The organism is Clostridium estertheticum, assembly GCF_018861295.1.
Classification (GTDB): Bacteria; Bacillota; Clostridia; order Clostridiales; family Clostridiaceae; genus Clostridium_AD; species Clostridium_AD estertheticum_D.
In genome coordinates this window covers 1-57,671 of sequence record NZ_JAHLDM010000025.1, presented here as the reverse complement: position 1 = coordinate 57,671, position 57,671 = coordinate 1, and the positions used below count along the sequence as shown (strand labels likewise).

Annotated in this window: 60 protein-coding genes and 3 pseudogenes (1 of these 63 running past the window's edge); 33 read left to right on the top strand and 30 right to left on the bottom strand. The window is 31.7% G+C overall.

The window, feature by feature from the left end:
• Positions 1–338, top strand: partial view of a GNAT family N-acetyltransferase gene (locus KPL54_RS20095; protein WP_253203622.1) — the 3' portion only. 124 nt of this gene lie to the left of the window's left edge; only the last 338 of its 462 coding nucleotides appear in the window; its start codon lies off the left edge, out of view; it ends in the stop codon at positions 336–338.
• A gap of 164 nt (positions 339–502) precedes the next feature.
• On the top strand, positions 503–1,351 hold the full coding sequence (locus KPL54_RS20090; protein ID WP_445986079.1) for an MFS transporter: 849 nt from the start codon (positions 503–505) through the stop codon (positions 1,349–1,351).
• Between the two features lie 215 nt (positions 1,352–1,566).
• Here the strand turns inward: KPL54_RS20090 and KPL54_RS20085 are convergent, their stop codons facing one another.
• The gene (locus tag KPL54_RS20085; RefSeq protein ID WP_216108317.1) at positions 1,567–2,253 is read right to left on the bottom strand and encodes an alpha/beta hydrolase-fold protein; all 687 of its coding nucleotides are present in this window, start codon (positions 2,251–2,253) and stop codon (positions 1,567–1,569) included.
• Positions 2,254–2,692: 439 nt separating this feature from the next.
• Here KPL54_RS20085 and KPL54_RS20080 point away from each other — a divergent pair.
• From KPL54_RS20080 to KPL54_RS20060, 5 genes and pseudogenes are all read left to right on the top strand, one after another.
• Positions 2,693–3,628: pseudogene (locus tag KPL54_RS20080) on the top strand (relaxase/mobilization nuclease domain-containing protein); the annotation flags it as partial.
• A gap of 229 nt (positions 3,629–3,857) precedes the next feature.
• Positions 3,858–5,522 (top strand): TerB N-terminal domain-containing protein, encoded by a 1,665-nt coding sequence (locus tag KPL54_RS20075; protein WP_253203620.1) that lies wholly within the window; start codon positions 3,858–3,860, stop codon positions 5,520–5,522.
• A complete protein-coding gene (locus KPL54_RS20070; protein WP_216108314.1) occupies positions 5,519–6,850 on the top strand; it encodes an ATP-binding protein in 1,332 nt (443 codons plus the stop codon). The genes KPL54_RS20075 and KPL54_RS20070 overlap by 4 nt, the downstream gene beginning before the upstream one ends.
• Positions 6,851–6,861: 11 nt before the next feature.
• Entirely contained in the window at positions 6,862–9,096 is a 2,235-nt protein-coding gene (locus tag KPL54_RS20065; RefSeq protein ID WP_216108313.1) for a DEAD/DEAH box helicase, read from the top strand.
• A gap of 17 nt (positions 9,097–9,113) precedes the next feature.
• The gene (locus tag KPL54_RS20060; protein WP_216108312.1) at positions 9,114–11,660 is read left to right on the top strand and encodes an ATP-binding cassette domain-containing protein; all 2,547 of its coding nucleotides are present in this window, start codon (positions 9,114–9,116) and stop codon (positions 11,658–11,660) included.
• Positions 11,661–11,917: 257 nt separating this feature from the next.
• On the opposite strand, the gene KPL54_RS26190 is transcribed toward KPL54_RS20060, so the two are convergent.
• Positions 11,918–12,280 (bottom strand): IS110 family transposase, encoded by a 363-nt coding sequence (locus KPL54_RS26190; RefSeq protein WP_253203619.1) that lies wholly within the window; start codon positions 12,278–12,280, stop codon positions 11,918–11,920.
• Positions 12,252–12,587 carry an IS110 family transposase gene (locus KPL54_RS26185; protein WP_253203617.1) on the bottom strand — a complete coding sequence of 112 codons (336 nt, stop codon included), beginning with the start codon at positions 12,585–12,587 and terminating at the stop codon, positions 12,252–12,254. The genes KPL54_RS26190 and KPL54_RS26185 overlap by 29 nt, the downstream gene beginning before the upstream one ends.
• Before the next feature lie 468 nt (positions 12,588–13,055).
• On the opposite strand from KPL54_RS26185, the gene KPL54_RS20050 reads away from it, so the two are divergent.
• Positions 13,056–13,928, top strand: a complete 873-nt coding sequence (locus KPL54_RS20050) for a DUF5131 family protein (RefSeq protein ID WP_216108311.1) — start codon at positions 13,056–13,058, stop codon at positions 13,926–13,928.
• A gap of 114 nt (positions 13,929–14,042) precedes the next feature.
• Positions 14,043–15,467, top strand: a complete 1,425-nt coding sequence (locus tag KPL54_RS20045; RefSeq protein WP_216108310.1) for a carboxylesterase family protein — start codon at positions 14,043–14,045, stop codon at positions 15,465–15,467.
• A gap of 265 nt (positions 15,468–15,732) precedes the next feature.
• On the opposite strand, the gene KPL54_RS20040 is transcribed toward KPL54_RS20045, so the two are convergent.
• From KPL54_RS20040 to KPL54_RS20030, 3 genes are all read right to left on the bottom strand, one after another.
• A complete protein-coding gene (locus KPL54_RS20040; RefSeq protein ID WP_216108309.1) occupies positions 15,733–15,957 on the bottom strand; it encodes a TetR/AcrR family transcriptional regulator in 225 nt (74 codons plus the stop codon).
• A gap of 513 nt (positions 15,958–16,470) precedes the next feature.
• Positions 16,471–17,100, bottom strand: coding sequence for an MmcQ/YjbR family DNA-binding protein (locus KPL54_RS26755; RefSeq protein WP_268038884.1), 630 nt, complete (start codon positions 17,098–17,100; stop codon positions 16,471–16,473).
• A gap of 148 nt (positions 17,101–17,248) precedes the next feature.
• Entirely contained in the window at positions 17,249–17,617 is a 369-nt protein-coding gene (locus KPL54_RS20030; protein ID WP_253203614.1) for a winged helix-turn-helix transcriptional regulator, read from the bottom strand.
• Between the two features lie 280 nt (positions 17,618–17,897).
• Here KPL54_RS20030 and KPL54_RS20025 point away from each other — a divergent pair, with 280 nt between their 5' ends.
• Genes KPL54_RS20025 through KPL54_RS20015 form a run of 3 tightly spaced genes read left to right on the top strand, consistent with a single transcriptional unit; the run spans position 17,898 to position 21,020 of the window.
• Complete coding sequence (locus KPL54_RS20025) at positions 17,898–18,821, top strand: radical SAM mobile pair protein B (RefSeq protein WP_216108308.1); 924 nt, start codon at positions 17,898–17,900, stop codon at positions 18,819–18,821.
• A 19-nt stretch (positions 18,822–18,840) separates the two neighbouring features.
• A complete protein-coding gene (locus KPL54_RS20020; protein ID WP_216108307.1) occupies positions 18,841–20,163 on the top strand; it encodes a replication-associated recombination protein A in 1,323 nt (440 codons plus the stop codon).
• Positions 20,160–21,020 carry an alpha/beta fold hydrolase gene (locus KPL54_RS20015; RefSeq protein ID WP_216108306.1) on the top strand — a complete coding sequence of 287 codons (861 nt, stop codon included), beginning with the start codon at positions 20,160–20,162 and terminating at the stop codon, positions 21,018–21,020. Before KPL54_RS20020 ends, KPL54_RS20015 begins: the two co-directional genes overlap by 4 nt.
• Positions 21,021–21,179: 159 nt before the next feature.
• On the opposite strand, the gene KPL54_RS20010 is transcribed toward KPL54_RS20015, so the two are convergent.
• The 3 genes from KPL54_RS20010 to KPL54_RS20000 all read right to left on the bottom strand — a co-directional run bounded on the left by KPL54_RS20010 (position 21,180) and on the right by KPL54_RS20000 (position 23,985).
• The gene (locus KPL54_RS20010) at positions 21,180–21,422 is read right to left on the bottom strand and encodes a methyltransferase (RefSeq protein WP_216108305.1); all 243 of its coding nucleotides are present in this window, start codon (positions 21,420–21,422) and stop codon (positions 21,180–21,182) included.
• A 514-nt stretch (positions 21,423–21,936) separates the two neighbouring features.
• A complete protein-coding gene (locus KPL54_RS20005) occupies positions 21,937–23,100 on the bottom strand; it encodes an alpha/beta hydrolase (protein ID WP_216108304.1) in 1,164 nt (387 codons plus the stop codon).
• Positions 23,101–23,214: 114 nt separating this feature from the next.
• Positions 23,215–23,985, bottom strand: a complete 771-nt coding sequence (locus KPL54_RS20000) for a helix-turn-helix transcriptional regulator (protein ID WP_216108303.1) — start codon at positions 23,983–23,985, stop codon at positions 23,215–23,217.
• 247 nt (positions 23,986–24,232) lie between these two features.
• Between KPL54_RS20000 and KPL54_RS19995 the strand changes: the two genes are divergently transcribed.
• Both KPL54_RS19995 and KPL54_RS19990 read left to right on the top strand, forming a co-directional pair.
• The gene (locus KPL54_RS19995) at positions 24,233–24,889 is read left to right on the top strand and encodes a class I SAM-dependent methyltransferase (protein WP_216108340.1); all 657 of its coding nucleotides are present in this window, start codon (positions 24,233–24,235) and stop codon (positions 24,887–24,889) included.
• Between the two features lie 136 nt (positions 24,890–25,025).
• Positions 25,026–25,481, top strand: a complete 456-nt coding sequence (locus KPL54_RS19990; RefSeq protein ID WP_216108302.1) for an AraC family transcriptional regulator — start codon at positions 25,026–25,028, stop codon at positions 25,479–25,481.
• 392 nt (positions 25,482–25,873) lie between these two features.
• Here KPL54_RS19990 and KPL54_RS19985 read toward each other — a convergent pair whose 3' ends face one another.
• The gene (locus KPL54_RS19985; RefSeq protein WP_216108301.1) at positions 25,874–26,779 is read right to left on the bottom strand and encodes a helix-turn-helix domain-containing protein; all 906 of its coding nucleotides are present in this window, start codon (positions 26,777–26,779) and stop codon (positions 25,874–25,876) included.
• A gap of 341 nt (positions 26,780–27,120) precedes the next feature.
• Between KPL54_RS19985 and KPL54_RS19980 the strand changes: the two genes are divergently transcribed.
• Complete coding sequence (locus KPL54_RS19980) at positions 27,121–27,825, top strand: 4Fe-4S binding protein (protein ID WP_216108300.1); 705 nt, start codon at positions 27,121–27,123, stop codon at positions 27,823–27,825.
• 54 nt (positions 27,826–27,879) lie between these two features.
• Here the strand turns inward: KPL54_RS19980 and KPL54_RS19975 are convergent, their stop codons facing one another.
• From KPL54_RS19975 to KPL54_RS19960, 4 genes are all read right to left on the bottom strand, one after another.
• Positions 27,880–28,074: a hypothetical protein gene (locus KPL54_RS19975; RefSeq protein ID WP_216108299.1), complete on the bottom strand. Its 195-nt coding sequence runs from the start codon at positions 28,072–28,074 to the stop codon at positions 27,880–27,882.
• 29 nt (positions 28,075–28,103) lie between these two features.
• Positions 28,104–28,520 carry a hypothetical protein gene (locus KPL54_RS19970; protein WP_216108298.1) on the bottom strand — a complete coding sequence of 139 codons (417 nt, stop codon included), beginning with the start codon at positions 28,518–28,520 and terminating at the stop codon, positions 28,104–28,106.
• Between the two features lie 201 nt (positions 28,521–28,721).
• The gene (locus KPL54_RS19965; RefSeq protein ID WP_216108297.1) at positions 28,722–29,420 is read right to left on the bottom strand and encodes a hypothetical protein; all 699 of its coding nucleotides are present in this window, start codon (positions 29,418–29,420) and stop codon (positions 28,722–28,724) included.
• A gap of 268 nt (positions 29,421–29,688) precedes the next feature.
• Positions 29,689–30,255 carry a flavin reductase family protein gene (locus tag KPL54_RS19960; protein WP_216108296.1) on the bottom strand — a complete coding sequence of 189 codons (567 nt, stop codon included), beginning with the start codon at positions 30,253–30,255 and terminating at the stop codon, positions 29,689–29,691.
• Positions 30,256–30,389: 134 nt separating this feature from the next.
• Here KPL54_RS19960 and KPL54_RS19955 point away from each other — a divergent pair, with 134 nt between their 5' ends.
• Positions 30,390–30,722: a winged helix-turn-helix transcriptional regulator gene (locus KPL54_RS19955; protein ID WP_216108295.1), complete on the top strand. Its 333-nt coding sequence runs from the start codon at positions 30,390–30,392 to the stop codon at positions 30,720–30,722.
• Positions 30,723–31,271: 549 nt separating this feature from the next.
• Entirely contained in the window at positions 31,272–31,871 is a 600-nt protein-coding gene (locus KPL54_RS19950; protein WP_216108294.1) for a hypothetical protein, read from the top strand.
• 504 nt (positions 31,872–32,375) lie between these two features.
• On the opposite strand, the gene KPL54_RS19945 is transcribed toward KPL54_RS19950, so the two are convergent.
• From KPL54_RS19945 to KPL54_RS19935, 3 genes are all read right to left on the bottom strand, one after another.
• Positions 32,376–33,020 (bottom strand): VanZ family protein, encoded by a 645-nt coding sequence (locus KPL54_RS19945; protein WP_216108293.1) that lies wholly within the window; start codon positions 33,018–33,020, stop codon positions 32,376–32,378.
• A 97-nt stretch (positions 33,021–33,117) separates the two neighbouring features.
• The gene (locus KPL54_RS19940) at positions 33,118–33,993 is read right to left on the bottom strand and encodes a hypothetical protein (protein ID WP_216108292.1); all 876 of its coding nucleotides are present in this window, start codon (positions 33,991–33,993) and stop codon (positions 33,118–33,120) included.
• Entirely contained in the window at positions 33,965–34,576 is a 612-nt protein-coding gene (locus tag KPL54_RS19935; RefSeq protein ID WP_216108291.1) for an RNA polymerase sigma factor, read from the bottom strand. The genes KPL54_RS19940 and KPL54_RS19935 overlap by 29 nt, the downstream gene beginning before the upstream one ends.
• A gap of 463 nt (positions 34,577–35,039) precedes the next feature.
• On the opposite strand from KPL54_RS19935, the gene KPL54_RS19930 reads away from it, so the two are divergent.
• From KPL54_RS19930 to KPL54_RS19910, 5 genes are all read left to right on the top strand, one after another.
• Positions 35,040–35,222, top strand: coding sequence for a recombinase family protein (locus KPL54_RS19930; protein WP_445986078.1), 183 nt, complete (start codon positions 35,040–35,042; stop codon positions 35,220–35,222).
• Positions 35,223–35,542: 320 nt separating this feature from the next.
• Positions 35,543–35,908, top strand: coding sequence for a VOC family protein (locus KPL54_RS19925; protein WP_216108290.1), 366 nt, complete (start codon positions 35,543–35,545; stop codon positions 35,906–35,908).
• A gap of 351 nt (positions 35,909–36,259) precedes the next feature.
• Entirely contained in the window at positions 36,260–36,760 is a 501-nt protein-coding gene (locus tag KPL54_RS19920) for a hypothetical protein (protein WP_216108289.1), read from the top strand.
• A 515-nt stretch (positions 36,761–37,275) separates the two neighbouring features.
• Positions 37,276–37,428 (top strand): hypothetical protein, encoded by a 153-nt coding sequence (locus KPL54_RS19915; protein ID WP_216108288.1) that lies wholly within the window; start codon positions 37,276–37,278, stop codon positions 37,426–37,428.
• Positions 37,429–37,550: 122 nt separating this feature from the next.
• Positions 37,551–37,859 (top strand): hypothetical protein, encoded by a 309-nt coding sequence (locus KPL54_RS19910; RefSeq protein ID WP_216108287.1) that lies wholly within the window; start codon positions 37,551–37,553, stop codon positions 37,857–37,859.
• A gap of 303 nt (positions 37,860–38,162) precedes the next feature.
• Here KPL54_RS19910 and KPL54_RS19905 read toward each other — a convergent pair whose 3' ends face one another.
• Positions 38,163–39,176 carry an alpha/beta fold hydrolase gene (locus tag KPL54_RS19905; protein ID WP_216108286.1) on the bottom strand — a complete coding sequence of 338 codons (1,014 nt, stop codon included), beginning with the start codon at positions 39,174–39,176 and terminating at the stop codon, positions 38,163–38,165.
• Positions 39,177–39,970: 794 nt separating this feature from the next.
• Between KPL54_RS19905 and KPL54_RS19900 the strand changes: the two genes are divergently transcribed.
• From KPL54_RS19900 to KPL54_RS19890, 3 genes are all read left to right on the top strand, one after another.
• Positions 39,971–40,123 (top strand): hypothetical protein, encoded by a 153-nt coding sequence (locus tag KPL54_RS19900; protein ID WP_216108285.1) that lies wholly within the window; start codon positions 39,971–39,973, stop codon positions 40,121–40,123.
• 139 nt (positions 40,124–40,262) lie between these two features.
• The gene (locus KPL54_RS19895) at positions 40,263–40,571 is read left to right on the top strand and encodes a hypothetical protein (RefSeq protein WP_216108284.1); all 309 of its coding nucleotides are present in this window, start codon (positions 40,263–40,265) and stop codon (positions 40,569–40,571) included.
• 1,080 nt (positions 40,572–41,651) lie between these two features.
• A complete protein-coding gene (locus KPL54_RS19890; protein WP_216108283.1) occupies positions 41,652–41,978 on the top strand; it encodes an SdpI family protein in 327 nt (108 codons plus the stop codon).
• Between the two features lie 501 nt (positions 41,979–42,479).
• Here the strand turns inward: KPL54_RS19890 and KPL54_RS19885 are convergent.
• From KPL54_RS19885 to KPL54_RS19875, 4 genes are all read right to left on the bottom strand, one after another.
• On the bottom strand, positions 42,480–43,667 hold the full coding sequence (locus tag KPL54_RS19885; RefSeq protein ID WP_216108282.1) for an IS91 family transposase: 1,188 nt from the start codon (positions 43,665–43,667) through the stop codon (positions 42,480–42,482).
• The gene (locus KPL54_RS19880; RefSeq protein ID WP_253203613.1) at positions 43,660–44,247 is read right to left on the bottom strand and encodes a tyrosine-type recombinase/integrase; all 588 of its coding nucleotides are present in this window, start codon (positions 44,245–44,247) and stop codon (positions 43,660–43,662) included. Before KPL54_RS19880 ends, KPL54_RS19885 begins: the two co-directional genes overlap by 8 nt.
• Before the next feature lie 86 nt (positions 44,248–44,333).
• Positions 44,334–44,516: a phage integrase N-terminal SAM-like domain-containing protein gene (locus tag KPL54_RS26175; protein ID WP_253203605.1), complete on the bottom strand. Its 183-nt coding sequence runs from the start codon at positions 44,514–44,516 to the stop codon at positions 44,334–44,336.
• 278 nt (positions 44,517–44,794) lie between these two features.
• On the bottom strand, positions 44,795–45,418 hold the full coding sequence (locus tag KPL54_RS19875; RefSeq protein WP_216108281.1) for a LysE family translocator: 624 nt from the start codon (positions 45,416–45,418) through the stop codon (positions 44,795–44,797).
• A 269-nt stretch (positions 45,419–45,687) separates the two neighbouring features.
• Here KPL54_RS19875 and KPL54_RS19870 point away from each other — a divergent pair, with 269 nt between their 5' ends.
• From KPL54_RS19870 to KPL54_RS19860, 3 genes are all read left to right on the top strand, one after another.
• On the top strand, positions 45,688–46,245 hold the full coding sequence (locus KPL54_RS19870) for a helix-turn-helix domain-containing protein (RefSeq protein ID WP_216108280.1): 558 nt from the start codon (positions 45,688–45,690) through the stop codon (positions 46,243–46,245).
• 250 nt (positions 46,246–46,495) lie between these two features.
• Positions 46,496–46,909 carry a hypothetical protein gene (locus KPL54_RS19865; RefSeq protein ID WP_216108279.1) on the top strand — a complete coding sequence of 138 codons (414 nt, stop codon included), beginning with the start codon at positions 46,496–46,498 and terminating at the stop codon, positions 46,907–46,909.
• Between the two features lie 695 nt (positions 46,910–47,604).
• Positions 47,605–48,063, top strand: coding sequence for a hypothetical protein (locus KPL54_RS19860; protein WP_216108278.1), 459 nt, complete (start codon positions 47,605–47,607; stop codon positions 48,061–48,063).
• 148 nt (positions 48,064–48,211) lie between these two features.
• On the opposite strand, the gene KPL54_RS19855 is transcribed toward KPL54_RS19860, so the two are convergent.
• Entirely contained in the window at positions 48,212–48,811 is a 600-nt protein-coding gene (locus KPL54_RS19855) for a tyrosine-type recombinase/integrase (protein WP_216108277.1), read from the bottom strand.
• Positions 48,812–49,818: 1,007 nt separating this feature from the next.
• Between KPL54_RS19855 and KPL54_RS26860 the strand changes: the two genes are divergently transcribed.
• Positions 49,819–49,917, top strand: a complete 99-nt coding sequence (locus KPL54_RS26860) for a MerR family transcriptional regulator (protein ID WP_216108339.1) — start codon at positions 49,819–49,821, stop codon at positions 49,915–49,917.
• Between the two features lie 295 nt (positions 49,918–50,212).
• Here the strand turns inward: KPL54_RS26860 and KPL54_RS19845 are convergent.
• Both KPL54_RS19845 and KPL54_RS19840 read right to left on the bottom strand, forming a co-directional pair.
• A pseudogene (locus tag KPL54_RS19845) lies at positions 50,213–50,377 on the bottom strand (IS91 family transposase); the annotation flags it as partial.
• A gap of 350 nt (positions 50,378–50,727) precedes the next feature.
• The gene (locus KPL54_RS19840) at positions 50,728–51,642 is read right to left on the bottom strand and encodes a LysR family transcriptional regulator (RefSeq protein WP_216108275.1); all 915 of its coding nucleotides are present in this window, start codon (positions 51,640–51,642) and stop codon (positions 50,728–50,730) included.
• 366 nt (positions 51,643–52,008) lie between these two features.
• On the opposite strand from KPL54_RS19840, the gene KPL54_RS19835 reads away from it, so the two are divergent.
• The gene (locus tag KPL54_RS19835) at positions 52,009–52,824 is read left to right on the top strand and encodes an alpha/beta fold hydrolase (RefSeq protein ID WP_216108274.1); all 816 of its coding nucleotides are present in this window, start codon (positions 52,009–52,011) and stop codon (positions 52,822–52,824) included.
• On the opposite strand, the gene KPL54_RS26855 is transcribed toward KPL54_RS19835, so the two are convergent.
• Both KPL54_RS26855 and KPL54_RS19830 read right to left on the bottom strand, forming a co-directional pair.
• Complete coding sequence (locus KPL54_RS26855) at positions 52,805–52,915, bottom strand: hypothetical protein (RefSeq protein WP_375373006.1); 111 nt, start codon at positions 52,913–52,915, stop codon at positions 52,805–52,807. The genes KPL54_RS19835 and KPL54_RS26855 overlap by 20 nt on opposite strands.
• Positions 52,916–53,314: 399 nt before the next feature.
• On the bottom strand, positions 53,315–53,869 hold the full coding sequence (locus KPL54_RS19830; RefSeq protein ID WP_216108273.1) for a TetR/AcrR family transcriptional regulator: 555 nt from the start codon (positions 53,867–53,869) through the stop codon (positions 53,315–53,317).
• 149 nt (positions 53,870–54,018) lie between these two features.
• On the opposite strand from KPL54_RS19830, the gene KPL54_RS19825 reads away from it, so the two are divergent.
• The 3 genes from KPL54_RS19825 to KPL54_RS19815 all read left to right on the top strand — a co-directional run bounded on the left by KPL54_RS19825 (position 54,019) and on the right by KPL54_RS19815 (position 55,547).
• Entirely contained in the window at positions 54,019–54,240 is a 222-nt protein-coding gene (locus tag KPL54_RS19825; protein WP_216108272.1) for a hypothetical protein, read from the top strand.
• A 182-nt stretch (positions 54,241–54,422) separates the two neighbouring features.
• Entirely contained in the window at positions 54,423–54,800 is a 378-nt protein-coding gene (locus tag KPL54_RS19820; protein ID WP_216108271.1) for a hypothetical protein, read from the top strand.
• Positions 54,801–54,815: 15 nt separating this feature from the next.
• Positions 54,816–55,547 (top strand): hypothetical protein, encoded by a 732-nt coding sequence (locus KPL54_RS19815; RefSeq protein ID WP_216108270.1) that lies wholly within the window; start codon positions 54,816–54,818, stop codon positions 55,545–55,547.
• Positions 55,548–55,858: 311 nt separating this feature from the next.
• Here the strand turns inward: KPL54_RS19815 and KPL54_RS19810 are convergent, their stop codons facing one another.
• The 3 genes and pseudogenes from KPL54_RS19810 to KPL54_RS19800 form a co-directional block, all read right to left on the bottom strand.
• Positions 55,859–56,596, bottom strand: coding sequence for a hypothetical protein (locus KPL54_RS19810; RefSeq protein WP_216108269.1), 738 nt, complete (start codon positions 56,594–56,596; stop codon positions 55,859–55,861).
• A gap of 81 nt (positions 56,597–56,677) precedes the next feature.
• Positions 56,678–57,352, bottom strand: coding sequence for a TetR/AcrR family transcriptional regulator (locus KPL54_RS19805; protein ID WP_216108268.1), 675 nt, complete (start codon positions 57,350–57,352; stop codon positions 56,678–56,680).
• 14 nt (positions 57,353–57,366) lie between these two features.
• Positions 57,367–57,671 (bottom strand): annotated as a pseudogene (locus KPL54_RS19800) (recombinase family protein); the annotation flags it as partial.

Genomic DNA, 57,671 nt, shown 5'->3' with positions numbered 1-57,671 from the left:
AAGCAAACCGTATTTATTATCAAAATGCATTACTAAATGAAGAGCATATAGCATGTTTTGCCTATCAGGAAGAAAACATTATCGCTTGTGGCGGGATCTGTCTGTACAAGGAGATGCCGTCGCCGGATAATCCCTCTGGTACATGCGCTTATCTGATGAATATTTATACTCGCTCTCGGTTTAGAGGGCAGGGCGTTGGCAAACAAGTCGTGAGTTGGCTGGTGCAAGAAGCCGTACAAAGAAAGGTTACAAAGATTTATCTGGAAACATCAGAGGCAGGTCGAGCACTGTACCATGAACTAGGGTTTCAACCAATGATTGATTATATGAAGTTATGATTCAACAAAAGTTGAGAGCCTATATACTGTAATTTGAGTAACTGTGGAAATGTACAGTTATGTGTACTAAGAAAAATAGTATTCTGTAGTTTAGATTGGAGGAAAAACAAATGGAACAGTATACACTTTTTGACAGAGAAAGCGTCCAACCATTGGCGGCAAAATTGCGACCAAGTACATTGGAAAATTTTGTGGGACAGGCACATCTGCTGGGCGAATGTAAGGTCTTACGCCGTCTGATTGAAAGCGATCAAGTTTCCTCCATGATCTTCTGGGGACCGCCCGGTGTTGGAAAAACTACACTTGCACGTATTATTGCGAACTACACGAAAGCAGCTTTCATTGACTTCTCTGCTGTAACTAGTGGAATCAAAGAAATCCGTACTGTTATGCAGCAAGCTGTTGGGGCTGGAGTTATGATGCCCTTACTGCAAGTCGTTGTATTAAAGTTATTCCCTATAGAAGGCAGAGGACGTGCTATGGGTGTAGTCGGACTCGTTGTTGGATTTTCTCCAACAATAGGTCCGACATTATCTGGTTTGCTGGTAGATTCTTTCGGGTGGAGAAGTTTGTTTTACATTTTGACCTTTATTTCTATACTAGTTATAATCTCTGCATATTTTTTACTTGAGAATATTGGAACTACAATGAAAAGCAATTTAGATATCTTATCTCTTATTTTATATGCACTGGGATTTTGCGGAATTATGCTTGGGGTAACAAATGAAGGAATCTATGGTTGGATGAGTGTACATACAATGTCAGCTACTGTCATAATTCCAATTTATGTTCAGACAATGCGTGGCTATTCTGCATTTTATTCTGGATTGTTAATGTTGCCCGGGTCCCTATTATTAGCTGTGTTAAACCCTTTGACTGGGCACTTTCTTGATAAATATAGTGCACGTGGTGTATTTATAACGGGTATGATTTTTTTATTAGTAGGAACACTTGCATTCAACAGATACAATACAACGGGGGTACAAAAGAGCTTTATAAGAAGATTTTTGTAAAACCAAGGTTATTTTGTTATGTTGAACAAGCATATCATAATTGTAAATTAGGCTGCATGCCAATTATTGTTTGGTCATACCGAATATAATAGCTTGTTAAATCGTATGAAAGGAGCTTTTCATGTACGTTTCTGTGAGAAGCTTGAGATGAGATTTTTTTTATTTATTAAACTAATTGGACAGCTTATCAATTAATGATTAACTGTCCAATTGATTTACTGATTGAGTATCCAGCAAATACCTTTTGCAGTTCGAATATTTCCGTCCGTATAATGATTTCCGGGATTCATCTCCAGAATAGATAAAATGCCATTTTTCTTTAGAAATTCTAAATATGTTCTGGTATTTTGTCCGACGGCAGCAACGATTTTATTGCTGGTTCGTTCTTCTTTATCCCCAAGAGATAGATAAAAACAGTCTGGTTGGCATGCTAATTCGTGTGTCGTTGCAAAAGGAATGAAATTCGGATACCAGAAGGAGCCGGACATAGATGCGAAACGGTGGAAAGCAGTCGTGCGGTATGCGGCATATGCTGCGAACAGACCGCCAAGAGAATATCCGGAAATTGCAGAATACAAAGGCTTCTCAGGCAGGAATGCTTCAACCTCTGGCATGATTTTATTAATAATGCGTTTCAGATGTTCGTCTGCATTTCCAGCGTATACACCATCATTTGGGAATATGGGTGGACTTGTCCATGGTGTTAGGTCATTATCCCAATCAAGGTTACCAATAGCAATCATTGTAAAATCTGGACATCCAAGTTGATTGCAGGTTTCCCAGAGACTACTGCCATCGCCCCTAAATATATTTACATATACAGCAGGAACAGCGGTTTTCACATTATCATTCTTAAAAATTGTTACTTCCTTCTTATCAAATATCAGTTGTTTTATTTGCATATTTTTCACACTTCCTTTTGTTTATGGAATGATTTCCGTATGAAAAAATCATCCACCAAAATGGGGGGAATTAAAAGGACGACTGATAGAATGACCATCGCGTACTTGAAAAAGTTCTTATTTTTCTATAAATTTACGCATTCTATATCCAATCCTGCCCAGCAGTTACCAAGTTTTCTGATAGAGATTGCTTCATGGAGTGACTGTAACAGTGGAGTGCTTAGCTATATTTGAAGGCTACAGCAATATTTCATTCAAATCATCCAATCTTGATTTATCATTTGCGACAGTACAATTATTATACTAAATTTATTGGAATAATCAAGTACGCAGAAAATATGTACATGGTATCGAACTGCGTACTATGTACAATAAAAGGTCAAACTTAATGCAGGAAATTATGTATATGAATAGTATCGGGTGAAATTGTGTCCCAAAGCTTGCTTTTGAACAGATGGTGGGAACAAAAGAATTGTATGGAAAGACAGGCGGAAGGCAGGGATATCATATTGTGATATCCTGTCCACCAGGAGAGGGAACCCCAGAGCAGTTATTGGCATTGATGAAGGAGTTTGCACATGAGTTTTTAGGGGATGATTATGAGGCGGTGTACAGTGTTCATGTTGATAAGGAGCATTGTCATGGACATTTGGTATTTAATAGTGTGAATATGAATACTGGTAAGAAATATGGATTATCTATAATGCCAGCGGAGTATAGTAAAAATCCAGTAAATATGAATCGGAAACAGTGGGAAAAAGAGAAATCTTGGAGTGAATTTATTGAAGCAGATGTGAAATATTGCCGTGGTGTAGCGGAGGATTATGATCATTTTCTTTATCTGTTAGAGGAATTAGGATATGAGGTGAAACAGGGTGCTCATCTGGCGGTAAAAGCAGAGAAGATGAAGCGTTTTCGTAGACTGGATACGATTAATGAAGAATATTCCAAAGAAAATCTGGAAGCGTTCTTTGCCAAGGGAAGTTTTGCTTTTGAAACACCAAGAGTATTAACACCTGACGTAAAATATTTACTTAAGCCAAAGAATCCCTATCAGCAGAAATTTTATGCCGAACTCTACCGTATGCGTGTTGTTGAAAAGTGTCGTTTTCAATATAAATCAGCGAGATTCAAAGAGGATTTAGAACGGATGCATATGTTGCAGGAGGAGTATCTGTTTCTGAGAAAAAAGGATATTAAGCAAATATTCATTTTCTTTTTATATTGTATCAAAAAAATATACTTTGTATCCCCTTATAGACATAATTTCAAAATTATTGAGATAGATGGGGTAAAAAAGGTAATGCTTATGAAATTATGCATAGTATTACAGATGATACTATGTACGAATAAACTGCGTAGTTGTATTTTTTAAATAGCGATAGTATAATTATTATACTTAGTACACAAATTGATTGGGAGTATATATGCGTTTATCAGAACTGACAACTTATGCAGAGGAAAAATTTAATATCATTGAGCAGAAAAAATGGGAAAATTTTTCCGGTTTTTCTGTTTTGGTCGACCATAGAACTAAAAAGTGGGTGGCACTTTTGATGCGTCAATGGGATTCAGATACAGGTACTGAAATTGAACTTTGTGACATGAAATGTTGGCGACAAAGTCTTTCGGAAATTTCAGCCTCATATCTTTCAGATCCTTTTCGTATGCGTGGTCAGAAGTGGGTAGGTATTAAGTTTGATGATACTACAGAACCAGAGGTTATTTATCGATTGTTTGATAGAGCGGTTGAACTTAATAATCAAATTGGGTTCATGATTACTCTTGATAACAGGTTTATGTCACAGCAGTCACAATATCGAGATACACTACTTAGTTTTGAAACGAAGATAGAGAGCAAAGAGGAAAACATACCACAGAAAATACTTGATATGCGAAAACTTTATGAACATGGGGACGGTTCCTTCAGACAGAAATCTAGGAATTTCTATATACAAGGAAAATTCATGGAAGATTACGAGGATGATTGTCCTTGGGAGGGTGAATTACGTTGCTATTTTCCAACCTATCATGATTTACGTTTAAATCAGTTACGAGGATATTTTACTTGGCGAACGGAAATAAGAAAGGGAAATTATCAGAGAATTAGCACTTCCCTAGCCTATCTATATCTTTATGAACTGGAGAATGGAATTGGTACAACATCAGTTGAAGACAGCTTTCGGAAGATGAAGGAATTTGAAATTGAATATCTTGACTCAGCAATCGGTGATGAAAGCATGCGTAAAAATCTCCATCGATGGATGCTGGAACTTGCAATATTAAATGGAGTAGAACCGGATATAGCCTATGGGTACGCTGATACTGAGATGATAGAGAAAGATAGAGCATTAGTTGTTTTACGTAATCCCAATAGCTATAGTGACCAAGAAATTTTTAAAGCATTATGTACATTTTATGGAAATAAATTATCTACATCTGTCGTAATAAAAAAGTATGAAGCCGAGGGTATTCATTTGTTTGCAGAAGTATGGAGATTGGCATCAGCACAATATCGTAAAGAGAGCAAGAGCCTATTTAAAGCATGTTTTGGAAGTCAACGTTCGTATCGATGGTATCCTCTTTCAAATGCAATCTATTTTAATGAACAAAGTCCTGAACCTATCACCTATATATTGAATGAGTCTAGAGAATATAGCTTTAAAGATGATGTATGGAGTGAACAATCCTATCACAAACTACACTTTAATAAACAAAAATTTGATGGACTTATACATGAGTCTGATAGAAGATTGCGAGTGTATTTAAAAACTGGCCATCCGCTACGTGAAAGAAGTGAAGAGACTTGGGCATCTCCGTATATTGATGCAGTAATTGAAATAGATAAAAAATTTAAAGCTGAAGCAGCCAAACCCAAGGTTTCAATTCGCTTTTCTGATTTAGATAAAATTAGAAAAGACTCATTAGAAACAATGGACAGTCTTTTAACAGAGGAAGATACGCAAGATATAGCAGTAGTATCAGTGATTAAAAAAGAAAGCATGGAGGCTGATAGCTCTAATAAAGTGATTATTCTTCCTTTAGATGATACGCAAATTCAAATATTAATGATGCTTTTAGAAGGGAAGTCTGTAAAGTCGCTAATTTTAGATCAACATGGCTTACCGGAAGTGATTGCGGATAGTCTTAATGAAGCCTTGTTTGATGAGATTGGTGATACGGTTGTGGAATGTGATTTTGAAACAATAACTCTTGTGGAAGATTATAGAGAAGATATTAGTAGAATGCTTGGAGGAGTTAAAAGATGAGTGAAATGAATAGAAAAGTACCTAAGCGAATTGCACAGACCGTCATAAATTCTTTAAAAGGTGGTGTAGTTCCAAGAATTGGACTTCCATATATTACAGTTGGTAGGAAAAACGAAATACATGCACTTTTACACGATGTAGACATTATTTCGGAAGGCGGTGCTTCCTTTAGATTTATAGTCGGAAGATATGGATCAGGGAAAAGTTTCTTGTTACAGACAATCAGAAATCATGTGATGGATCGTGCTTTTATCGTTGCAGATGTAGATCTGTCACCCGAAAGACGTCTTCATGGCACAAGAGGACAAGGTCTTGCGACTTATCGTGAACTAATTGGAAATCTATCCACTAAAACAAAACCTGAAGGTGGAGCACTTACTTTGATATTGGATCGTTGGATAAGCAGTGTTCAAAGCCAAGCAGCAAATGAGAGTGGACTTACTCCAGGTGATCCTGCTTTAACAACGTTAGTAGACAAAAAGATTTATGAGGTGACTTCTTCTTTAAGTGAATTGGTACATGGTTTTGAGTTCGCTAAACTACTTTCTGCTTATTACCATGCGTATGTGGATGGAAATGATGGAATTAAGTTAAAGGTTGCACGCTGGTTCCGTGGAGAATATAGTTTAAAACGTGAAGCCAAGGAAGAATTAGGAGTCAATATCATCATTACCGATGATGATTGGTATGATTATCTAAAACTCTTTGCGATATTCTTTAGACTAGCTGGATATTCAGGCATGATGATAATGATTGATGAGTTGGTGAATATTTTTAAGATTCCTAATGCCATTACACGGCAATACAATTACGAAAAGATATTAACGATGTACAACGATACTTTACAAGGAAAGGCTAAATATCTGGGGATTATAATGGGAGCTACTCAACAGACCATAGAAGATAAACGCCGTGGTGTATATAGCTACGAGGCATTACGTTCACGTCTTGCGGAGGGTAAGTTTTCAAAACGGGGAGCCAGAAATTTATTAGCACCAGTTATTCGACTTGAAGCATTGAATGCCGAAGAAATGCTTATTTTATGTGAAAAGTTATCTATAATACATGCGGATTTATATGAATACACAAAAAAGATTTCAACAGAGGATTTAGCTACTTTCATTAAAATTGAATTTGAGCGAGTTGGTGCTGATTTGAATATCACACCACGTGAAGTAATCAGAGATTTTATTGAACTACTAGATTTGATGTATCAGAATCCGAATATGTCATTGAATGATTTGTTAGCTTCTGATGAATTTTCTTATACTAAGTCAGACGCTGTATCTGATAATACTGTAAGTATTTACACTGGATTTACGGTTTGAATGGAGGAAACATGGAAGTTTTTAAGCGATACGCACCCTTTATACAGGATTATATCTATCGTTCTGGTTGGCAATCACTACGTGCAGTTCAGAATGCAGCAGGAGATGCAATCTTTAATACAGATGGGAATGTTCTTTTAACTGCCTCCACTGCATCTGGAAAAACAGAAGCGTCCTTCTTTCCTATCCTAAGTTTATTGGATGAAAATCCATCTACTTCAGTTGGAATATTATATATTGCACCACTCAAAGCTTTAATTAATGACCAGTTTGGAAGATTAAATGAGCTTTGTGAAGAGGCGGGAATCCCTGTTACAAGGTGGCATGGAGATGTGCCACAATCACAGAAAAGATGTTTATTGCGAAAGCCAGCCGGTATCCTACAAATTACACCTGAGTCATTGGAATCCTTGATGATAAATAAGCATATGGAGATTCCTTCATTATTTGGGGATTTGAGATTTATCGTAATTGACGAGATTCATTCACTCTTACGGGCCGATCGTGGGGGACAAACATTTAGTTTAATTGAACGGCTATGTCATTTGGCAGGATGTAATCCAAGAAGAATTGGTTTGTCCGCCACAATTGGAAATCCTGAAGATGTAGGCAAGTTTCTAGCTGCAGGTAGTGGTAGAGGGACAGTAATCCCAAAGTTTGATGGTGGAAAAGAAGTTTGGAGATTATCTATGGAACATTTCTTTAATACTGCCCCTCAAGCTGATGAAGGTAAATCACTTGAACTTGATACTATTGAAATGGAACTGGCTACGGATACAGCACCAAAGGCTGCTGACCCTGGTATGGGTTATATCTTTGAACATACACGAGGCAAGAAATGCTTAGTGTTTACAAACTCTCGGGAGGAGTGTGAAGCTGTATGTCAAAATCTCAGACAATATTGTGAGACCAATCGTGAACCTGACCGGTTCTTAATCCATCACGGTAATCTTTCTACATCCTATCGTGAAAGTGCGGAAGAAGAGTTGAAAGATGACAATTCTCTTATGAGCGTATGTGCTACTGCTACACTAGAATTAGGCATTGATATCGGCAGGCTAGAGCGAGCTTTCCAAATCGATGCACCATTTACTGTTTCAGGCTTTTTACAGAGAATGGGAAGAACCGGAAGACGTGGGGGGCCATCAGAAATGTGGTTTGTCATGCGTGAAGATCATCCTGAATCTAGAGCTATGTTACCGGATATGATTCCTTGGTACCTCATTCAAGGAATCGCTCTCGTACAGCTCTATATTGAAGAACGCTTCGTAGAACCGCCAAGAACAGAGAAATTACCGTTCTCATTGTTATATCATCAGACGATGAGTACCTTGGCTTCTGGTGGTGAGATGTCCCCGGGGGAATTGGCTTCTCGTGTATTACCTTTATCTGTATTTCATCGTATAACACAAGATGATTTCCGTGTTATGTTGAAACATTTGATTGGAATTGATCATGTGAATCGTACGGAAAATGGTGGATTGATTGTTGGACTTACTGGCGAGAGAATCGTAAATAACTATAAGTTCTATGCTGTATTCCAAGAGAATATTGAATATACAGTACATGCTGGCTCGGAAGAGTTGGGTACGATTGTTAAACCACCACCGGCAGGAGATAAGATTGCCATTGCAGGTAGGGTTTGGGTTGTGGAAGATGTTGATCATAAGCGTCGAGAGATTTATTGTACCCTTGTAAAAGGCAATATTCCTGCTTACTTTGGTGACGTAGCAGGTGACATCCATACTCGTATTTTAGAGAGAATGTATGGAGTTCTCGCAGAAGAAAATAATTATCCTTATTTAATGAATCATGCGGTATGTCGTATGCAAGATGCTAGAAAGACATTTAAAAAAGCGGGTATGGCTGATCGTCCACTCATTCATCTTGGAGGAAAGATGTGGGCATTGTTTCCATGGCTTGGAAGTTACGCATTCCTTGCCTTAGAACGATTCTTAAAGCTCCGTTGTGGTCAAAGACTTGTATTAAAGGGTATGACTCCATCAAGACCTTATTATTTACAGTTCACCATGCAAGCGAGTGAAGATGAATTCTATCAAATAGTTGCTGAAGAAGTAGCTAAGGACTTTGAACCATTGGAATTGGTTTATCCAAAGGAAGTTCCTGTATTTGAAAAGTATGATGAGTATGTGCCGGACGAGTTAGTTAGAAAAGGATTTGCCCTTGGTGTGTTAGATATAGAAGTAATGAAAAATAGAGTTCTAAGTTGGTACAACCAGAATTGAACAGAAGGAGATCAGCTATGACTGTAAAAAAAAACACACTTCCTCAAAAGATGGAAGTTCGTGGTGCCAAAGTTCATAATTTGAAAAATGTGGATGTAGATATACCTTTAAATAAAATTGTTGGAATTGCGGGTGTATCAGGTTCAGGCAAATCTTCTCTCGCCCTAGGTGTATTATATGCGGAGGGATCTAGAAGATATCTGGAATCATTATCTTCATATACAAGAAGACGTATGACACAGGCAGAGCGTGCTGATGTAGATGACGTTAGTTATGTGCCTGCTTCACTAGCTCTTCATCAACGACCAGGTGTTCCTGGAATCCGCAGTACATTCGGGACGATGACTGAATTACTTAATAGTTTACGTCTCATGTTTTCGAGACTTGCAAGTCATAGGTGCCCTAATGGACATTATGTTGAGCCATCTTTTGAAGTAGCTGCTATGCAAGAAATTACTTGTTCAGAATGTGGCGAGAAATTTTATGGTCCCGGCGCGGAAGACCTAGCATTCAATAGTAGAGGAGGTTGTGCTACTTGTGGTGGAACGGGATATATTAGAACAGTGGATGAATCTAAACTAGTTCCTAATGAAAATCTTACGATTGATGAAGGTGCTGTAGTTGTGTGGGGAACTTTAATGTGGGCACTTATGAAAGATGTTTGTCGAGAAATGGGTGTTCGTACAGATGTTCCCTTTAAGGATTTAACACCTAAAGAAAAAGAAACGGTTTATCATGGTCCTGCAGAGAAAAGACATATTTTATATGTGAATCCTAAGACTCAACAAACTGCTGAGATGGATTTCACTTATTACAATGCAGTATATACTGTAAAAAATGCCTTGTCTAAAGTAAAAGATGACAAGGGGATGAAAAGAATTGAGAAATTTCTAAAAGAAGGGATTTGTCAAGATTGCCATGGTACTAGACTGTCGGATGCTTCAAGAGCCCCTAGACTCTGTGGCATTGGTTTAGATAAGGCTACGGCTATGACACTGGATGAATTAATTCCGTGGGTTAAAGGTATACCGGATTCTTTAGAAGAAAAAATGCGCCTTATGGCTAAGAATATTTGTGAATCATTTATGGATACCGCTAAGAGATTGATCGATTTAGGTCTAGGATACCTTTCTTTAGATCGTGCTGCTTCAACCTTATCTACTGGAGAGCGTCAACGTGTACAACTTGCCAGAGCCGTTAGAAATAGAACGACCGGTGTTTTATATGTGTTAGATGAACCTTCTATTGGACTACATCCATATAACCTAAAAGGTCTAACTGGTGTAATGGATGAGCTGATTGCCGACGGTAATTCTGTTGTGCTTGTAGACCACGACACCCAGGTTCTTGCACATGCGGATTATATAGTGGAAATGGGAAAGGGCGCTGGAACTGATGGTGGGACAGTCATTGCAGAAGGGACTATCCAAGATATAGAAAGTAACAAGGAATCTGTAATTGGACCATATCTAACGCAGGAAACACAGTTGGAGAAAATTCGTGCAGAGGGTAAGAATTTATATGTAGAAGAATATCAAAGGATGAGAAGTAGTGTAGCTGATGAAGATATGTTTTCGATTGGAAAAATTCATTTGTCTACAGACAGCATCCATACCGTTCAGCCTTTGGAAGTAGATATTCCTAAGGGAAGACTTACTGTAGTTACAGGAGTATCAGGGTCCGGCAAGACAACAATGGTTTTAGAAAGCTTAATACCTGCATTAGAGTCTAAGGCGACAGGAAATAAGCTACCATTTCATATTAAATCAATTGATGCAGAGGAAATTCGCCAGGTTAATTTGATTGATGCTACACCGATTGGAATCAATGTTCGCTCTACTGTTGCTACATATGCCGGAGTTCATGATGAACTTAGAAAGATCTATGCTAAAACAGAGGATGCTAAAGCACATGGATATAAAGCCGGTGACTTCTCATATAACACTGGTAAACTACGTTGTCAAACCTGTGATGGTACTGGTGAAATCTCATTGGATGTTCAATTTCTTCCGGATGTAGATATCATTTGTCCCGATTGTAGGGGATCCAGATATAGTAAAATGGCACATGGAGTTTTACGCAAAGCCGAGGGTGGAAAAGAATATAGTCTTCCTGATCTAATGAGTATGAGTGTAGATGAAGTTCTAAAGGATAGCGATGATTTAAAATTAATTAAACAAAGACTCCAAGTATTGCATGACCTGGGTTTGGGTTATCTTACACTTGGGGAAAAGACACCAGGGCTTTCCGGTGGTGAGGCACAGAGACTAAAGTTAGCCAGTGAAATGGGCAAAGGACAAGAAGAATCAGTATTTGTCTTTGATGAACCTACGATTGGTTTACATCCAAAGGATGTTCGTGTTCTACTTGACGTATTTGAAAATCTCATTCAATTAGGAGCGACAGTAATAGTTATTGAGCATGATTTAGATGTTATCAGAAATGCAGATTATGTTATTGATATGGGGCCGGGTGGTGGTGCTGCGGGTGGACGTATTGTTGCAGCAGGAACTCCGACGGATATCAGAAATAATTCGGATAGTCTTACCGGTCAGTTTATCTAATGGAAAATGTTTATAATGCTTCATTCAATGATAGGGGTGACTAACTATTAAAAGTCAATGGGTTTTTTAAAAAAGTTTTCATCTAAAAAAGGGTATACTAAATAGACCTTTCAAAAATTATTTTTGAAAAGTTGAGTAATAAAAGTATTACTAGTTGCCACTACACAATCAGCGAAGTTTGTTTGGGTTGAAGTCTATGCCATTTTTTTCAAGAGAAAAAATGACACGAATAAGTTTCTTGACTAGATGTGAACATGCTACACGATGTGTTTTTCCCTCTGACTCTTCTTGGCATAATATTCAGCAAAAACCATGTTGTATTGGATCAAAGGTATGCAAAGGTTCATCAAGGTATAACGAAGGTGAAAAGAGCCTCGTTTAACCATATGCCCACCGTGTTCAGATGTTCTAGATTGATAGTATCCTGGCTCTAGACAGGCAAACGATAATATTTGGGACGGAGAATCAAATTTAGCTAAATCTCCGTATTCAGCATAGGTCACAGCGCTTGATAAAGCACCTATACTAGGAATGGTAAGAGATTTGGGCTTGATTTCTTCAATAAGTAAAAATATCTGTTTTCCCAGAGAATCAACTTCGTATGCAGCTTGTTTGTACATTGCTAAAAGTGGTACGTCTTAAAGTCTGGGACTTGTTAAACTTAGCAAGAAGAACAGGGTTAAATTCCATGAAGCTGTAGTGGGCTTTTTCAAGGAATAACTTCAGATTTAAAGCATAATGACCAGTAGATTCAAACCCTATTTTTATTTGTTCTGAATGGTCAAGAGAATTAAGAATAGTAAGAAGTAGATTGAAACCTTCCTGATTATTTTTGATGATAAAAGAATTACAAACAGCATCGCCTGATTCCATAGTGATGAAGCAGTCGTGTTTGTATTTGGAAATGTCGATTCCGACAAAGTACATGATAGATACCTCCTAAATAATATTTTGTACTGTTGTTTTCCACAAGAATCTCGGCTGTGTTTTCACGTAAATATAAACGTCGATGCGTTAACTAACTAACCGCCCATACCAGTGAAGACGAAAAGCTGTGGTCTGAGTCACCTCAAAACAGTCATAGCTGTATAAAAACAAATCCACAGTGCTTAATCATTATAACGGATTAATAGAGATTACCCCAACAAAAAAGGTTGGGAGAAAGGAAATAATCCAACCACCTCTTAAAGAGGATAATTGGATTATACGATGCTGATGGCTTGGTACAACGTAAACAGTTTAATGAAATTCCACCTCATGTAGAGTTTCTTTTACTGAGATGAGACATGATCTTCTGCCGGTTTTTTATTCGATAATGAACTGGGGATTTTTGCACGAAGAAGAATTATATCATTCTAATGATAAATAACAATTAAGAAAGCGAGTTGAAGGGATGTGCATGATATATGGAATCCATGGCATGGCTGTGTAAAATGCAGTGAAGGATGTCAGAATTGTTATATGTTCTATCTGGATGGTCTGCGTGATAAAAAGGGTTCTGATATTTATAAGACTAAAACCGGATTTCGTTATCCATTATCAAAGGACCGTTCAGGTAAATATAAGGTGAAAAGTGGAGAGATGATTCGTGTCTGCATGACTTCTGATTTCTTTCTGGAAGAAGCAGATCAGTGGCGTGAGAAAGCTTGGGAGATTATAAGGCAAAGACCAGATGTAAAGTTCTTTCTACTTACAAAACGCCCTGAACGTGTAGCTGATCATTTACCAAAAGATTGGGGAGATGGCTGGGAAAATGTAATGTTTAACGTTACCTGCGAAAATCAACAACGAGCAGATGAACGTATACCAATCCTTCTTAATTTGCCATTCAAGCATAAAGGTATTATGTGCGCACCTTTCATAGGACCAGTTAATATAACTAAATACCTTGCCAAAAACCAGATTGAGCAAGTTTTATGTGATGGTGAGAACTATGGAGGTGCACGTCCATGTCATTATGAATGGGTGAAAGAGTTACATGATGAATGTGTGGTCAATGATATAACATTTGTGTTCTGTGGTACCGGCAGACGCTTTGTAAAGGATGGTAAGTTATACAAAATTGAAAAAAATGGTTTGCAAAGTCAACAGGCCTTTAAATCAGGATTAAGCTTTCAAGGAAAGCCAATAGATTTCAAACTCTACGATGAGTGGGGTAATATAATTCAAAAGGACCAGTTATATAGACCATATTATAAAGAGCGTTGCCAGACTTGTGGTATGAAACTTACATGTAATGGTTGTAGCCAATGCGGGAAATGTAATTGAGTTAAGCGGTATCAAGTTACGTACTATGTATCAACAAACTGCGTACTTGATACATTTTTTATACTGAGTTATATTTAATGATGGAATTAAGAAATAGAAATTATAGGAGGTAATATGTCAAATATAAATAAAAAATTTTCCAATGTAGAGGAGTGGCTTAGTGTATCTTATGGTAAAGCGGAACGGTTTCAAAAGGCAAAAAAGGTGCCTTTTGACCCAAGTCAGCCTTACGATAAAAAAGGTCCGGTATCTATTCAAATGGTCGATGCAAGTTGGGTGAAGTCTGATAGAGGTTTTAGTGAGGACTGTCTTAACCTTAATATCTGGGCACCGGTTGTTCGTAAGGAACCACTTCCAGTTGTTGTATATATTCATGGCGGAGGATGGACTTATGGAGGTAATACAGATGATACTTCTGATATGTCTGGCTTAGTATCAAGCGGTAAAGTCATTGGTGTCTCAATTAATTATCGTCTTGGTGCATTAGGTTGGTTATCATTATCTCAGTATGGTGGAGCCTTAAAAGACGCAACGAATCTTGGCATGACAGATATTGTTATTGCATTGGAGTGGATTCATGAAAATATTGATAAGTTCGGAGGGGACTCTAATCAAGTCACTCTTACTGGGCATAGTGCAGGAGCCTATAATTCACTTGCCTTATTAGCTGTACCAGAAACTAAGGGATTATTTCAGCGTATCGCAGCTTTTTCAGGTTTTGTATCACGTTATATACCGAGATGGTGGGCGGAAGAATTTGCACATAAAACATTGAAGAAGTTAAATATTGAAAATCCGGAAGATTTATTAACTATTGACGCTAAATTATTAGAGAAGACAGTTGAAGGTCTACTGCCTGGGGATCCAATTCGTAAACATGGTATCGATAATATAAACATTGGTATGGTTGACGATCACGAGTTGGAAAATGGAGTTTTCTCTGTAAATCCACAAGAAGTGATAGATTCAGGTGAACGTAAAGCTGTAGATATCCTTATCAGTTCTACAACTGGAGAAGTAGATTGGTATGTACTGAATATTCGTAAACGTTTTGATCCAGGCAGTACAGAAGCTATTGTGGATGAGATGGTTGAGAACTCTCATGTAGCACGTAGTCAGGCAGAAAAGATTTTAGCTTTTCATAATAAAGAAAGCCTTGAGCCAGTTGAGGTTAGAGGTTCCTTATATACAAGTTTTAATTTCACACTACCGGCGACTAGATCTACACTAGCTCATGCGAAAGCGGGAGGTCGTGCCTATCAATTAAATATTGGTCCTGCTGAAGGTGCACCTGCAGTACACGGTACTGAAATGTATGGAATTGTTGGGCAAGTTAAACCTAACGCAAGTCAGGAGCAAATTGAACGTGATCGATTTGTTACAGAGACGGTTCTTAATATGGCAACAGGAAATTATGAGAACTTATGGACTCCAGTATCAGATAAGATTGAGATAAAGGATATAGGACAACGTCCTTATGTAAGCAATACGTATGCAAAGGAAATTTTAGAATTATTTGATGGTGTTGATAGAACTTAATTGATTTATAGAAAGAATGAGTTGGAAAAATAGTAGGGTAATGGATATGAATTGATATCCAGTCATAGAATAAAAGCAGCATGTGAGTGGGCAGGTATAAAGAAGGTTCCTGTTACTATCTATAATATGGATGATAATCAGGCAATAATTTTTATGGTGAATAGTCAATTTTCAACGAGAACATGTAAAACCAAGTGACAAAGCATTTGCTTTTAAGATGTGATTGGAGGCTATCAAGAGGTGAGGAGAGTGAGGTTGATTTAACTTAGTCCCAACCTGGGACTAAGTTATCAATAGATTGGATGTTGGAATCAATTAATTTTTTATAGGTGTAATTCATAATGTCATACTTATCAATGTAATTACGATAAAATGTTGACTTTGATATTCCCGCTTTTTTTACTATTTGGGCCACAGTAATTTTACTCATAGGATACTTTTTAAGAATTTCATTGAAAACAGATAAAATATAGTCTTTGGTATGGGTCATTTCTGTATGTATACTCCAATTATCCTCTTCAAGAGGGCGGTTGGAGTATTTCCCTTTCTCAAAACTTTTTTTGTTTGGGTAATCATTGTTACTCCGTTATAATAGTAAAACACTGTAAGCGTAAAAAAATTAAGTATCTAGATAGTATGTCATCTCATTGATAAAGTTAAATTAAAAGATTAATTGGGAGGGATTAGTTATGAAATTAAATGAGTTATGGATGCAGTATGAAGCGGATAAACGAATTCTAGGATTCAACCCACATACATATCGGACATTAATGAAATGCTGGGAAATAATAAGTCTAATTATTAACTATATTTTGAGTTATCAATATTGTATAAAGTGGTTAATGATTAATATCTAAAGAGGGGTATTTTGCACTTGCGATTAGTGCGGGTGAAAAATTGTTTAAATATAAGTATGGACATAAAAAGTTATAGTGATAAATGATACTGTAATTAAACTACTCACCTACTTTGATGAGTGAGTAGTTTATGGGTGGTTCTGACTTTACTTGTATAATGTCTCAATCTCCTTAATTAAACTGATTGGTATGCTGCGAGGGCCTCGAACCGCATATACACCATGTTCTCTTAGCATGGCAAGATTTATTGAATATCTATCATATTTCGTCAAGAGCTTGATTTTCATAACACGATTCATACTTACTTTATCATCATTGTAATTATAAGGAATATTAACTTCGACTACTTTACATTTATATTTAATAGAAGAATAGGGTGCAGCTACATACATGTATACAATATCACCAACTGCAATGTTATTACTCTGTTTCCAGAGAATCACATCATTATCCATGAAGGCTTTATCAAGATCAAAGTATTTAGGGTTTGCAGGAACAAGCCATTCAGTATTTGCGCCAGCTTGTGAGCGACCAAGTTTCTTGCTGTTCAATGTTAATTCGAAGCTCATGTCAAGCAAAAAATAAATCGTATCTATGTCAACAGAACCATCTAGTAAAATTGAAATCCAATTTAATCGGTTCATATGATAAGCTGGTAAAAATCCATCCTGAGTACAAAGAGAACCGATTAGAATTGGGTCACACTTTACATTCAAAATATCTACTATCTCATCACCGTCTAGTTGCAATTTTTTTCTTGAAACATTTGAAATCAATCCATATCATTTCATATTGTCTGAGTGGCGGAGCACCGCATAACCAGGCAATTTCATCCACGGATAATCAGGCTTAGTGCCATATTTCTTATTTGCATACTGAAATATTTCCGTACGGCTGATTAGCATGGCTTTTTTTCTTGACTGTTTATATTTCATTTTTAAAACCCCAGAGCATGATTGAGTAAAAAACAGGCATTAGGTTTTCCCCTTTTTCTGTAAATGAGTATTCTACGTGAGGTGGGATTTCATTAAACTGCATTCTATTGACAAGGCCATCTGCTTCCAGTTCTCTGAGACTGTTTGTAAGCATTGTGTTAGTAATACTTGACAGACTCTTTTTAAATTCTCCAAAACGAATCGTATCATGTATACATAGTTCATATAGAATTTGTGATTTCCACTTTCCTTGTAGCATTAACAGAAGTGGTGTAACAGGACAGTTTCCGTTTTCTGTTAGGATGCCTTTTTTTACATCTACCAAATATTCTTCATATGTCATCATTTCGTTCATCATTATAAAACCTCCCTAAAATCATGGTACGCTTTTTGTACTATGTATAAAAATTCTGCGTACTTGATTGTTATGATAGAGTAAGTATAATAAATATACAAGGGGAAGTCAATGACTTACCAAAGAACAAAGATAGGAGAGTTGTACTTATGGATCTAGACGTGATTTTAGAAGAAGGCTTGCCGGATGATATTTTTGAAAAACCAAAGCACGAGCTTACAAGGCGTTTCTTAAGCCGATATCAGAGCGGAATAAGAGTATAAACTAAATGGAGGAATAGGATATGGAATTAGTTATAAAAGATATTAAGACAAAAGGTGTTCTGACAAAATCAAATCTGCCCATTGGCGGATATTCTGCTAATCCTTATACGGGCTGTGCTCATAATTGTAGATACTGCTATGCATCATTCATGAAGCGATTTACGAATCATTCTGAACCTTGGGGAGAATTTGTAGATATCAAACATTGGCCAGAAATCAAACATCCAGAAAAGTATGCTGGCCAGAAGATTTTCATTTCTTCTGTGACAGATCCATACCAACCTTTGGAGGAAAAGCATTTTCGTACAAGGACTCTTTTAGAACAGCTTCAGGGTAGTGGTGCTGAAATCAGTATTGCTACAAAATCAGATTTGATCCTTCGAGATTTGGATTTAATCAAATCATTTCCAAATGCAAGAGTATCATGGTCAATTAATACTTTGGATGATGAATTTCGTGCAGATATGGATGACGCTGTTAGCATTGAGCGAAGATTGGCAGCAATGAAAGTTTTTCACGATGCTGGAATTCGGACTACCTGTTTTATCTCACCAATTTTCCCTGGTATCACAGATGTAGCGGCAATTATACGACGAGCTAAAGAGCAGTGTAATCTTATTTGGCTTGAAAACCTAAATCTTAGGGGTGGCTACAAGACCGTTATTCTTGACTATGTCAAAGAAAAATATCCTAAGCTTATTCCGCTGTATCAAGATATTTATCAGAAGAACGACCGTAGTTATTGGGCTTCTCTAGATGAAGATATAAAAAAGTTCACAAGAGATGAAGGTCTATTATATGTAAGGAATGATGATTCTATTTGTCGACCATTTGAAGAACCACCAATAGTAGTCAATTATTTCTTCCATGAGGAAATTATACCTTCTGCAAAGAAGAAGAAAAATTGTAAGTCAAGTTATGCAGATAGAGCTTTCATTTTATGATGAAAATAGAGGTGATGATATGGAACAAATGACACTTTTTGATAGAAACATCTCACAGCCACTTGCAGAGAGGCTCCGTCCTCAGACACTGGATGAGTATGTTGGCCAAACCCATCTTCTGGGATGTGGAAAGGTACTGAATCGCATTATTGAAAGTGACCAGATTTCCTCTATGATTTTTTGGGGGCCTCCTGGAGTTGGTAAGACAACACTTGCTAGAATCATTGCCAATCATACGAAGGCATCTTTCATCGACTTTTCTGCAGTTACCAGCGGAATTAAGGAGATTCGTACTGTGATGCAACAGGCGGAGGATCATCGTAGATATGGTGAAAAAACCATTGTCTTTGTGGATGAAATCCATCGTTTCAACAAGGCACAGCAGGATGCATTTCTACCTTTTGTGGAAAAGGGCAGTATTATTTTGATTGGAGCAACAACCGAAAATCCGTCATTTGAAATCAATAATGCTTTACTTTCCCGGTGTAAAGTGTTTGTTCTTAAAGAAATAAAGGTGGAAGAGTTAATTGTATTGCTTAACCGTGCTTTACGGGATAAAAAAGGATTTGGTAATCAAAAAATTCAAATATCTAACGATATGTTGAAGATGATTGCCCTATTTGCAAATGGTGATGCTAGAACAGCTTTATCAACCCTTGATATGGTTGTGCTGAATGGTGATTTGGATAGTAATGGTGTGGTCACCGTTACTGCTGAGGCATTGGAGCAATGTACTTCTAAAAAGTCGTTGATCTACGATAAGACAGGTGAAGAACATTATAATCTGATTTCTGCACTGCATAAATCTATGAGAAATTCAGATCCAGATGCAGCTGTTTACTGGCTTGCAAGAATGCTGGAGGCGGGCGAAGACCCATTGTATATTGCTAGGCGTGTGACCCGATTTGCCAGTGAAGATATTGGATTGGCTGATTCACATGCATTGGAAATAGCGGTGGCTGTTTATCAGTCCTGTCATTTGATTGGTATGCCAGAATGTACGGTGCAATTGACAGAAGCAGTGGTTTATATGGCTATGGCACCAAAATCTAATTCATTGTATATAGCTTATGAACGAGCCAAAAAGGATGCACTAAATCAGCTTGCAGAGCCAGTTCCTCTTGTAATCCGCAATGCTTCTACTAATTTAATGAAAGAACTGGATTATGGAAAAGGGTATCAGTACGCTCATGATACAGAACAAAAACTGACTAATATGCAGTGTTTACCGGATTCACTTTTAGGAAAGGAATATTATAAACCAACAGAACAGGGGGCTGAAGCAAGATTAAAAACACGACTGGAACAAATCAAGGCGTGGAAAAAACGGCATAAGAAATGAAAACAATTTACAAAACTGCTGATAGTAATTATAAAGTCTTACAGCTTTATGATGACCAACTGTCCAAGCTAAATGTACCATATAAGGATTTATATATAGATACTTTTTTCGGTAAAACACATTTAATTGAAACTGGAAATCTAACAGGAAAACCGCTTCTTGTTTTTCATGGAGGAAATGCGACAACATCATGTAATCTGCTGACATATAAATTCTTGGTTGACTATTTTCATGTATATGCTGTTGATACAATTGGACATCCTGGCAAGAGCTCTGAGCATTGTCTTTCTCCCAATAACTATGATTATGGTAAATGGGCAAGTGAAGTTATTAATGCTTTACATTATGATAAAATATGTTGCTTTGGTAGTTCTTTTGGTGCAGGCATTTTGGCAAAAATGATGTGTGTATCGCCTGAAAAAATAAAAAAATCTGTTTTAATTGTACCGTCAGGAATTAAGAATGCACCTGCATACAAAAGTATAAGTATGCTACTACCAATGATTATGTATAGGATAACGCACAAAGATTTTTGGTTCAAGAAATGTATTTTGCCAATGGTGGTCACTGAGGAAAATATAGATTCGGTTATGTATGAAACAGCGAAATGTAGTATTGATAATGTAAAAATCAAAGCTGGTATGCCAAGTAATGTTATCATAAATGATATGAAAAAATGTACAGCACCTACTCTTGTAATGGCTGGAGAAAAAGATTGCTTGTTTCCAGCTAACCTTGTAATTCCACAAGCAGAAATAATTATACCAAATTGTACTCCATATCTTTTAAAAGACAGAGGACATATACATTATTTGATGGAAGATGAGAAACAGAAAATTGTTGATTTCTTAAAGTAAAAAATGATCAAACTCTATAGATAAAATAGTACACTTTATTCTTGTTTTATGTCATACCAGCCGCAAAATAGTAGCTCGTTTTTGATTTATAATTCATCGAAAATGGGAAATACTGTGTTGTGGCTGTTTTTTCACAAATCGTTTCAATACCTTATATATTTAAAAATTGAATATATTCAATTTTGAAAATATATATCTCAACGTGGTAAATTTACGCTTTACGGTTACTACCCCTGTATCAATACCTATTACTTTATCGTAATACTTTGACAACTTATACGCCAAAATACCTGACCCACAACCTATATCCAATGCTGAACCTTTGCTATCTGACATTTCTAAAATGAAAAATTTACTATTATCAAATAGTGATTCCATAAAATCATATTTGTTGTTAATCACCCTTTACCCCAGAGGTAACAAACCCACAAGCTGTAAATATAGATATTAAAACTATGAATACGAGTAAAAATACTTTTCTATTATTTTTAATAATAAACACTTCCTTTCATATACAAGAAATGACGTGGAATTTCCTTTTCACATCATTTGTGTTACACCTATAACTACTTTTAGTTTACCTTTAACTTTTCTTTATTTTTCTTAGATATATACGTGTAAACTAAGTAGACTGAGACTATACATATATATATAATTACTATTAATATTTGTTTATTTATTTTTATATAATCTAAAAAAAGTGTAGATAATATACATGATGATATAAAAAATATAGTTTGTATTATAGATTGTTTCATATATGCCTCCAAATGATTTTAAAATATTGTATATTTAAAACTATTTTACCTTTATTTATAGTAACATAATGTGATTAGTTGCACTAGTAGAATTAATCAAATATGTTTGGATTACTAATTATCCCAACACTTTTTCGAAGTAATGAAGTTACCCTTAGTTAATGTTTAATCAGTTCTATCCAATTAATCATAGTATCAAGCGTAAGCTTTGTATTCCCCATATTGCAATGATTAGAAGCGCATTCTTTGTCTGTAAAGAGACGAAAGGTTAGGGAGTGTACATTACTCAAAGAATCTAATTCTTCCTTAAAAAGTTTGTAATCAATAAAATGATCCTGATTTGCTCCTATAACTAACACATCTTGATCAATTAGGTGTCCAACATCAATCATTTGGAATTCATTTAGTTTTAATACATACTCATAAGGGGATTTTGCATTATAAGCATACATACCATGCTTAATTCCCCAGTCTATTGTAGAATTTTTTTTTGACTTCATTTTAAAAACTAAATTTAATATTGGCGCTGCGTGAAACATCATTAATATCTTTATTACTTTTTGAAGTGAAGGCGGAATCATACCTAATACAACAAAAAAGAAGTTAGGAAAAATTGACCATGCAATAACTCTCTTGATTCTTTTTTCATAAGCAGCTGCTCTAGGTGCTAGCATTCCACCTAACGACGCACCTATAATAGTAACACCATCAAGGTTAAGATAATCGATTATAGCTTTTACCGGCTTCTCCCATTGATAAGTAAAATGCTTTCCTTGGGTACGCATCACACCTCCTTGTCCAGGTCCTTCGAAAAGATATACATCAAAACCATGCTCTGCAAAATAGAGCATGGGAAAGAATAATTCTTCCATATAAGAATCATTCCCTCCATGCAATAAGATAGTATCCTTCTTTTCTCCTACTGCTTTTGTATATAATACCGGAAGATTTACTTCATCATAAGGGACTTCATAACGTACCACGGTTCCATCCTCAAAGTATTCCTTATAGTAATCATAGAACATATCGGTAGCTAATTTATAATATTTTATCTTATCCAGATCTCCATCATACATAAAGAACTCACTCATTCGATAATATCCAATAGCTTCTTTTATTCTTCTCTCTTTTTTTGCCTGATCACCTATTCCGATTAACTCTTTTTTCCATGATGCACTATCTTTGATTTTCTCAGAAATTTTCTTGATATCTTCCAAATCGCCACCATTCCACATTACTACACGGTTTAATTGGTAATTGAAATTGGGCTCCTTATTTAAATTATATATTCCCTTTGCAAAAGTAATTTTATCTTTCTTCATTTTATCTTCTCCCATATTATAATATTAAACTTAAAAGGCATAGTATTTTATTACCTTAGCTATACCCTTATTATAATTAATGATTAAAAATAAAACTTCTAAATAAACGCTAAATTATACCTGTGTAAATATTGCATCCTTTCGAAATTTATTTGCCGAAAGTCCAAACATATTTTTATTTGTTGTAGCAAAATGAGAAGGGCTATTAAATCCGGCCTTTATTGACGAGTCTGTGATATTTTCCCCCGAAAGCATATATTTGTATGTTTTTAATATCTTCATAATTACTAAAAAGCTATTTATGGATATCTTGGTCTCTTTCTTAAATAAATGAGAGAGTCTGCTTTGAGATAGAAATACCATTTGGGCCAACTCTCCTATGACACCTTCTTTAATTTCTTCTCTACCACGGAGCAAACACAATACTTTTTTAATTCTATAGTCCTTAATATGTGGACTTTTTGTATCTAAATTACAAGATTTTAGTATTCTTTCATAAGTATTAGAATATATCTTTTGTACCTGATGTTCATCACTTCTGTCTACCATGCTCTCATTCCAAATAGATTTAATTTCTTCTACAGTAGCTAAGTTCAGAGCGTGGTATGGCGAACCCTTTAAATATTTTTCTTCGATTTCCATAGCTATATCCGTTGTTTCATCAAATAGATATACTAAAACATCATTGCCATCGCTTTCAATCGTATGAAATACATCAGGAGAAATCATAATTCCTTCACAAGTGACCTGTTCCTCTTCAATAAAACAATTAATTTCTCCGCTTAAACTAATTATTAAATGCTTTGCCAAATGCTTATGATTATCCGGATCATTGTAATCATCTATTAAAAGCACATGATCCATAGCATAAAAAATTTCTGTCATAGAAAATCCACCTACCTAATAAAATATAGTATTATATATTCAATACTACCATAATTATTATAAATTAAATATATTTACAATTTATTTGAAAATGATGCTTGTATAAAACTTCTTGCTTTGAAATACCATTTATCAGAAAAAAAGCATACAAAGAATTATTTTTAAGGTTGTTGTTTCATTAGTAATGATAGTATACTTTTATTATGATATTTAGAAAGGTTGTGTGATTTATATGAAAGATAATAAAATCAAATTAGAGGAAATGAGTAGTTTTTTTAATAATCGTGCTGATTGGTATGAAGAACATATGATGAATAATGTAGATGGAGCGGATAAATATTATATTGAAACTGCAAAATTAATACCAAAAATTAATGGCTTAAAAGTACTTGATTTGGGGTGTGGAACTGGTTTAGAATTAGATGAAATTTTTAAGAAAAATCCAACAGTTATGGTTACAGGAGTCGATTTAGCTAAAGATATGATGGAAAAAATAAAACTAAAACACAGTGATAAGTTAAACCAGCTTAATCTTATTGTTGATAGTTATTTCAGTTATGATATGGGTGAATCTGTATTTGATGTTGCTTTATCTGTAGAAACACTTCATCATTTTAATCACGAAGAAAAGACTAAATTATATAAGAAGATTTTCAAAAGTTTGAAACCAAATGGTTTTTATGTTGAAACTGATTATACAGCTCCAAACCAGGACTCTGAAGATTTTAATTTTAATGAGAATAAGCGAATTCGCTCTGAATTAGGAATAACTGATGGCTTCTATCACTATGATACACCGTGTACTGTGGAAAACCAGATGCAAATGCTTTATAATGTTGGTTTTAAATCAGTAGAAAAAATGTGGCAACATGAAAACACGACTATTTTATTGGCAATGAAATAATATAAATATGTTGCAAAACCAAATAACCCCTTACCCCAGGGGTAACAAACCCAATTAAAAAATGCCTTGTTTTCTATTTTAAATCATTATATGATGTTTATAGACATCGATGTACTTTATAAAGAAAGGAAGAATTATGAATATAGAAATTGAAAAAACTCCATTTTATAGAATTGCTTATATAAGGCAGGTTGGATCTTATGGGCAGAATAATATTAAAGTAATGGAAAAATTAAAAAAATGGGCTAAGTCTACTGGACTGCTTAATGAGCAATCTATCATACTAGGAATTGCCCGTGATAACCCTAAAATAGTAGAACCTGAAAATTGCCGTTATGACACATGTCTCGTTATTTCAAATGATTATTGCATTAGTGATGATTATATTAGTGATGGTAACATTCTTGGAGGAAATTATGCAGTTTTTAAAATAAGGCATACAGCTGAAGAAGTTCAAAAAGCGTGGCTTGCAATTTTTCCGGAATTATTCAAGAAAGGCTATCAACTGAATGAGTCAAGACCTATTCTTGAAAGGTATAAAATTGAAATGGTTAAAAACCATTTTTGTGAAATTTGTGTACCAATTCACTAAAGTTTAGTTTTAATAAAATACGTAAGTCTTACTCATTAGTTGTGTCACATTCTTCATACTTTTACATGATAACAGCCACAAAATAGTAGTTCCTTTTTTGATTTATAGTTCATCAAAAATGGAGAATACTGTCTTATGGCTGTTTTTTTCACGAATCGTCTCAATACCCCTATATTTAATAACTGTTTTATTGTATCAAAACCTTGGGAATATATGTCTCAACGTGGTAAATTTACACTTTGCGGTTACTACCCCTAGAAAATCGTGCATTCATATTTGATATTTGATGATTACCTTTTACTTGAAGCAATATGCAACATTTCTTCTGAGATATCACTCCCTATTACTTTATCTTAATACTTTGACAACTTATATGCCATTTATGTTAAATCTTATTTTTCATTTGAACGCACGAAATATGATAATTGCATTTTACTGTTGACCTTTAATTTTTTATATATATTTTGTACGTGATTATCAACAGTTTTAGATGATATAAAAAGTTTTTCAGCAATTTGTTTATATGTTAATCCTTTAATGATAAGTTCTATAATTTCGCTTTGCTTTTCTGTGATATCATATTTTTGCTTAAAGTAATCTGTAAGTTTATTATTAGCGATAAATGAGGGTGTATTAAAATATTTTAAAACAAATAAAAGATTAAAGATATTTATTGTTAAAAAATAAGAAGGTAGTGCTGCCATTTTTAATAGCTCTATGTTTTTAATAAGTTGAATATAGGGTCTATATGATTCAATCATTATAAAAGGTAGAAATATTATGGTTATTAAAACAAAAGATTTTATAGCTTGTTTTAAATCCTTATTTACAACCTGTTTATAGTTTTTAAGTCCAACATAGAGTTCATATATAATTACTGAAATAATGGAAGCATGTATTATAAATTTAAAAATATAGTGTGTTTCAAATAAATAATATATAGCTATTCCTATAAATTGAAATGTAAAAACAGAAAAAAATATTTTCTTTTTTAGGTTTGTTATTTCCAAACCAAAAAGATAATTTATAAAGAATATCCCTAATAAAGAGCTAAAGGATGTACCAACAAAATCTAAAAATTTACATAGGTATGGTATAAATGAGCTTACTTGAGCTACATATTTTGAGTACAGTCTTAATGCTATTGAATTCTGAATAGCAAAAAAAGAAAGATTCAATGCTATAAAAAACTTTAGAGCTTTCTTTTTATTACTATTGTATATGAAATAGGAAATTGAAATAGATGATACACCTGCAAATAATGAAATAATATAAAACAATGAAATAATGTCTTTCATAATGACACCTGTCCTTTCATACCTTTTACTTTGAAAAAATATTTAGCTCATTCAATAGAATAAATCTTCATATACAATATTCAGTATAAAACAGATAGGTCTATCTTTCAATATCTTTAAATACGAGCAGCAGTAGGACAGAAACCAATATTCAAGGATATAAATACGATAAAAAATCGTGAAATTTAGAGTCTAATAAGGATAGGGAGTATCCCCTATTCCTATTTTTTACGAAATTAAGGGGGGTTTTACCTATAGACTCCTGTTTTTTTTGATGCTTTAATTATTTACGAAGGTACATGCTTATATGATTAAAAAATAAAATACAAGGGAGCTATTATATGAATTTAAGAAAGAGCATTAGTTTTTTATCTTTTATTTTATTGCCAATTACATTGAACTACTTTGCACCAGTTTTGATAGTACAGGCAAGTTTTGAAAAAACATTTACAATTATGCATATTATATTTCTATTAATGATTTTGTCTGCAATATTCTTTGGAGGATCATGGTGTAGTTATATATGTCCATTTGGTGCATTACAAGAATTAGTTCCTACTACTAAGCCAAAACATAAATTACCTAATTTAAAATGGTTAACAGGAGGTGTCTTTTTTACATTAATAATAGCGCCGCTAATAATGCATGGTTTCCAAAAAATAATATTACCTTATCATATGGTAGATACTAAGGTTTCAGTATCTAGCTTTCATGACTTAATTCGGTATTATATAATAACTATATCTATTATTTTAATAACAATAGTGTTAGGTAAAAGAACTTGGTGCCAATATATCTGTCCTATGTATATATTTAATTATATTGGAATGAATATTGGAAGTTTTTTAAAATTACCTTCTTTGAAAATAACATGCAAAAGTGAAAAATGTACTCAGTGCAAAAGGTGTACTAACAACTGTTTAATGGGTATTGAGGTAGCTGATATGGTGAAAAATAATAATTGGAACACGAAGGAATGTATCCAATGTGGTGAATGTTTAAATGTATGCAAATGTGATGTGTTGAAAAGAAAATGGAAAAAGTAACATTGAATAATAATAAATGGTAATCATCTTTTACCCCAGGGGTAAGAAACCCTACTAATCATTTATTTGTTTACGCTTCATAATACTTTTACCTACTTTAATTATTGCCCATCCAATTGTTGAACCAATTGCTAATGCAATCATAGAGGAATCTGTCTTAATCCCTATCTTTCTAAAAATCCAAAATACGAATAATACAACCAAAAAATATTCAACTGCTTGTATTACCAATTTAACAATTTTATTCATCTTTACTTCTCCTTTTACTCCGTATATCCTTAATTCTTTAACAGTTTATTACCTAAAGCATTCAATTCTTCACAAAATCCATATTTGCTTAAATATGACTGCCCATTAATTACAATAGTCGGAGTGAATACTTTTAATTTCAATATGCTACCATCTTTCATTGTTAAAGTAAATTGTATAAGCTGCCCAACGATGATTTTGCTAGAATCAACCTTTTGATAGGTAGGGACAGTATTTAATGTATCTACAACTTCGTCAATCTGTTCTTCCTTATTGATTACCACTGTCCTATTTGGTGGAGAACCAAGTACACTTATTGATGATATATCAGATTTATTCAGATGTTTAAATGGTTTATTTCCTATGATGCCTTTAAAATACAACAGCCATATGATTGTTGTAATTAAAAACAAAAATATTGAGATTACAATTACTTTTTTCTTCAAAATCATTCCCCTTTTTGTATCATCGTGAATAACAATTTAGACTAACAATATATATTTAATCATACTATGATTTGCATAAATTATGTATATTTGCATCCACATACATCCCTGTATTTCAAATGGTTTTCATCCTAGAATACTCATTTTATTAAATTCAAAAAATCTATTATACCTCTTGCCTAGTCAAATATGCTTGGACTATTATTTAGTAAGTTTAACTCTATCTGGTGTACATATAGTACCTTCAGGAATGTTTAAGTGACCAGTACTATCTAATTTATAATCTTTACCATCAATTGTAAACTTAGAGTTTTCAGTATAACCAAATTGAGAAAAATCCTTATCGGTATATGCACTCCGAAGATTTGTAAGATCCTCTTGAGTATATAGCCAACCACTTGGTTCAAAAAGTACTTTTTCAGATTTGTTATCAAGTTGAATCATTTTCCCAGTCTCAGCACCCAAACTTTCCAGTCTGGCTCTTACTTCTTGGCAATTAGGTAAAAAGGTTCTTAATAAATCTAACTTTTCATCTAAAGGATAATTGCCACCAATAATTTTGACTAATTTAGTCGATTGAGCCATATCATTAAATTCATCCTCAGAAAATGCTTCTGAAACATCTTTATCAGGATACATATCATAAAAAAGTAATCCTATATTATTGCCTTCCTTTACATATATATCAGCATATCCATGCATTAAAGTTTTAATTTTATAATTTGTTCCACTACTCACATTCAAAACATTATTATTAAATTTAAGTTCATCATAATTACCCGAAGTATATTTATTAGTAATTGTATTAATATTATTAGTACTAGTTGTTGTTTTATTAGTACTTAATATATTATTATAGTTATTTCTATAACTCATAAGTGATGATACTCGATTATACAAATAAATTCCTCCTAGAATTTAGTTTAGCTATATAATTATCGATAATATATAGGTATAGTTTAGCTTATTTTCAATTATCTACAAATAAAACTATAATATACTATATAAGTATCTAATATAGAAAAGGTACTAGTAGGATATGATGATAACTAGGTCTATGTCCACGATAACTCAAAAACTAGTATTCAAACTATCTTAAATAATGATTTAAGATTCGCTTGGGCAGATATTAGGATAATTGATAAAAACCGCGTTCTTTGCATTATTTTTAGTTTCCATAGTTTTTGCCTACATCCCAAGCTTTACCGATTTTTTCTCCCACATTATAATAATTAAATTCATATATAGAAACTAAAATAGGATTAATTTTTTTTAAATCAGGAATATTATTTGTGAGATATTTTTCTTCGGAGTATGTTTGCACTACTTCACCTATTATAATTATATTAGTGCCACCTAAATCTAATTCATGAACAACCCTGCATTCCATATTAATAGGACATTCCTGTATCATTGGAACATCTTTAAGACCTCCGTAAAAAGTATTAAAGATGTTTGATTTATCAACATCTTTTCCGGATACAATACCACAATAATCTGTAACTTCTAGCATCTCCACTGATGGAATATTAATACTAAAAGATTTATTTTGTTTAATTCCAGTACATGTATAATGAGATCTATTAAGCGATATTGAAATCATAGCTGGAATTCGATTTACTATACCACAATATGAAACGTTTAAGTAATTAGGTTTACCATTAACATTTGTACCAACAAGTATTATAGGATTCGGGTAGAGATAATTTTTATTCCCCATTTTTATTTTATCCATTATATAGTTAACCTCCTTATATTTAGAAACTTATAAAATAACCTTAAGCTAATATTATATATTGTGCAAGTACCTACTTTTAAGTATAATACTATACAAAAGGTAAGTGGATAAAATTTGAAGGAGGTGTATTTATGTCAATAATAAAAGATAAATTATATACTTGTCCCATAGATTTCACCATTGATTTAATTAGTGGAAAATGGAGTATGTGGGTTTTATGGACTTTACAAAATGGTACCTTACGATTTGGAGAACTCAGAAAAAAAATACCTTCAATTACTGAAAAAATGCTAATACAACAACTTAAAAAATTTGAAAGCTATAATATTGTTAGTAGAAAAATGTATTTTCAAGTTCCTCCAAAAGTAGAATATTCATTAACTGAATATGGCAAGAGTCTAAAACCTATAATATTATTAATAAGACAATGGCGTAATGAACATTTGTTTATCCAAGAAATTTAGAACATTTAAATAATTTCACTAAAAACCATATAACATAATAATAATGTTATACGGTATGTCTTTAAGTCCTCTATAAATATCATAATTGCTGTTGCTATAAATGTTTCAAGTACTGTAAACTAATTTGTAAACAAAAGTATAAACACTGAATAACAAGGGTTTATTTGTACTTCCACAGTGTCTTTTTTAACACTTGGAGTTGTTTAATTGTCATCAGTAGCGACCACTACTACTATACAATTGTCATTTCCTTCAGTAGAGATATGCAAAATTCACAAAACATATCTGATTCTTCAAAATTAGGCATATGAGCAGAGCGCTCAAACCACATAATCTTTTTATGCGGAGCACGTAATTTTTCTAAATACTCAATAACAAGTTCAAAAGGGGGTAGCATACACAAAAATGATATTTCGTACGTTAATGAAATTAAAACCCCATAAATGTAATAATTTACTGGTTAAGTAACAGTAATAATAGTATAATTAAACAAATGTTTTGTGTCGCAACAGTAGAAAAGCACGAAGAAAATTTTTTAGGAGGTATTGAATGAAACGAATGTCATTTAAGCGACCAACCAATTATTATGATGACAAAATCAATCTAATAGATGAAAAAATTTGTGAGTTAATAAAACAACGCAAGGAAACTTCAAACAACAACCCTGGTTATCCACCTTTTGAATTCATATCTAATTGGGCAGAAAAATTTGATTTATACGAGGACCTATTAAAATCAATATTTGGTTCACTGTGGAATGATAAGACATACAGACCTTTAGTTGAGCCAGAGGGATTTCAAAGCAATTTACAGGTATTAAAGTCAATCGAAGTAGATAATAGGTTTTTTTCTATAATTTATATCCGTCAGTATTCTAACTGCAGTGTTGTAAATCTCAATATAGATTGGGATAATTTAAGTGATTCATCAGAATGCCAGTCACGACATACTCTTTTTCAATTGTTTATAAGCGACCAATATGATTGCCGATTTTCGAGTGGAACAGGTGGAGACGAATTTTTACACAATAAATTCATTATATCACCACCGCTACCAGACAATATTTCTGGAATTAAGTTGATTTTTAAAGAATATAATCTACCACTTACAGATACACCAATTGGTCACGATATTATAATACAGTTGTAATAAATAATTTGTGTTGATTTAGTTCATATCTTTCATAAAATACGTCACAAACGAATGTACGATTTTACTTAAAACCTTACATTCGTAAAAACAGCATAAAGCATTGATACATAAAGCTTATAGTAGATTAAACTAAAGCCTTTTTTCTTATTGTATATTTGAATGTATTGTTTTATCTGATATATTACAAATATAGTACATTGATTTTGTGACCTATGGGACACTTTTTAGGAGTGAGTTTATGATAATAATAACCACTCACTTGATGGGAAAATATTGATTTTTTTTAGTACATTATAAATTTAATTTAAATTGAAATGGACATTTAGGAGCTTAGTTTTGTTAAACTAAGCACTTTACAACCTAGATTGTTACATTTATAGGGCTATGTTTTTCTTAACGTACGAAATATCATTTTTGTGTATGCTACCCCAAGAATGTCTCTTCATCAATTTTTAGCTTTTGTGAACCGTATCCCTATAGGTCTGACCCCTTAGCATTTAGTTAGAATAAAAATGGCTTATAGAGTAAAAATACACCTGCAAATGAAAAAATAAGATAAAAACAAGCTTCATGATAAGCTAAAAAAGACAGTTTTGTTCTTATTAAGCTATCTTTTTGTTTTTCTTTCTTACTTTTGAACAGTTTCTCAAATAAATAGAAAATTACCAAACCTAAAAATGCTCCCATGGTATTCATTATTAAATCATCTATATCAGTAGTTCTCCTATCCAAAAGTTGACTTAATTCAATTGCTAATGAAAATAATAATCCTGTATATACCACTTTCCCAGCTGATTTAAATTGCTCCCAAATAAGAGGTAAAAGAAAGCCTAAAGGTAAAAACATTATAGCGTTTGCAATATGTGTCATAATTCCTCCAGAAGTAATACTAAAAGGTATTAAATTAATTTGATTTAGGCTGATAGCTGTTCCATATAGTCTAAATTCATAAAGAGTTCCAACACCAGTGCAAATAAATACAAGCATTAAGTATATATAGAAAATATAAACCCATATAAAATGCTTCCAACTATACCTATGTCCATTTTTATGTTCTTTTTTAACCATAACTATTTGAAATATAAAACAAAAAAATATTAAGCATATGTATTCATAAGATATTGATTTAATGACTGTAACAAGCATAAATGTTTCATCTCCCATTATTATACTTTTTAATATATATAAGTTATTGTGAAATATAAAATACTTCACAATAACTTATATTTATTTAATTCAAAATTTATTTTGAATTTATTATACCTTCAGCCATTTTTGACATCTCTTTAAAAGTTAATTTGTTATTTTCATCAGTAAGTTGATAATTTACCTTATTATCTGCCCATTTTAAGGAATGTGCAGTTTTAAATTCCTCATTAAGCTTACGGTTATCATTACTGCCGACATTAATTAAGATTTCTTTACCACTCTCACAAGCTTTATCAATTTCATTCTTTTCTTTTTTGGTTTTTTTATCCATTATATCTTGAGGTACTATGTGTATTTTATATTCTACCCAGTATGCAGCAGTATTTCCAATAGTTACAGCTTTAGCATTCTTAAATATTGGAGTATCATCACCTGCTCCAACTTTCAAAAGATCTAGTGACACATAATTTTCTTTATTATTGTCCTTTGAATATATACCAGCTGCTCCTCTTTTATCATATTGTTTGTCTGGTATTAAACCATCAACATGCCCCAATATATGACTTCTAATTAACTTATAGTCTCCTTCAAGTGAAGCCGGCATTTTTGCTTCATATCCTAAATTCTGTTTCAGTTCATCCTTAGATGGAGCCCTATCATACCTTTTCATATCTGTATAACCATTAACATATTTATCTATGCTCTGAAGTGCTGAGGCCCTGACACCTGGTGAAAATGTTAATACTGATCCTGTAACTATAAAAATACTACAACATGCAACAATAATAGATTTCTTAAAATTTAAAGGTAAAAATTTTTCTTTTAACATAAACTTTTCTTCACTCCTATTAAATTCAATTTCATGTTTTATATTTTCAAACATATTATCTGGGGTAGATATTTTTTCAGCCTTATCTGCTAAAACTACTTTTATTATATTTTCAAATTGTTGATGGTCTTGCTTTTTCATCTGACTCCCTCCTAATATTTTTATCAGTTAAAAAATAATCTTCAAATTCTTTACTGCTTAATCCCTTTTTAAGCAGCTTTCTAGCATTATAAAGTCTTGATTTAACGGTACCTTGAAAACAACCTAAAACTTTTGATATTTCTTTAATAGATAATTCGTTATAATAATAAAGAATAACAGTTGTTTTTAAAGGTACACTCAGCTTGTTAATAGCATTACCTACCAATTGTTTAATTTCTCTCTTTTCGGCAATATCAGATACCACTAAGCTATCTGTAACTGTGTCCTTATTATCATCCATACTTTCTATGTATAAATGATTTTTTTCTTTTGAGCAACAACGCCAGGCTATTCTTGTAAGTAAACGATAGAACCAAGCTTGAAAGGTTTCAGGATTTTTTAAATTTTTAATTTCTTTATAGCATTTTATAAAAGCCTCCTGAACTACATCCTCTGCTATATTATTCCGCCCACATATAAGACAGGCTGTTCTAAGGGCCTTGCTGCTGTATTTTTTATATAAATCATTAAAGGCATCCATATCGTCTTCTTTACAGCGCTGTATTAGATTAATCTCGTCCATGCGATTACCTCCTTTTTAGGTGCACCTATTATATAAGAGACATGAAACATAAAAAAGGTTCAAAAATTTATAGTAAAATCTGCCTGCATACGCTTCCATATTTTACATTAGCTAGTATATATTTTTAATTTTTTAGTTTATTTTCCTGATGATAATGATATACTATATTATAGTATTTATACTTTATAACTTAAAGAGTTAAGGATGACGCTCTTTTCCCTAGTGGGGGACAATAATACCATGATTGCTTGGCTGTTGGGCGATAAACAGTCTGTTATCCGATTATATAGTTTTTTAAAGGCTTTGGTTGAAAATCCAAAGCCTTTTTTTTGTGTGTATATGCAGGTGGAAAAATTATGTTAACTCAAAATGATTTGCTTAGCATAAATAGTATTTCTAATATTAGTGATGTATTATTGAAAAGGCTAGTGGTAAAGATTTCAAAAGACCTGAATATCAATTGATGAAGCGTATGTTTAGGGAAGAAGATATTTTATATATTAAATCCCTGGATAGGTTAGGAAGAAACAAGCAAATGATATTAGATGAGTGGCAGGAACTTATAAAAACAAAGAAAATAAATATAGTAGTTTTGGATATGCCATTGTTAGACACAAGAAAATATAAGGATATGAATGGGTTGTGAAATTTAATTTCTGATTATCATCATAGACAGCCTTATGCTGTACATTGGGGTGATGTCAGTACTTCCTCTTCTGATGGTGTAAGAGTTAAATCGACTCTCTTCTAAGACACGTTTCTCCACTTGGATGGGAACATATTAATTTTATTGGTCAGTATAACTTTGATGATAGTTCTGATTACAATTTAATAGACAATATGAGGCCTTTGAGGGAAATATTGCAATAATTCATAAACATTAGAATTATATTTACTATCATGATATACTAACAAATAGATCGTAATTTAAGATAATTACTTAACAAATAAAGGAGATGTTAATAAGTGAAAATAAAGAAAATATTAACTCGTTTATATGTACATGATATAAATACATCTATAGATTTATACAAAAAACTATTAAATCAAGATTGTGATTTAATAGTTAAGTATAGTGAGATGAAATTAGAATTAGCACAAATAGGTAACATTTTAATTTTAAGTGGTACTGATGAAGCTTTAAAACCATTTAAGGATACAAGTGCAACTTTCTTAGTAGATTCTGTCATTGAATTTAGAAAATTTTTATTAAAGAATGGTGCTGTAATTATTAGGGATTTAAAGAAAGTTCCAACAGGAATGAATTTTACTGTAAAACATTTAGATGGCACCATAATTGAATATGTTGAACACAAAAATATTAATACATAAATTCCATTATGCTTAAATTATGTTTTAGCGTAATTAAAACACCGATATATTCAAAGAACTTTTTGAATATATCGGTGTTTTGGTAATATATGTCTTAGCGTATAAAATCCGCGTTTTGCAGTTACTCCCCGAATTACACTTAAAAAAGAAGGTAAAATACAGCAAAAATAATCATGATTGCTATAATTACAAATAAAATGATATTTAGTAACCCTCTATAATATTATTGTGTAGTTACCTTTTTAGTTTATCATACTTTTATATAAAATTAACATTCTCTGAAATGTCATTAAATGATTCATTATTATGATACTATATACTCAAACTTAAGTAATTTGGAGGTATAATAAAATGCATGATAATGAAATAGATAATATAGGTAATATAGATAGTATAAGAAATTATTCAATAATAGCAATAATAGCGATAATAATAGGTGTCATTACATTGTATAATTATGTAAGTTATGATCACAACAAATATGTTGATATAAATTCTTTAGTAAATAAAGCTTATACAAGTTCAAAAGGATACGATTCTGATATGGCAAAATATATGTCTAAAGATGTATACAATAAGTCAAATGTTTATAGTTCCTACGAGAATTTTGAGTGTAAAAAACCTATAAAGTTTTCTTTAAGGTTAACCGAAATCAATCAACATAAAATTAATGGAAAGATATATGTATATATGATTTATGATTTTGATGTACTTGATGCAAATGGAAAGTCTGTTTCAGGCTCACGGGGTATTCCTGTTGTATTTACAGTTACAGAAACTAATGGTAATTTATACTTAGAAAATGCACATGAGTATTTGAATGGAGACCCAGTACCTAAAATATACAGATAACACCATTATAATAACTATACGATTGATAGCCCATCACTAGATATAGCATATAGAATATAACAATATGTAAATAATTTTATCTACAAATTTATTTACATCTAAGAAAACAAATATACAAACATTAATGTTTACATATTTGTACACTTCTCAATCTTTTGGACTACTTTAGTATTTTAATTTGATATAAAGGTTACAAACTGTGCTTTTAATGTCACGTAATAGACGATTCATGCTTTTTGAGTTACATTATAAACTTGAATGTAATAGCATGTTAATAGAAGTCTGCTTTATTGTATAAGGTATATTTGCAGATAGTAATTTGGTAGTATTGCCTATCCCTTCCAAAAGGTATGTTACTTATTAATATCAAAATTTGAGCTATGTAACATTCATGGTTTAAAATTATTAAATATTATTTTTAAGTACATGAAATACTGTTACTGCCTCATACTAACATGCTTTTTCGCGGGGATAGGCAAAACACCCATATTAGATCTTGATAAAGGAGGATTTCTATGAAGTATTTTTTAAATGGAGTAATTTGTTTTTTCATCGGTATTGCTTGTTGGTTTTTAGTTGGTAGATTCATTGATAAAAATTTAGCTCTTATTTTTGCTCTTTTTATTACACTAGCAATTCATGCAGCTTTAACTAATAAAATTAAATAGCACCGATCGTTTTGTTTTTTTGTAGTAATCTTTATGATAGCGTTTATATTAAGCCCTATAAGAAATGAAAATTAAGTTTAACGAAAATTTTACTGTTTTTAATAGAGAGTGAGGTCAATTATATGGAGTTTATAGGAATAATGGCATTTATAATAGCGATTTCCAATATGGGGTTAAGCGACAAATTTAAGAAGCTAGAAGCAGATGTCAAGAAAATCAATACATCAATAAAGGGGGAAACCAAAATGTCTAAAATACTTAAAGCACTTGAGGGTAAAAGATGTACACTTTCAGTTATTTCAAAAGGTCCAGTAGATTGTGAAGTTATAAACGTGGATGACGAATGGATGGAAGTAAAACAAATCTTAAAAAAAGATCAAAGTAAAACAATGATAATTAGAATTGAAAAAATAAATGATGTTGTCTATTAGTTTAGGTACTAAAATTAATTAAGGATTCTTTTGCTAAAGCGGGAAATAACCAGATAGTAATACATAAAAGTATAGCTACTAATAAAGTTTTACATATAGAAACAGCAGCTTTAGATAGGGATTCGAGTAAGATTTATATGTATGTCTTTAAGTCCTCGATAAATATCATAATTGCTGTTGCTACAAATGTTTCAAGTACTGTAAACTAATTTGTAAACACTGAATAACAAGGTTTTATAACCATTGCAAAGAAAAAAAGTGAAGAAGATAAACTAATCAGAGAAACCTAGTTACCTTCTACTTCTAATTTTTTATTAGTTTTTTTATTTCATTATTTATAACATTAGGTTCATATTGATGTATATAATGAGGACTGCCCTTAACAATTTTCTGCTTACTATCCGTTGACCAAGACTTAAAATCTTCTTGACTATTTTTCCATTTACTATCTTTTGCTTCTTCACCAGACGTTAATATTCTTAAAGGTATTTGCCCTAAATTCCCATTTTTCATTACAATCAGTGCATTTGATTTTAAATTTACTAATTCGGCTGTTTTGTTCTTGTTTGTTATAGTTTTTAAATACATTGCAGTATCAACATTTTTTAAACCTAATGGCACATGTGATAGTTGATTTCGAGATGAGTATGTTGAACTACAAAATTTTTTTGAGTAATTAAACAATAATCTAATTATTCCTTCATTCTTCAAAACTGATTTTAGTTTCATAGATGATATTTGATTTTGATCAATTTCTTCATTTGCATAAAATTCTGGACTTCCACCATCTATCATTACAATTCCTTTAACCTCATTTTTATACCTTTGGGCAAATCTTATAATTTCCAATGAACCCATCGAATGTCCTACAAGTATATATGGAGCCTTTTCCCCTGATTTTTCAAGCAATTCATGCATTTCCTTTGTAATTGTATCAATATCTCTACTTGTATTAGACACTTCGCTGTATCCATATCCCGGCCTTTCATAAACCACAGTTCTTGTATACTTTGATATCTCATTATATAAAGGATAAAAATCAGCATATGGACTTGGTGTACCGAATCCTGATACAAAAACTACTGTTGAATTTCCTTTTCCTTCTGAATAAACATGCATATCATGACCACTAACTTTAACTATTGTTCCTGGCACACTATATTTCTTGCTATCAGAATATAACCCAATTCTTTCATATATTAAGCCTGCTATACTTATTAAAAGGATCACTGTAATAAAGAAAATTGTAATATTCCTAAAACCTTTAAAAATTTTCTTTCTAATATTCATTTGTATTTTTTCTGTTTTATTTTTCATGTAATTCCACTCCCTATTAATTTTTAATTTCTAAAAAAATTATCAATTGAAGAAAATTTATCTCCAATTTTTCACTTTTCATAATAATATTCAAAACATATCTACGCATTAGTGTATTAGGTCAACAGTACACTAATATTAAACTCGTGTCAACAAAGAAATTGCAGTTATAATAAATATTATCTTGAATGAAAAAAATACCGTCTGCAGCCCAGATGGTATTTTAATATTATTTAGAATGATATATATTCACTATATTAATAGGTACTTAATTAAGTAGCAAGGAGATTTAGCTGAAATGATACACGCTGCCTGGTATATAGCATATGGAATATAACAATATGTAAATAACTTTATCAACAAAGTTATTTACACTTAAGAAAACAAATATACAAACATTAATGTTTACATACTTGTACACATATCAATCTTTGGGACTCCTTTAATATTAAAATTTGATATAAAGGTTACAAAATGTGTTTTTAATGTCACTAAATAGACGGTTCATGCTTTTGGGGTTACATTATAAAATTGAATGTAATAGCATGTTAATACAAGTCTGCTTTATTGTATAATGTATATTTGCAGAAAGTAATTTGGTAGTATTGCCTATCCCTTCCAAAAGGTATGTTACTTATTAATATCAAAATTTGAGCTATGTAACATTCATGGTTTATAAATTATTAAATATTATTTTTAAGTACATGAAATACTGTTACTGCCTCATATTAACATGCCTTTTCGCGGGGATAGGCAAAAACACCCCTATTAGATCTTGGTAAAGGAGGATTTCTATGAAGTATTTTTTAAATGGAGTAATTTGTTTTTTCATCGGTATTGCTTGTTGGTTTTTAGTTGGTAGATTCATTGATAAAAATTTAGCTCTTGTTTTTGCTCTTTTTATTACACTAGCAATTCATGCAGCTTTAAATAATAAAATTAAATAGCACCGTAAAACAAAATTCCACATCGTTTTGTTTTTTTGTAGTAATCTTTATAATAGAGTTTACATTAAGCCATATAAGGAATAAAAATTAAGTCTAACGAAAATTTTTACTATTTTTAATAGAGGGTGAGGTCAATTATATGGAGTTTATAGGAATAATGGCATTTATAATAGCGATTTCCAATATGGGATTAAGCGACAAATTTAAGAAGCTAAAAGCAGATGTCAAGAAAATCAATACATCAATAAAGGGGGAAACCAAGATGTCTAAAATACTTAAAGCACTTGAGGGTAAAAGATGTACACTTTCGATTATTTCAAAAGGTCCAGTAGATTGTGAAGTTATAAACGTGGATGAAGAATGGATGGAAGTAAAACAATTCTTAAAAAAAGATCAAAGTAAAATAATGATAATTAGAATTGAAAAGATAAATGATGTTGTCTATTAGTTTATGTACTAAAATTAATTAAGGGTTCTTTTGCTAAAGCGGGAAATAACCAGATAGTAATACATAAAAGTATAGCTACTAATAAAGTTTTACATATAGGAACAGCAGCTTTAGATAGGGATTCGAGTAAGATGTTATATGGTATGTCTTTAAGTCCTCGATAAATATCATAATTGCTGTTGCTACAAATGTTTCAAGTACTGTAAACGAGTTTGTAAACAAAAGTGTAAACACTGGATAACAAGGGTTTATAACCATTGTAAAGAAAAAAAGTGAAGAAGATAAACTAATTAGAGAAACCTAGTTACCTTCTACTATGGTAGTTTTTCTAACTGATTTAAATGGAGAATTAATTGATCAAGCTATTCAAGTACACTCAAAGCTTATGATTTCACTACATTCTAAAGGGATTAAAGCTTATGGATGAGCTCAATGTAAAAAGTTCAAAATCCGCAAATGAAATAATGTAGCTTCATGTTAAACTTGTAAAAGCTATAGATACTGCCATTTCAAAAGAGTTAGAAAATCTAGGAAAATGGGAAATATTTAAAGAATCTGCATATAGTGCTGAAAAAATAATACGTCCCTTAAATAACGATTATCTTGATTTGCTAAATAGTAGTTTTGGTAATTTAAGAAAATATTTCTAATTCTCTTTAAAAATTTAGAATTTCATCCATCAAATAATTCTACATCCTTAATAAATGCTGTTAATGTCATAAAGGATATGAATGATAACAACAAACGGAAAAATCATGTATGTAATGAAGATGGCACAATAAATAAATTCGGGGGACATATGGATCAGTGACAGTAAGCGGCATAAAAATATAAACGAATATCTTATTAGTGATGAAGACTGGATAAGTTCCTGCTTAAAGAATGAATCAGATATTTCTGTAAGTTTATCAATAGATGAGTATTTAAAAGAACGACAAGAAACGTTATTATGTTGTATGGGTTTTATCGCTTAAAACAGAAAAATTATCATATGGAATATATGTTATAATTATGAAAATAAGTTAATTCAAACTTGTATTAAAGTGTGAAATTAATTAATCTATATATTAGGAGGTAAAAATGCTAATTATTTCAGGAATAATATGTATAATCAGTTCTCTTATATTTAAGATTTGTCCACCTAAAAAAAATCCTATGTTCGGATATAAATCTATATTATCAATGAAAAATCAAGATACTTGGAGCGAATCACTTAAGTATTCAGCCAATACGCTTATTATATTAGGTTTAATTCTTATTCCTTTACAATTGATTATAAGTAAATTCGATATTAGTTATGAGTATGAGTATGAAAGAATACTAGTTGTAGTTTGTTTTGCTATTGTGATTATTATTAATGAATTGAATTTGAGAAAAATTTTTAATTCTGATGGTAGTAGAAAGTAATCATAGACCTTGTTATAGAGGGGTTTATTTTTATCTATAATAGCTTTTTATTATAAAAATACTTATTACAATATGGAGTGTGGATAAAGCTAGGAATAATGCATAAAAGGGGTGTATATTATCAATTAGACACCTAAAATGGCATGGAAATGGTATATAATGATATTAGCAAAGTTAAGAATGAGGGTATAGGCTAGTTATAGAGGTCAACACAATGTCGTGAAATGAACAGGCTCGGATTCAGATGTTGAGCCGACAAAAGCTATCACCTTAAGTATATACTTAAACGATGATAGCTACGAAAGTTGCTCAATGTCTGAAACGAGGAGTTGAACGATGCCGCGTTAGCACTGCTATGGCGATTCAATCTTTCACCTCTTTCTGAAATAAGTTTCTAATTTAAAGCTATTACTTCAATTTCCATTAATGTATCTATATTACTCATAAATTTTGATTGTTTTATAAAAATAGACGCATTTACCCCTCCCCAAAATAAAGACTTTATGCTATTTTATTTGTTCCTCCTGGAGGAGAATAGTTTTGCCGATCCAACTTCTCCTTTGTAATCATTTTACCTTTTCCACAGCAAGAACACATATTTATATCAATTCCTGTCAGCTTAAGAAGAAGCTCCGCTGCACTTAACTTAACATCTGAATTTTCACTTTTAATTTGTACTGCATCTGTAAGTTCTTTACATTTTTGAAGTTTAGTTGACCTGTTTCTATTGCTTAATATTCCATAGTGTCTAATTTTAACAAACTTTGTTGGTAAAACATGCATGAAAAATCTTCTCATAAATTCATCTACCGTAAGAGTCATAAATTTTTCTTTATTATGGTCTCTGTAATCTTTCCACTTAAATGTTACATATCCGTTTTCCAAATTTACAATTCTATGATTGGATATAGCCACTCGATGAGAGTATCTACCAAGGTACTCAAGTACATGCTCTGCACTCCCGAAAGGGGGTTTACAGTATACAACCCATTCCTTTTTGTATAACTTATCTATGAAACTATGAAATATATGTTTTTCTGTTAATTCCTGAATTCCAGTAGTATATTTAAGAGCATTACTATGATAAGCTTTTTTAAGATAAAACAAGAATTTACCTCTAAACTTTCTTGATAAAACTTTCACTGGAATAAAAAAATCTTTCTTTGAATTTATCCATCTTGTACCATCAAATGTTAATCCACCACTTGGGACTATACAACGCATATGAGGATGATTCATAAGGTTTTGACCCCAAGTATGAAGGATGCTCATAAAACCAATTTCTGCTCCTAAATATTTTTTATCTCTTGATAGTTCGAGTAGAGTTTCAGAAACAGAGTTAAATAGTATGGAATACATTTCCTTTTGGTTTGTAAGTGTTATAAAGTTGAGTTCTTGGGGTATAGTAAAAACTATATGAAAATACACTACGGGTAATAAATCTTCTTTTCTTTTTTCAAGCCACCTTTCTTTGGCTAAAGTTTGGCATTTAGGACAATGCCTATTTCTACAAGAATTATAAGATATTCTTATGTGCACACATTCATTACACTCATCCACATGACCACCGAGTTCCGCTGTTCTACAAGACTCAATAGCAATCATAGTTTTTAAAATATGTAGCGGCAGCTTATGATTTCTTCTATATTCATCACCAAATTGATTAAATATGTCTTGAATCTCAATCATATTGTTCACCTTTTTTATCTAGAAGTGAATCCAATGGACTTTTTATATTAAGTAAATCCAGCCTCCTAAGATGTAAATAGATAGTTGTAGTATTTATTTGAGTATGTCCTAACAACCTTTGGATATAACATATATCTGTTCCATCCTCTAACAAATGAGTGGCAAAACTATGGCGGAAGGTATGAATAGATGCTTTCTTAGTGATTCCAATCTTTTTTATAGATTTTTCTAGCATTCTTTGAACACTACGATGACTTATAGATCCAGTGCCACCACTTCCAGAAAATAAATATTCCGTAGGGTGATATCTTTTCCAATACTCTCTGAGAACTTCAAGATTTACTTTTGATAACAATGAATACCTATCTTTTTTACCTTTACCCTGTCTTATTAGTATTTGCATATTTTTACTATCAATATCTTTTATTTTTAGATTACAAACTTCACTGACCCTTAATCCTGCGGAGTAAACCGTCATGAGAATTGCCTTGTGTTTAAGGTTTTCAGTAACGTCGAAAATAGATTTAACTTCCTCCGGAGATAAAACAGAGGGTAATCTCTTTGGTTCTTTAAGCCTCATAATTTTATTACTGTTCCAATTCCTATCTAACGTTTTAGTATAAAAAAATTTAAGGCTTGAGTTAATATAATTAACTGTACATTCACTTAATTTTTTTTCGTGATACAATAGTGTAAATAATCGCGTATTTCTTTTTCACCTAAAAACTTTGGTGATTTATTATAAAATTTAGCAAAGTTACTAACATTATTGGTATAGGCTTTTATGCTACCTGGGCTATATCCCCTTAGTTCCATATCCATTTTCAATCTTTCTCTTAATTCTGACATAAATAATAACACTCCCTTATTTTTTATTTCGACAATAAAAGTTTATAGGAAGTGTCCATTATAATAAAGAAGTATCTTAGTAATAGGATATTTCTTTCTATTTTATTTAAGAAAAAATTAAATTAACATAATTAGCACTTGTCTGCCACCGCTGTTAGCGGTTTAGTTCAATGAATATTTCACGACATTCTGTTTTTTGTGTTCCCTAATATATAACCTGCTTTTTATCCTATTATGAATTAAATATAATGTGTTTATTATAAATATCTAAATACAAATTATTTAAAAACAGATTTGAAGATTATAGATGCGAAATATAGTAGAAGTCCCCCAAAAAACCTATCAAGCCACTTACGACATTTTTTATAGATTCGGCAAAAAAACTTAGTTGAAATCATTACTGAAAGGAAAACAAACCAACCTCCAATAGTTAATACAATTTCTAATCCATATATGCATTCTACCCATATGGGAGTGTTTGAAGTAATAAATTGTGAAAATATGCTCAAAAAGAACAAGAATGTCTTTGGATTTAATATATTGCATAAAAATCCATTTTTAAAGCCTTGTAGGAAGGTTTTACTCTCACTAACAGTTTCTGAAGATTCAAAGTTTTCTCCTTTAAGTGAAAAAGTAGATATAATAGCCTGTATTCCTAAAAATGCCAGATAACAAGCCCCTGAAATCTGTATAAATTTAAAGACATAAATGTATTTTTGTAAGATCAATGCAAGTCCCAATATTGTATAAGACGCATGAATAATTAATGCGGTTCCTACACCTATAGCAGATGCAATACCAATTTTCTTTCCATATCCAAGGCTATTCTTCATAACAATAAAGAAATCAGAACCAGGAGACAATCCAGCTAATATTCCAATTAAAAAAATTTGTAAAAACATTTTGTTATACCTCCTTAAATTGCAGTTACTTGTGAAATTCCACAAGTACCGTATTTACATGACTTTTTAACTACTAGACTTTTATATTTTAATTAACTATGTAATAATAAATATAGCCAAAAAATATTTTGTTGATAAAAATATAATATATTATAAAAGAAAAAATAATTCGATATAGAACGCTTTTATAACACTATATCGAATTATACAAGTTTAAAAATAGTTTTGCAAGTTTTTTTAAAATAAGTGATAAGGAAGAGAAGAATTTTATGAAAAGTATTAATACTAAAATTGGAGAAAATCTAAAAAAGATAAGAAAATCTAGAGGATTGACTATAGATTCATTAGCTTTGAATTCAGGAGTAAGCAAAAGTATGATAAGTGAGATAGAACGAGGATTAAGAAATCCTTCTATCTCTATACTTTGGGATATTGCAAATGCTTTAAAAACACCTTTAAATTATTTTTTAAAAGAAGACAATTTATGTTCACCTACCATATATAAAATGGGAGATCATTCTAGTATAGATGGCGATGGTTATTCTTTTCATACATTAATGAATTTTGATGAAGATAAAAAATTCGAAATATATTTTAATGAATACATGCCAAATTCTCAAACTGAAACTTCATTTCATTATGATGGTGTTGAAGAGTATGTTTTAATAACCTCTGGAAGTTTAAATGTACATATAGACAGTGAAAAGTTCACGATTAAGGAAGGAGAAGTGATACACTTTGTTGCTGATAAACCACATTACTATTGTAATGAAACTGGAAATGTAGCTAAAGCTTTTATATTGATGTTTTACTCTGATAGTATGTAATAATGGTGACATCTACACTAATTTAATTGACTAATATTATATAACAATTGTTTGAAAATTATAATGAAGAAATACTAAATGTCGTGGAAGTCTGGCTTCACGACATTTATCTTTAAACTATATATTTTTGTTTAAAATATCATTTATCTTAAAAAGATGCACCAAAATCATGTAAACCCATATATTAAGTTTGTAGTGTTATTTAAATAGATAACCTATTATCTTACTATAAAGGAGAAATGAATTAATATTGAGTAAATCATATGTTGTACAATTAAAAAATTTATTAGTAAAATTAGCATCAGGTGCTACTGAATATGCTATAGAATCATTGGCTGATTTTATTATTCCTGAAGAAACTCTTAGAGCTATTCCTAGAAATAATGAAAATACAGCTGAGGTAATTCGTGAAGTTACTTTAGAAGATGGGACAACCTTTATCATAACTATAGGATTAAAAAATAAAATCATGTCAAAAATGTTGAATGAAGTGGATAGTAACTTACCCACTTACCATTCATTTGTTAGTAATTTTAATACAAACGAAGTAAACCCTTGTGATGAAAATTCAGAATCAGAATATGTATCTGTTAACGTAAAGACGTATTCAGATAGTAATTCTGGCGGAATAAACCTTTTTGGGGCGATTACGATTAACTGGTAGTTAAGTATTCTTAAAAAAATATAATGAGAAAGATAAATGCATATGCATTTATCTTTCTTTATTGTGGTTAAAAAATCTTTGAATATATCGGTATTTGGGTGTTTTTGCCCAAACACTCCAAAAGGGGGAATAAGGACTATTTCAAAAAGTACACTTTTTGAAATAGTCCTTATTCGTTGTTTTTATGTGTCATAAGTACAGCTTATTTATTTCTGACATATGTCAAATGTATAGTACATGTTTTGAAATATAAATATAGGCAATTGGTTTGAGAATGGCTATATTTAAGAGTTTATCGAATAAGTGATTTGCCTATTCCTCCTTTCGGGGGGATGGGCAAAAATACCCAACTAAAAAACCAGAGCTCGTATTTTATCTACAAAGGTGAACTTTGGATATATATCTAGTTTCCATGACCTCAATGTAAAATAAACGAACGAACGAACTTTAACTTGATATAACGCGAACTTTTAACTTTTTTCATTCATTTTATGTCGATATAGCTAAAAAATACGTCTTACTAATTAAATTTAAACGCACTAACAATGTTCTTTGAAAACTTAATAATACTATATAAAATAGTTAAGATAGTAGACATAATCAACAAAAACAGTTCTATTATAATATGTGCTTTATATCTTTACGGATTATTTAGAATAAAAGAATAAAAAAACTAACAAACTGGGGGTATCTAATTGCCATTAACAACTGAAGCAAAATTAAAAAATTTAGTAATAGAAATACAGGCACTTTGCACAATTTATGTTAATAAAGCGCTGAAAGATGCTAAAAAGACTCGATTAATATTTAATATACAGATAATATTAACAACTATGACTACCATCTTACTTGGCTTAAAACTAGGTGAAATAGGACAATCTGTGGCATTTATTCTTAGTGCATTAGCAACGGGATTGACTTCATTGTATAATATAGAGAATCATAGAAAACAGCATAGTCAATGTTATACATATACATTTAAGCTAGTAAATTTATCAACACAAGTAAACTTTTATAGAACAAACTTTGATCCATTAGAAGAGAGTAAGTTTATAGAGTATTCTGAAACCTATTTTGAATTGATGAAAGAATTTCAAGAATTAACATCAGTTTTTCTTGAATCTAAAAATATAAAGAAAGAAGCAAAGCTCTAAAATACTGTATTATTCAGGAATGAATTTTACGGTATTTTTACGTCGTGATACAATATTAAGTCGTCACAAATAACCCCCTTATCTAATGATATGGGGGTTATTTGTGAAGACTTATGTTGATATTCTAAATGTATTATAAATCAATTATTTAAACCATCTGATTATTCTTTTGAAGTTTAGCATACATTGTTTCCTGCTGCTTTGTAGTAAATTGAAAATATATTAATGTGTTTGTTACAGATTTATGGCCCAAATAGTATTGCAACTCCTTTATATCAATTTCAGATTCTGCCAAATGAACCGCAGCCGTATGTTTTATAGTATGAAAATGATACTTTTCTATATCACTTATTTTAGCTAAGTGACAATACTTCTTCATCAAGACATCTAAAGTCTTGCGAGAGATCGGTTTTCTCTCCTGGCTTAAAAACAAAATTTGCTGATTATCGCAAATCTCATTTTGCCTAATATATTTGTTTAAGATCTTAATAGTTTCTTGATCTAATCTTATGGTGTTATTATTGCTTCCTTTAAGCCTGTGGCAATACATTTCACCTCTTGTCTTGTTATAATCCTCTAAATGTATTAACCCAACCTCAGAAGCTCTTAAAGCGCATCTATATGCTACTCTAAAAATAACCAAGTTCCTTAAAGCATGTATGCTATTATCTTTCTCTATAACTTTAAAATTTTTTTTCATTTCCGCTTGAGTAAGATATTTTACTTTCTCTTCATTTTCTTTCATCATATTTAAGCCCCCTATTTCAAAAGATAGACCTTTTAACTATTATGTCTATCTTTAAAATACCATGTTAGCCATTGATAATGCAAGCCTTAGTCCATTTCTATAAAAATAAAACATAGAAGTTGGACATTACATTGAATAAAATATAAATAAAGTTCGTTATTTATCCTTTTAAAAAAGTAAAAAGTATACAATATAATTTTCGTTATGTTGTATACTTTTTTATTTAAATAATAAATGATAAAAAATGCAAAGGTTATAAAAAGGGGACACCTTAGAACCTTTGCATTTAAAAACTGCTCCATAAAAGTGGGGCAAATTTAGATTAACTTAAGTTTAACAAAATAGCAATAAATTTACTTTACCTATACCTTAGTTTTTTATGTTATATGGAATGCTATAAATATAAATTATTTACAATATGTTATTAGTTTTGGTATGAAACTGTAACATTGAAATGATAATATAAATATATTAAAGGCTCCCCCTTTAATATATTTAATTAATAGAATGAGTCTGGATTATACCAGACCTTTTTATTTTTAATCTTATTTATAATATGGCTTAAACCATACTATAAAAATAACTCTAACAATTTAAGAAATAAGTATGAAATCATGCATAAATGGAGTGTATATTCTTAATTAGACACCTTTTATACAGTAAAATAGTAACTTATTGCATAAGGAAAAAGCATGAATTAGGGTATAGTCTAGATACATGGGTAACACAAATGTCGTGAAATACATTGTATTTTCATCCATATTATATTGTATGCCTTTGTATATAATCAGATAAAATAATAGAGGATATTATTATTTGTCTCTTTAATATAGAAGTGTTAATGTATAATCTCAGGAGGTGACTATAATAGTTAATGATAAGCTATATTCAATAGATCAAATATGTAAGTTATTTAAAATAGAAATTTTTAATTTAAGATATATAGAAAAAACTGTGGGTTTAAATATTAAGCGAAATAATGATAGCGAAATAATGATAGCGAAAAAATATATAGTCAAAACAATATTAAAACATTAAAATTAATATTTGAATTAAATGATAAAGGATTAGATTATAAAGAAGTTAAAAGAGTATTGAATCAATAATTATAAAGTTCGTTAAATGAATAGGTTTGGATTCAGATGTTGAGCCGGCCAAAACTATCACCATAAGTATATACTTAAATGATGATAGTCACTAAAATTGCTCAATTTCTGAAACAAGCTAAAGAACGATGCCGCGTTTCCACTACTATGGAGATTCAATCTTTCCCCTCTTTCTGAAATTTGTTTTAATATCAATACTCTTAACTATAATTTACACAAATGTATCTATAATCCTTCTAATCCCCAATTTAATTTTAAAAATAGACGTATTTTTCCCCTCTCCTTAATAATCACTTTATGCTATTTTGTTTGTTTCTCCTGGCGGAGAATAGTTTTGACGATTTAACTTATCTTTTGTTAGAATTTGGCCCTTACCACAGCAAGAACAAATATTTATATCTATCCCTGTCAGCTTTAAGAGAAGCTCCGCTACACTTAACTTAACTTCTAAATTTTGATTTGTATTGGCAGCCACCACAATCTTCACATCATAAATCGTTATATCAGCCTCATATCCAGACTTTGATCTCTTTGTCTTTTTACCAATGACACTTAAAATTTTATCATTATGTAAGTATACGTATACTTACGGCGTATTAATAACAGTTAGTAGAGTGGGTTCATTAATTATTGAATTTGTTTTTAGTACTCATAAAGGGCTCATCTCTTATAGCAGTTTTATTTTTTTAGGCATTGCTTTAAGTAGTATATCTTTTAATACCAATTGAATTACATTCACTTTAATCCTATAGAATGCATATACAGCAAAAGTCGTGAAAAGATACCTTACTTAATTATATAATTGAGAAATTACAGTATACGTTCTCTTGTATCAATTGTAAGTCCCTCTGTAAGGCTTTCTAAAAATAAAATAACTTCTTTTGTAATATTTAAATTTTTTTTATATGACACATAGCAATAACACTGTAAAGATGGATCTATAGGTATAATACGAATGTCTTTTAAAAAAGAATTAGCCTGAATATTGTCATATAGCATAGGTCTGTTTAATATGCATATTCCATTTCCTAAAATAGTTTTTTCAAGAAGAAGACCAATCTGAGAACTTTGATAACCTATTTGGGGTTTATACCCAGATCTGTGACAACCGTCCATTAATTGTTGATACAAGACATTTCCACTAGTAACTATATTAAAATTATGAGCTTTTAAATCACAGAATGTTATGCTGTCTTTATTATATAATATATTGTTTTTTCCTACAGCCACTGATACATCGTCCTTAAATCCTGAAAATATTTCAATGCGTTTTGAAGGCAGTGGTCTTTCTGTCATAACTACATCAATTTCGCCTCTTCCTAATTTGACCATTAAAATATTTTCATTTGCTTCTGTTACATTTACATCTATATATGGATATTTTTCCTTGAAATCATATAGAAACATGGTAGTAAAAGGTGTACAGTAGTATGGGATAATTCCAAAATTCACATAAGATTTATTCATCTTTATTGTATGAAGTGATTTCTCAAAAAGCTGATAGGTTTCTAGAACAGTTTCAATATTTTCTGCCAAGCGTTTTCCTTGTTCGGTAAGTGCATTTTTAGTCCCTATCTTTTTGAATATGTTAAATCCCAGATTAGATTCGATTTTTTTTAATGCTTTGCTTAATGCAGGCTGAGATATATATAGATTTTCAGCTGCCTGTGCCATATTTTGACTTTCTGATAATTCTTTAATGTATTTCATTTCTCTTATTTCCAATGCTATCACTTCCTATTGCCCTATTATATCCCTTTTATAAATATAACTAAAGGTTATATTTATGTTGAATTGTAGGTATTAGTATTTATATATAAAAAATACTAATATTAATCTATGAAGAATTAAGGTAGTACTTCTGAATAGATTAATATTGCTTAATGTAAATCAGGATTTAATGTTTTTTTGTTTTAGATAAAGACCAAAATTCAAATTTAGAAAGGAATGCTTGATATTAATTTACTAATAATTATGAAAAAGTTATTGGATTGGTCATACAGAAGAAATTTCTGTCATTGATTTATAAATGTAATCGTTATGAGTAAAAGTTTATATTGTAAATTATAAAATTTTATAGGAGGAATTTTAATGTCATATTTTTTAACAGACGATAATACCAAATTATACTATGAAACAACTGGTGAAGGAAACAAAACTATTCTTTTCATCCATGGGTGGTCTGCAAATCATTTGTTTTTCAAGAAACAAATACAAGTGCTGAAAAATGATTATAAGGTTGTTAGTTACGATTTGAGGGGTCATGGTTTATCAGAAGAACCTAAAAATGGTTATACAATTCCAAGATATGCACAGGATTTAAAGAATCTGATTGATTATTTTAGCTTGAAGAGTGTAGTATTAGTAGGTTGGTCAATGGGTACCGACATTATTTTTGATTATATAAAACAATTTGGTTGCGACAATGTGGAAAAGATAATAATAATGGATATGACAGCAAGACTTATAACAGATGAAAACTACAAAGTAGGACTTTATGGCAAATTTTCTCATGAAGACAATTTGAATACTATGGTAGCCATGAATGAGAATTGGAAGGAGTTCGTAAATGTATTTGTACCTGCTATTTTTGCGAAATCTGGTTGTAAAAATAAGGAAGATTTAAAATGGACATATGAAGAAGAAAATAAAAATTCAGCCACAGTTATGACTCGTATGTGGGTTACTATGAGTTCACAAGATTATAGAGATATACTACCAAAAATAACAGTACCTACATTGATAACCTTTGGTGAGGAAAGCGGTCTATATCCACGTGAAAATAGTGAATATCTAAGAGATATGATAAAAGGGTCAAAAATGGTAGGTTTTTCTAACTGTGGTCATTCACTAATGTTAGAGGATCCGGATAAGTTTAATAATGAAGTTAAGAATTTTGTAGGCTAAATTTACATAAACTGACACCATATGAAAACGGTGTCAGTTTTATTTTTAGTTGTATGCGCTCATAGTCGTAGAAATAAATATAATCATCTATAAGAAACCGAGCTTCCTAGGGTGGAGCCGACAAAACCCACGTTAAGGAATATAGTGCCATAAACCTTCGTTTTTGGCACTTAAATATAACCCTTAGAAATAGTCACTTTATACGTGATTTTCAGTTCCAAAACTATTACCAAAAACAAAGTATCAAAACAACTCTAATATAACCTTTATGGCACTTATTTTTAAATATTATTTGCTTAACGTAGTCAAAAGTCACGTTTTATATCCATTTTATGTCTTAGCGTGGGTTTTGTCGGTGTATTTATCTATTTTCAGAATGTCGCTATTCTGGTAGCCGGAATTGTGGTGGTACTATTTTTATTAAATCAGCATAAGATTGGTCATAACATTGCAAAGAAAAGATTTATTGCAGCAGGTAACTAGACTTGAGTTAAACTATTTTTTCCCAGGCGTTTGAAACGGCGTCTATAGCATGAGTGGTGAGTTCAGCAAGATTCATTTTCGAATCCGAAATCAGCCAATTCGTGTAGATTCCAATAATTCCAGAGGCAATAAATTCTGAATATACATCAAAAACATTTTCGTGTAATTCGGATTTTGAAAAGAACGAATCTTTGAGCGATGATTTCAGGATATTTTTACATTGGCTTAGAAAAAAAGCATATGATGTTATAGATGAAACATGACGATAAAAACAAATATTATCTTCCATAATATTTGTTAATCCTTGAAAGAAAAGTCTAATGTCAAATGGTCGATTTTCCTGTAATAAAACGCGGACAGCTTCAGCTGCTTCTATCGAGAATTCTTTTAGAACATCATCAATAGAAGTGTAATGAAGATAAAATGTTTTGCGGTCAATATTTGCGATAGAAGCAATTTCGGTAATTGTAATAGAATTATATTCTTTGATTTGTATCAGATGAATAAATGCATTATGTATTGAATCCTTTGTCTTTTGAATTCTTCGATCTATTTTTTTCATAAAAACCCTCCTGATATTCATCAATTTAGCAATATATGTAGATTAATACTCAAACATAAAGTTGTTGGCAATTGATTGTATTTCTTGAGTTGATTATAATACTTATATGATGAATAATCAACAGAACGGAAATAAAATGAGGAAGTAAAATGATAGAAAAATTATTTTCTTATTATCCACAAAATTACAGGTTAGAAGATTTCACATATGCTTTTAGTCATGATAATCCACACTTTGCCATGTTACTTATAGTTGCAGCATTTACATTTTTTATCGGTTACTTGGAATATGTTTATAACTTCAAACTAGTAAGAAGGAAGAAAAGTGCGACTTATCCGGTATGGATGCACATGATTCCATGGGGCCGATAGTTTTTGCAATGGCAGCAAAGGCAACATGAGGTTTCTGGTTTTTTACACTGGATTCTATTGCACTTGTAATATTGGATCTGTTCGAAGTATATAACCTGTATAAATGCATATTCGTTGAGAGACAAGAAATATGGGGATACCTTCATGAAGAACCGGTTAAGGTAAAAGAGGCATTTTTAAGAGTGCTTGGGCGGATTATAGTATTTGTTGGAGCCGTAAATTTATTCAGAGTGTTTATGAATGATCCATACATGTTTAAATGGTTTATTTTTACGAATATTTTGATAGCTATTCTTCCGGGTCTTTACTGGGAAAAGAAAAAAACCCAGATCGGTGCGTCATATCAGCTGGCAATTGTAATTTTGATTGGTACAATCAACTCGGTTCTTCCTTCTAACATGTGGGCAATGGCGAGTGACTATTTTTCGTTTTCAAATAACCCGTGGTTTTATCTGATAGGCATTGTGAGCATTGCTTATTCAATTAGAAATATCATTGTATTGAAAAGATTGCCAAAAAAGCCGTCACTGATGAATGATGGTAAAAAATTAGTTTGGTAATGAGGGAGGAAAATCATGTACACGATTCAACAAGTAATGGCTGAGGTGAATGCTCATAAGACATTAATTGTCATGCTGGCATTTACAACATATGGATTTGGTTTTTTACAATATTTTACAAGCATGTATATGCAGGTGAAACATAAGCAGTGTCCATTTTATTTTTGGCAGCACTGCTGGTATTTTGGACACGATATCACATTTTCATTATTGTTTGCCCAATGGTTTTTCAAGATTGATTTCTGGTTATTTAAAGTGCTCTGTATTGGCTGCATGATTTTTGTTGTAATAGAAATATTTTCTTTATATCAATCAGTGAGGAATGAAAGGAATGAAATATGGGGTAAGTATTATAAAGATGGGAATGTAAGCGAAAAGACGGGGTGGGTCAGAGGAATAGCAGGCTATATCATAGGAGCTGTTCTTTTTATGACAATTAGACTAGCAATTGGAGATGTGATGTGTTTGGTGCTCATGATGTCAACGAATGCAACGCTTGCTATTGTTACTCAGTTCAGGTTGGAAGAGATAGGATTCAGACAAAAAGGAATTATCCCTTTGACGTGGTTTACTTTGCTTGGTACAATTTTAACCTTTTCTCCGCCAGGAATTGGTTTTTTTGCAACGGCTGTTCCGATTCTGAATTCAACATGGTTTTATGTATTGGGGGGAGTAAGTGTATTATGTGCTATGAGATATCTGATTGTTGCATATAGACTTCCTAAGCAACAAAATTTATTATCTTGAAATATTAAATAATTAAAGTAAACTATTTGTTGGTAAGCGATGGAACACATACCGTTACCTAAAAAATGAGCTCCACATTAATTTGTGGAGCTGTATCTTTTAATAAAATCCTTCTTTTGCAATTTTCTTTATGTACTCAAAAGTAAACCCATGTCACTAGATATGGGTTTACTTTCTTAAGTGCGTATTGATATTGTGAATGTAACACAATACTGAACTGCTCCTTGTCACCTTATAGGGAGCATATCACAATTGAGTTACATTCACATTGAGTCTATTAACCTGTTCCACCTTTTGAGCGGGATGGGAAATTACCATATAACTCTTTTACCAACTTCACTTATTTTAGGTGGAAAACTTAATACTAAAAAAACATTTTTTAGTGCAAAAAGAACAACAACTACACCTGTAATATAAAACCATGGCTTATCAAAATATGTTGAAGCCGTTGTAAACATACCAAATCCAGCAGGAAGGAATGTATTTATTGTACCAATTAAAATTGTTATAGCTAATCCAACTGCAGTGCCTTTTCGGGTTTGACGTTCACTCCATAAATAACCGGGACCTGTTGCCATAATAATGTTAGTAAAGGTAAACCATTTAAGCATAACAACATCGTTCATAAATACACGGAACAGGTTTACAACACAATACATTAACATAATTTGTCCAATAATACGAAAGATTGCTTGTCTTACAGTAACAGGCTCTTTATAGTATTTACCCCAAATATCTTGACGTTCAACTTTTACCGCCATATATAAGTTAAATACTTCGAATAAACTCCAAATAACTAATGCAATTGAAGCAGTCGTAAAAAACCAAAACCAATGGTTATTTTTTGCTAATAAAAAAAATATTACTGCTCCTGTAGTATCATGTGCAAAATAGAATATGTGCATCCAAATAGGAAATGGAGCACTCTTCTCCTTAATTACTAAAGCGAAGCTATAAATATACTCTATATATCCAATCAAAAACGTAAATGCAGATATTCCTACTAAAGATGGGTTATTAGTATAAGCTTTTATAATTTCTTGAACCATTGACATCATCTCCTTAATTTAATACTATACATGTATAGTATTAAATTAAGGAGATGATGTCAATATAAATATATAAAATACTTATTGTTCTCTATTGCCATACCAAAGTACTTCTTTTTGATAGTACCTCTCAAAATCTTTTATATCAATTTTTTTAATTAGCTTATTTGATTGCTTAATAATTTGTCCGATTTCACTATTAGAATCATCTAAAATATTTATAAAAGAGCTTACCATCTGCTGAGCAATATAGCTTCCTGAGACTTCCAACTCATATTTAGATAGAAGGTTACTACCTCCTCCCATAGAAAATGTTAACGCAATTAAATACCGATCATTTAGATTCTTTTTAAAATATTTATCATTCATACTTTCTAGCCAATCATTAACTATATTAATCCATAAATCAAGTAAGTTTTCATTCCTTATAACATTATTAATAAATCTCCTTAAGTCGTCTTGTTCAAGAATGACTGAAAAAAATAAATTTGCATATACCGAGAGTTTTACATAAATTTCTGTTGTACTAGCCAAATTATAATCAACATATTCAAATGATTTTTCTAGTAAATCAGTGAGCATATTTCCAACAATATTTTTCTTTTGTTGAAAATAATATTGTAATAAAGATTTACTTATAGAAGCACTCACAGCGATATCGTTCATGGTTACATCATTATATGCTTTTTTAGAGAACAACTTGAATGAACTACTTAAAATTTCATTACGCTTTTTTAAATTTTTTTGCCTACTCATTTAAATCCCCTCTCTTACATTTCATATTCTTTTATATACCTATATAATGTTGCTTTGCTTATGCTCAATAATTTTGCAAATTCAACTCCGGTTATTTCTTTATCTTTCCACTTACTATAATACTTCTTGAAGTCTTCTGGTAAAATTCTATTAGGTCTACCCAACTTAATGCCTTTAGCCTTAGCATTCTTTAATCCCTCTATAACTCTACCCTGTATTTTCTCCCGTTCCTTATCAGCTATATAAGACAAGAAATTAATAAGCATATTGTTTATCGTATAATCTAATTTGGTGTCTCCTGTGCTTACTAATGGCGTAT

Bases quoted from the DNA above. Each gene is read 5' to 3' on its own strand.
- KPL54_RS19805 (WP_216108268.1), bottom strand. From the start codon at position 57,352: ATGAGTAGGCAAAAAAATTTAAAAAAGCGTAATGAAATTTTAAGTAGT.
- KPL54_RS20025 (WP_216108308.1), top strand. From the start codon at position 17,898: ATGGAATTAGTTATAAAAGATATTAAGACAAAAGGTGTTCTGACAAAA.
- KPL54_RS20060 (WP_216108312.1), top strand. From the start codon at position 9,114: ATGACTGTAAAAAAAAACACACTTCCTCAAAAGATGGAAGTTCGTGGT.
- KPL54_RS19910 (WP_216108287.1), top strand. From the start codon at position 37,551: ATGGAGTTTATAGGAATAATGGCATTTATAATAGCGATTTCCAATATG.
- KPL54_RS20085 (WP_216108317.1), bottom strand. From the start codon at position 2,253: ATGCAAATAAAACAACTGATATTTGATAAGAAGGAAGTAACAATTTTT.
- KPL54_RS19935 (WP_216108291.1), bottom strand. From the start codon at position 34,576: ATGGACGAGATTAATCTAATACAGCGCTGTAAAGAAGACGATATGGAT.
- KPL54_RS19945 (WP_216108293.1), bottom strand. From the start codon at position 33,020: ATGCTTGTTACAGTCATTAAATCAATATCTTATGAATACATATGCTTA.
- KPL54_RS19810 (WP_216108269.1), bottom strand. From the start codon at position 56,596: ATGGTTCAAGAAATTATAAAAGCTTATACTAATAACCCATCTTTAGTA.
- KPL54_RS20000 (WP_216108303.1), bottom strand. From the start codon at position 23,985: ATGACAGAAATTTTTTATGCTATGGATCATGTGCTTTTAATAGATGAT.
- KPL54_RS19895 (WP_216108284.1), top strand. From the start codon at position 40,263: ATGGAGTTTATAGGAATAATGGCATTTATAATAGCGATTTCCAATATG.
- KPL54_RS19835 (WP_216108274.1), top strand. From the start codon at position 52,009: ATGTCATATTTTTTAACAGACGATAATACCAAATTATACTATGAAACA.
- KPL54_RS19915 (WP_216108288.1), top strand. From the start codon at position 37,276: ATGAAGTATTTTTTAAATGGAGTAATTTGTTTTTTCATCGGTATTGCT.
- KPL54_RS19940 (WP_216108292.1), bottom strand. From the start codon at position 33,993: ATGAAAAAGCAAGACCATCAACAATTTGAAAATATAATAAAAGTAGTT.
- KPL54_RS19825 (WP_216108272.1), top strand. From the start codon at position 54,019: ATGATAGAAAAATTATTTTCTTATTATCCACAAAATTACAGGTTAGAA.
- KPL54_RS19900 (WP_216108285.1), top strand. From the start codon at position 39,971: ATGAAGTATTTTTTAAATGGAGTAATTTGTTTTTTCATCGGTATTGCT.
- KPL54_RS20040 (WP_216108309.1), bottom strand. From the start codon at position 15,957: ATGACCCATACCAAAGACTATATTTTATCTGTTTTCAATGAAATTCTT.
- KPL54_RS19950 (WP_216108294.1), top strand. From the start codon at position 31,272: ATGAAACGAATGTCATTTAAGCGACCAACCAATTATTATGATGACAAA.
- KPL54_RS19975 (WP_216108299.1), bottom strand. From the start codon at position 28,074: ATGAATAAAATTGTTAAATTGGTAATACAAGCAGTTGAATATTTTTTG.
- KPL54_RS19955 (WP_216108295.1), top strand. From the start codon at position 30,390: ATGTCAATAATAAAAGATAAATTATATACTTGTCCCATAGATTTCACC.
- KPL54_RS26190 (WP_253203619.1), bottom strand. From the start codon at position 12,280: ATGTACAAACAAGCTGCATACGAAGTTGATTCTCTGGGAAAACAGATA.
- KPL54_RS19890 (WP_216108283.1), top strand. From the start codon at position 41,652: ATGCTAATTATTTCAGGAATAATATGTATAATCAGTTCTCTTATATTT.
- KPL54_RS20070 (WP_216108314.1), top strand. From the start codon at position 5,519: ATGAGTGAAATGAATAGAAAAGTACCTAAGCGAATTGCACAGACCGTC.
- KPL54_RS19920 (WP_216108289.1), top strand. From the start codon at position 36,260: ATGCATGATAATGAAATAGATAATATAGGTAATATAGATAGTATAAGA.
- KPL54_RS19870 (WP_216108280.1), top strand. From the start codon at position 45,688: ATGAAAAGTATTAATACTAAAATTGGAGAAAATCTAAAAAAGATAAGA.
- KPL54_RS19985 (WP_216108301.1), bottom strand. From the start codon at position 26,779: ATGAAAGACATTATTTCATTGTTTTATATTATTTCATTATTTGCAGGT.
- KPL54_RS19830 (WP_216108273.1), bottom strand. From the start codon at position 53,869: ATGAAAAAAATAGATCGAAGAATTCAAAAGACAAAGGATTCAATACAT.
- KPL54_RS19875 (WP_216108281.1), bottom strand. From the start codon at position 45,418: ATGTTTTTACAAATTTTTTTAATTGGAATATTAGCTGGATTGTCTCCT.
- KPL54_RS19980 (WP_216108300.1), top strand. From the start codon at position 27,121: ATGAATTTAAGAAAGAGCATTAGTTTTTTATCTTTTATTTTATTGCCA.
- KPL54_RS19990 (WP_216108302.1), top strand. From the start codon at position 25,026: ATGAATATAGAAATTGAAAAAACTCCATTTTATAGAATTGCTTATATA.
- KPL54_RS19815 (WP_216108270.1), top strand. From the start codon at position 54,816: ATGTACACGATTCAACAAGTAATGGCTGAGGTGAATGCTCATAAGACA.
- KPL54_RS19855 (WP_216108277.1), bottom strand. From the start codon at position 48,811: ATGATGAAAGAAAATGAAGAGAAAGTAAAATATCTTACTCAAGCGGAA.
- KPL54_RS19905 (WP_216108286.1), bottom strand. From the start codon at position 39,176: ATGAAAAATAAAACAGAAAAAATACAAATGAATATTAGAAAGAAAATT.
- KPL54_RS20030 (WP_253203614.1), bottom strand. From the start codon at position 17,617: ATGATGAACGAAATGATGACATATGAAGAATATTTGGTAGATGTAAAA.
- KPL54_RS26185 (WP_253203617.1), bottom strand. From the start codon at position 12,587: ATGTACTTTGTCGGAATCGACATTTCCAAATACAAACACGACTGCTTC.
- KPL54_RS20045 (WP_216108310.1), top strand. From the start codon at position 14,043: ATGTCAAATATAAATAAAAAATTTTCCAATGTAGAGGAGTGGCTTAGT.
- KPL54_RS19960 (WP_216108296.1), bottom strand. From the start codon at position 30,255: ATGGATAAAATAAAAATGGGGAATAAAAATTATCTCTACCCGAATCCT.
- KPL54_RS26175 (WP_253203605.1), bottom strand. From the start codon at position 44,516: ATGTCAGAATTAAGAGAAAGATTGAAAATGGATATGGAACTAAGGGGA.
- KPL54_RS19885 (WP_216108282.1), bottom strand. From the start codon at position 43,667: ATGATTGAGATTCAAGACATATTTAATCAATTTGGTGATGAATATAGA.
- KPL54_RS19880 (WP_253203613.1), bottom strand. From the start codon at position 44,247: ATGAGGCTTAAAGAACCAAAGAGATTACCCTCTGTTTTATCTCCGGAG.
- KPL54_RS20015 (WP_216108306.1), top strand. From the start codon at position 20,160: ATGAAAACAATTTACAAAACTGCTGATAGTAATTATAAAGTCTTACAG.
- KPL54_RS20020 (WP_216108307.1), top strand. From the start codon at position 18,841: ATGGAACAAATGACACTTTTTGATAGAAACATCTCACAGCCACTTGCA.
- KPL54_RS19930 (WP_445986078.1), top strand. From the start codon at position 35,040: ATGAAGCGTATGTTTAGGGAAGAAGATATTTTATATATTAAATCCCTG.
- KPL54_RS20075 (WP_253203620.1), top strand. From the start codon at position 3,858: ATGAAATGTTGGCGACAAAGTCTTTCGGAAATTTCAGCCTCATATCTT.
- KPL54_RS20065 (WP_216108313.1), top strand. From the start codon at position 6,862: ATGGAAGTTTTTAAGCGATACGCACCCTTTATACAGGATTATATCTAT.
- KPL54_RS20005 (WP_216108304.1), bottom strand. From the start codon at position 23,100: ATGAAGAAAGATAAAATTACTTTTGCAAAGGGAATATATAATTTAAAT.